Raw genomic sequence first — 56,154 nt, 5'->3', positions numbered from 1 at the left:
GCCGCTCCGGGTCGCCGCGCACCAGCCGAAAGCGTTCGTTGGTGTCCTGCCAGAAATGCTGGAACGCGGGTTCGAGATCTCCGTGCAGCACCACGGTGGCGTCCGGCCCGAAGTAGTCGAACACCGTGGCCGTCTCGTCGAAGAACAGCGGCAGGTAGTACTCGATGCCGGCAGTGGCCACGCCGTTGCCCATGTCCTTGTAGATGCGGCTCTTGGTCGGGTCGCCTTCGAGCAGTTCGCGCCAGCGGCTGCGAAAACGCGCGCGGGCATCGTCGTCCATCGGGAACTCGCGGCCCGGCAGCAGCCGCACCTCGGGCACGGGGTAGAGGCTGCGCTGCGTGTCGGGATCGAAGGTGCGGATGGAGTCGATCTCGTCGTCGAACAGGTCGACCCGGAACGGCACCAGCGAGCCCATGGGAAACAGGTCGATCAGGCCACCGCGCACCGCGTATTCGCCGGGGCTCACCACCTGCGTCACATGGCTGTAGCCGGCCAGCGTGAGCTGGGCCTTGAGCTTGGATTCCTGCAGCTTCTGCTTGGCCTTGAAGTGGAAGGTGTAGCCGGCCAGGAAGGCGGGCGGCGCCAGGCGGTAGAGCGCCGTGGTGGCAGGCACCAGCACCACGTCGGCCTCTTTCTGGCTGATGCGCCAGAGCGTGGCGAGCCGTTCGCTGATCAGGTCCTGGTGCGGCGAAAAGCTGTCGTAGGGCAGCGTCTCCCAGTCAGGAAACAGGGCGCAGCGCAGGTCGGGCGCGAAGAACGCCATCTCGTCGATCAGGCGCTGGGCGTCGTTGGCGTCCGCCGTGAACACCGCAGTGGCGCGGCCCGCGGCCTTTTCGCGCATGCCCAGTTGCGCCAGCAGGAGGGCGTCGGCCGACAAAGGAGGACGCGGCAGCGTGAATCGCTTGCCCGCCGTGAGGTGGGGGAGGTCCATGAACAGCTTACTGAAATGCACGACACCCCGCGCCGGACGGCGAGGGGTGTGAAGCGGTCGATTCTAGAATGGCGGCCCCTTGTTCGCTTGCCGGCCGCCGACCGGTGCCGGAGTCCATGTCCACCTCCCGATTTTTCGTCCTGATTCCATGCGCCGGCTCCGGCCATCGCGCGGGCGGCGCGCTGCCCAAGCAATACCAGCGGCTCGCGGGCGCGTCGATGGTGGCCCACACGGTGGGCGCCTTCCGCGCACTGGCCGGCCGCTTTGCCGGCCTGGCGGTGGTGGTGGCGCCCGACGACCGCGAGGTGCAGGCGGCATTGCCGCGCTTTCCGGCTGCGGGCGAATTCCTGTTGCAGGTGGGGGGCGCCACGCGTGCGGCCACGGTGCGCAATGGCCTGGCGGCGCTGCGGCAGAAGGGGGCCGGTGCGCACGACTGGGTGCTGGTGCACGACGCGGCCCGCTGCCTGGTCACCTCGAGCCAGGTCGAGGCGCTGATCGCCGCGTGCGAACACGACGCGGTCGGCGGCCTGCTGGCCCAGCGCCTGGCCGATACCCTCAAGGTGTCTTCGGCCGGCAGCCGTGTTTCGCAGACCCTGCCGCGCGCCGACAAGTGGCTGGCCCAGACCCCGCAGATGTTCCGCATCGGCATGCTGCTCGATGCGCTGGAGCGCACCGGCGACGCGGTGACGGACGAAGCCGGTGCCATCGAGGCCATCGGCCTTGCGCCGCTGCTGGTGCCGGGCAGCGCCCAGAATTTCAAGGTGACTTTTCCCGAAGACTTTGCGCTGGCCGAATTGGTGCTGCTCGGCCGCAAGAAAGCGATGCCATGACGGTTGCGTTCAACATCCGCGTGGGCGAAGGCTGGGACGTTCACCAGCTGGTGGCGGGCCGCAAGCTGGTGCTGGGCGGCGTCGAAGTGCCGCACACCACCGGCCTGCTGGGCCATTCGGATGCCGACGTGCTGCTGCATGCCATCACGGACGCCTTGCTGGGCGCCGCGGGGCTGGGCGACATCGGACGGCACTTTCCCGACACCGACGCGCAGTTTCGCGGAGCGGATTCGGCCGTGCTGCTGGCCGAAGCCGCACGCCGGGTGCGCGACGCCGGCTGGGAGATCGGCAACGTCGACAGCACGGTGATTGCGCAGGCGCCCAAGCTGGCGCCGCATATCCCGGCCATGTGCCAGCGCATCGCAAAGGCGCTGGGCCTCGTGCCCGGGCAGGTCAACGTGAAGGCCAAGACGGCCGAGAAGCTCGGCCCGGTGGGTGAGGGCCGCGCGATGGAAGCCCGCGCCGTGGTGCTGCTGCACCGCTGAATCAGGCGCGCCGGGCCGGGGCTTCCACGGGCTTGGGCTCGGGCATGGCGCGCGGCATGCGGATGTGCGCCGCTAGGCCGCGCCCGGGCGTGCTGGTGAGCGCAAAGGTGCCGCCCATGCGCTCGATGTTCTTTGCGACGATGGACAGGCCGAGGCCGGCGCCGGCGGCCGAGGTGCGTGCCACGTCGCCGCGGAAGAATGGCTTGGTCAGCTGCGAGAGCAGTGCGGGCTCGACGCCGGCGCCATGGTCGCGCACCTTGATCAGCACCGCGTCGTTGTTGGCCTGCGCCTGGATCACCACGTCGGCCACGCCGGTCGAAGGCGTCTTGCCATAGCGGCGCGCGTTCTCCACCAGGTTGGAGATCACGCGCGTCAGCTCGACCTCGTCCCCGAGCACGCGCAGGTCGGAGGGCACGTCGACGCGGATCTTCATTTCCTCGTAGTCCTGCACGGCGTAGGTGCAGGCATCGACCACGTCGCGCAGCAGCACGGGCTTGGGATCGACATGGTCGGGCCGCGCGTAGTCCAGGAACTTGTCGATGATCGCGTCGAGCTGGGCAATGTCGGCCGCCATGTGGTCGCGCGCGTCCTCGTCGGCCACGCTCATCTCCGTTTCCAGGCGCAGGCGCGCGAGCGGGGTGCGCAGGTCGTGCGAGATGCCGGCCAGCATGATGGCGCGGTCCTGCTCGATCTTGGCGAGCTGGTCCGCCATGCGGTTGAAGCCGATGTTGACCGCGCGGATCTCGTTGGTGCGCGCGCTCTCGTCGAGCCGGTGCGCCTCGTACTCGCCTTCGCGCACCTGCATGGTGGCGCGCGACAGCTGCTTGAGCGGCAGGTTGATGAGCCGGGTGATCAGCGCCGCGCCGGCCAGCGACAGGGCCATGGCGGTGCTGAGCCAGACCAGCCAGGTGCGGCCTCCCACGCGGCTGAAGCGGGTCGGGTCGAGCAGCAGCCAGTAGGCGTCGCTTTCGATTGTGAAGCCGATCCACAGGCCGGGCTCGTCGTTGACGCGGCTGGCCACCGTAGTGCCCTCGCCGAGCTGGTCGATCAGCTCCTCGGTCACGCGCTGGTCGAGCGCACCGCTGGTGTAGGGCTGGAAGCGGTCGTTGGGTTCGCGCGGGAGGATGCGAACGCCCTCCTGGTCGGCGAGCGTCTTGATCAGCGACACCCGGGTGATCGCATCCGAATACACCAGCGCCGCGCGCGTGAGGTTCACGAGCGAGGCGATCTGGTGCGCCGTCTGGATGGCGCGGGGCTCGTATTCGAGCGACCGGAAGGTTTGCAGCCAGGCGACGGTACAGCCGACCAGCAGCAGTGCGAGCAGGAAGAACGTGCGCCAGAAAAGGCTGAAGCCGAGCTTGAGGCCGGGTCGCCTGTCACGCTGGCCGGCGCCCTCCAGAGGGCTCGGCATCGTGACCTGGGCACCGTCCTCCTGGGCTGGGCTGGGTCTGGCTGGATTCAGGCCGATGGCCACCAGGCAATATCGTCAGGCCGTGCCGTCCGGCACGAAGACATAGCCGACGCCCCACACCGTCTGGATGTAGCGGGGCGCCGCGGCGTCGGCCTCGACCAGCTTGCGCAGGCGCGAGATCTGCACGTCCAGGCTGCGGTCGAAGGGTTCGAATTCGCGGCCTCGGGCCAACTGGGCCAGCTTCTCGCGCGAGAGCGGCTGGCGCGGATGGCGCACCAGCGCTTTCAACATCGCGAATTCGCCGGTGGTCAGCGAGAGTTCCTCGCCGTCCTTCTTGAGGGTGCGCGAACCCAGGTCGAAGGCGAAGGGACCGAAGGTGACGGTCTCGTTCTCGGTGGAAGGCGCGCCTGGCGCCTCCAGCGGCGGACGGCGGCGCAGCACCGCGTGCACGCGCGCCAGCAATTCGCGGGGGTTGAACGGCTTGCCCAGGTAATCGTCCGCGCCGACTTCCAGGCCCACGATGCGGTCCACGTCTTCGCCCTTGGCGGTGAGCATGATGATGGGCGTGCGGTCGTTGGCGGCGCGAAGGCGGCGGCAGACCGAGAGGCCGTCTTCGCCGGGCATCATCAGGTCGAGCACGATCAAATCGACCGTGTCGCGCAACAGGATGCGGTTGAGCGCCTTGCCGTCCTCGGCCACGATCACTTCGAAACCTTCCTGGGTCAGGTAGCGGCGAAGCAGGTCGCGGATTCGGGCGTCGTCGTCGACGATCACGATCTTGTCGGTGCGAGCGGGAACTTGAGTCATTTCTACAACGTTGAATTTGTAACAGCGCTGATTCTGAAGGCGTTAAGCCCTCGCTGAGCCTGTTTTACTTATGGTTTGACACTAAGTTACAAAACTTGCGGTCGCTAGCTGTCTGGTCATCCTGCGTAGGTCCTGCGGTGGCAAAGTCCACTTGTCTTATGACTTCCGCTCAATGAGAAACCTCTATTCCGCGTTGCCGATCCTCGTTGCTTGCAGTTGCGGCTCCCCGTGGGCCATGGCGGGAGATTTCCTCAAGGTCGGCGATGTGCGACGAAGCGAAGTGCGAGAAGCCGTGGCGGCCCACCGGGCCGCGAAGCGCGACGAGATCCGGCGGGAAGAGGCGGCGGCCGGCAGGCGCCTCACGGCCGCGGAACTGTTCGAGCTGCGCCAGCAGGTGCGCGGCCAGTGGGCACCGCCCGGCACGCCCCCCCGGGCAATGAATTCGGCAGAATCGCAGCCGGCCGAGCGCATCGCGCCGCCGCCGATGTCGGCAGCCCGCGCCTTGACCTTGCCACGCAGCCAGCGCCGCTGAAGCGGTGCGGCCAGCGTTCTTTCGATATCAGCTCCAGGGGGTAACTCGTCTTGAAGAAAATCAGTTGGATGGCGGCCTGTGCCGCGTTGGCCGCGGCAGCGGCGGCAGGCAATGCCACGGCCCAGAACATCGCGCCGCCGCAGAACGTGCTGCAGCTCACGGCCTCGGGCAGCGTGGAGGTGCAGCAGGACATGCTCAGCATGACGCTCACCACCACGCGCGACGCGACCGACGCCGCCACGGTCCAGTCGCAGCTCAAGGCCGCGGTCGACGCCGCGCTGGCCGAAGCCAGGAAGAACGCGCAACCCGGCCAGCTCGACGTGCAAACCGGCAACTTCAGCCTGTCTCCGCGCTATACCCGCGAGGGAAAGATCAACGGCTGGCAGGGCTCCGCCGAAGTGGTGCTCGAAGGCCGCGACTTCCCGCGCATCACGCAGACCGCCGGCCGCATCACCACGCTGAATGTCGGCAACGTGGGCTTTGCGCTCAGCCGTGAGCAGCGCGCGAAGAGCGAGACCGAGGCCCAGACGATCGCCATCGAGAACTTCAAGCAGAAGGCCACCACGCTGGCCAAGGGTTTCGGCTTCAGCGGCTACACGCTGCGCGAAGTCTCGGTGAACGCGAACGAAGGCGGGCCGATCCGGCCGCGCGCCATGGCGGCCCAGGCCAAGTCCTTTTCGGCCGATGCGCCGGTCCCGGTGGAAGCCGGCAAGACCAGCGTGGTCGTGAACGTGTCGGGGTCGGTGCAGCTCAAGTAGGGAGGCGGGCGCGCTGGCGCCGCGCCTTCTCGCGGCCGACCGGGCCTATTGCGCGGTCCAGCCGCCGTCCATCTGCCAGGCGACGCCGCGAACCTGGTCGGCAGCCGGCGAGCACAGGAACACCGCCAGGGCGCCGAGCTGCTCGACGGTCGTGAACTGCAGCGAAGGCTGCTTCTCTCCCAGCAAGTCGTTCTGCGCTTGGGTGGCCGAGATGCCGTCCCGGGCCGCGCGGTCGTCGATCTGCTTTTGCACCAGCGGGGTCAACACCCAGCCGGGGCAGATCGCATTGCTGGTGATGCCGGTCGTCGCGGTTTCGAGCGCCACGGACTTGGTGAAGCCCACGATGCCGTGCTTGGCCGCCACATAGGCGGACTTCTGCGCGGAAGCGACCAGGCCGTGCGCCGACGCCACGTTGACGATGCGCCCCCAGTTGGCTTCGCGCATGGCGGGAATGGCGAGCCGAGTCGTGTGGAACGCGCTCGAGAGATTGATGGCAATGATGGCGTCCCAACGCTCCGGCGGAAAGTCCTCGACCTTGGCGACGTGCTGGATGCCGGCGTTGTTGACGAGGATGTCGACGCGGCCGAACCGTGACGCGGCGAACTTCATCATGTCCTCGATCTGGTCGGGCTTGCTCATGTCGGCGCCGTGGTATTCGGCGCGCACGCCGAGCGCCTCGATGCGGGCCTTGGGCGCTTCGGCATCGCCGAAGCCGTTGAGCACGATGTGTGCGCCTTGCTGGGCAAGGGCTTCGGCAATGGCAAGGCCAATGCCGCTGGTGGACCCCGTGACAAGCGCGGTTTTGCCTTTGAGCATGAAGTTCAATCTCCGGATGAATTAGGATGCGACGAGACCATTATCCGCACCAGGACGACTTCGTTTTCATGACAGAACCGACGCTTCATTACGTGGCGTGCGACGACCCCCAGGGCGGTCATCGCATGGCCTATTGGCAATGGGGCGGCGCGCACAGTGCGCATGTGGTGGTGTGCGTGCACGGCCTCACCCGCCAGGGGCGCGACTTCGACGTGCTGGCCCAGGCCATCGTGGCACGCGCGGGCGGCAACGTACGCGTGGTCTGCCCCGATGCCGTGGGGCGCGGCCAGAGCGACTGGTTGCGCGATCCGGCGCTTTACCAGGTGCCGGTGTATGCGGGCGACATGGTGGCGCTCCTGGCGCAGCTGCACCGCGAACAGCCGATCGGCACGCTCGACTACCTGGGCACCAGCATGGGCGGACTCATCGGCCTGGTGCTGGCGGGCCACAAGCAGCTGCCGCTGCCCCGGCCGATACGCCGGTTCATCCTGAACGATGTCGGTCCGACAATCGAGGCCGCGGCCATCCAGCGCATCGCGGCCTACGTGGGGCAGGGCGGCCGCCATGCGACGGTGCAGGCGGCGGCGGACGCCATGTGGGCGATCTCGACCAGCTTCGGCCCCCATACGCCCGAGCAATGGCTTTCGCTGTCGCAGCACATGGTGGTGCCTGCGGCCGGGCGCAGCGCCGATGGTGCGCGCAAGGTCGAGGCCGAAGACGCCGGCACCGGCGAAGCCGGTCCCTTCCTGCTTCACTACGATCCGGCCATCGCTGTTGCATTGCGCGCCATCACGCCCGAGGCCGCGGCGCAGGGCGGCGCGGTGATGTGGAGCCTGTACGACGCCATCGAGGCGAATACCCTGGTGACACGCGGCGCCCAGTCGGATCTCCTGTCGCGCGAAACGGCGCTGGCCATGACGCAGCGCGTGCCTCGCGCGGTGCTGGCCGAGTTCGAAGGCGTGGGCCACGCGCCCACCTTCGTCGATCCCGCGCAGGTGTCCGCCGTCACATCCTTCCTGTTCGATTGAGGGCAGCGTGAAGCGCGATTCTTCGAGCCTTCAGACGGCACACAGTCCCGATTCGGCCGTGGCGGACTATCCGCTGTCCGCGGCCACGGCCGATCGCACCCCGGTGATGGAGAACATGCTCGCGCGTGCGCGCGCCTTTGCCGAGCCGCTGATCGTCGACGAAAAACTCGACACCGGCGAAAACACGCTGGCGCACGCCGATGCCGTGGCGGCCATCGTCGCCAAGATGGGCGGCTCCGAAGCCATGCAGGCGGCGAGCTACCTGGTCTATGCGTGCCAGCACCTGAACCGTCCGCAGGAAGTCATCGCCAAGGTGTTCGGCGACAACTTCGCGGCGCTGGCGGTGGAAACCACCAAGCTGGTCCGCGTGCAGGAACAGGCCCGCTCGGCCTCGCAGGGCCATCACCTGTCGGAGGGCGCGGGCGCGCAGACCGAGAACGTGCGCAAGATGCTGCTCGCGTTTTCGCGCGACCTGCGCGTGGTGATGCTGCGGCTTGCGTCGCGGCTGCAGACGCTGCGTCATGCCGCGGCCAGCAAGCAGCCGGCGCCCGAGAGCGTGGCGCGCGAGTCGCTGCAGGTGTTTGCACCGCTGGCCAACCGCCTGGGCATCTGGCAGGTGAAGTGGGAGATCGAGGATCTCTCCTTCCGCTTCCTCGAGCCCGAGACCTACAAGCTGATTGCGCGCCTGCTGGACGAAAAGCGGGTGGAGCGCGAAGGCCACGTCGAGCAGTTGCGCTCCCAGCTCGAAAGCGAACTGCAGGCCGAAGGCGTGCGCGCGACGGTGCAGGGGCGGCCGAAGAACATCTACAGCATCGTGAAGAAGATGCGCGGCAAGTCGCTCGACTTCGCGCAGGTGTTCGACATCCTCGCGCTGCGCGTGGTGGTGCCCGACGTGAAGGACTGCTACGCCGCGCTGGCCTGGGTGCATTCGCATTTCCTGCCGATCGACGAAGAGTTCGACGACTACATCGCGCGGCCCAAGCCGAACGGCTACCAGTCGCTGCATACCGTGGTGCGCGAGGTGGTCGACGGCAAGCCTGGCAAGCCGATCGAGATCCAGATCCGCACGGAAGAAATGCATGACCATGCCGAGCATGGCGTGGCCGCGCACTGGGCCTACAAGGAAGCGGGACACAAGGGCTATGCGGGCGTGTGGGCGAGCGGCGAGTACGACGCGAAGATCGCGGTGCTGCGGCAGCTCCTGGCGTGGGAGCGCGACCTGTCGGGCGGCTCGCAGGGGCAGGGGCTGTTCGACGACCGCATCTATGTGCTGACGCCAGACGCTGCCATCGTCGAACTGCCGCAGGGCGCGACGCCGGTGGACTTTGCCTATACCGTGCACACCACGCTCGGCCATCGCTGCCGCGGCGCGCGCGTCGACGGGGCCATGGTGCCGCTCAACACGCCGCTGTCGAACGGACAGACGGTGGAAATCATCGCGGCCAAGGAAGGCGGCCCGTCGCGCGACTGGCTCAATGCCGAGCTGGGCTACCTTGCGAGCCACCGCGCGCGCGCCAAGGTGCGCGCATGGTTCAACGCCCAGGTCACGCACGAGACCGTGGCGCGCGGACGCGAAGCGGTCGAAAAGCTGCTGCAGCGCGAAGGCAAGACATCCACGCGGCTCGAGGACCTGGCTTCGCAGCTGGGCTTCAAGTCGGCGGACCATCTGTTCGAAGTGGTCGGCAAGGACGAGTTCTCGCTGCGCAACATCGAGGTGCTGCTGCGCCCCGCCGGAGCCCGCACCGAACCCGGACGACGGCGTTCAGATCAAGAAGCCGCGCGCGAGCGAGAAGTCCGGCAAGGGCGGCGTGCTCGTGGTGGGCGTGTCTTCGTTGATGACGCAGCTCGCCAAATGCTGCAAGCCGGCGCCGCCGGATCCCATCAGCGGCTTCGTGACGCGCGGCCACGGCGTCAGCGTGCACCGCACCGATTGCAGCAACTTCCGCACGATGGCTGCGCGCGACGGCGAGCGCGTGATCGATGTCGAATGGGGCGTGGCCAGGAAGGGCGGCGAAGTGCCGGTCTATGCGGTCGACGTCGCCGTGGAGGCGGCGGACCGCCAGGGCCTCTTGCGCGACATCTCGGATGTGTTCGCACGCGAGAAGATGAACGTGATCGGCGTGCAGACCCAATCGGTCAAGGGCACGGCGTGGATGACTTTCACCGTGGAAATCACCGACGCGGCGCGCTTGACGCAGGTGCTCGGCATCGTGACGGCGGTGGCCGGCGTGCGATCTGCACGCCGTCGCTGAAAAAGCGTGTTTTCTCCTGCTACAATAGCTGCTTCTCGGACACATCCTTAGGCGCGTAGCTCAGCTGGTTAGAGCACCACCTTGACATGGTGGGGGTCGTTGGTTCGAGTCCAATCGCGCCTACCAATTTCTGTTCCAACATCCGGCCAACCACCGGGTCTGTTGAACAGAGCTTTCACCGGGTTCCCCGGTGTCTTCATCGTCCAGTCGGTAACCCAGTCAAAGACCATGGGCACGTTGTTGTGCTACCTTGGCCGGACTGCAAACCTTCTCCCAATTTCCTTGACAAGCGATCCGATGAATACGCGATCAACACTGGTTGATCGGGCTCATGCCGATAAGCGCCTGGCTGCATTGCTCAGGCAAGCCCCCATTGAATTTGCACGCGCGGTCTATGGCATCAACGACCACGCAAGCGGCCGCACCGACACCATGGCAGCGCGCGAGATTGCGCGGGCCCTGCAGCAGGGCATCTCCGTCACCCAGGAGCGTGCCGAGCAACGCTCCCGCGCATACCTGCCCACTGCCGGCCATGAACACTGCCCGCGTTGCTGGGTCGTCTATGGCCACAAGAGTGCCCTGCGTTTCAGGCTGGCCAGCCAAGAGCGTCCCGAAAGCGCGGCCTGCGCGGCATGCGGTGCCGAGTACGCGACCACGCTCGACTGAAGGACGCTGTATCCGCCGCCCGACGGTCAGGGTAAACCTTGTCGCGGTGCAGCAAAACCGCTACCTAGAATTGATCGGATGACATGGGCGTCCATGTAAAGGAGTCCGCAGTGCAGAGCAAGAAGTCCGGGGTCAAGCCGGTGCAACGTGTCATCAAGAAGTACCCCAACCGAAGGCTCTACGACACCGAGACATCCACGTACATCACCTTGACCGAGGTGAAGCAACTGGTGATCCAGAACGCCCAGTTCGTGGTGCGCGATGCCAAGACCGGCGACGACCTCACGCGGAGCATCCTGCTGCAGATCATCCTCGAAGAGGAAGCCGGTGGCGCCCCCATGTTCACCGAGCAGGTGCTGGCCAACATCATCCGTTTCTACGGACAGGCGATGCAGGGCTACATGGGCCCCTATCTCGAGAAGAACATCCAGGCCATGACCGAAGTGCAGGCCCAGCTCACCGACAAGGCCGAAGGCCTCACGCCCGAGATGTGGTCGCGCTTCATGACCTTGCAGTCGCCCGTGCTCCAGGGGCTGATGGGCAACTACGTCGAGCAGTCGAAGAACGCGTTCCTGCAGATGCAGGAACAGATGCAGAAGAACACCGAGCAGGTATTGGGCGCATTCGGCATCAAACGTCCCTGAAATCCCGGCGCCGTCCGATAGCTGGGACAATAGGGGCCTATGAGCGAAGTTGCCTCCCCTGAACGTACGGCCACGCCGGCTGCCCCCAAAGTCGGATTCGTGAGCTTGGGCTGCCCCAAGGCCCTGACCGATTCCGAACTGATCCTGACCCGCCTGAGCGCCGAGGGCTACCAGACGTCCAAGACCTTCGAAGGCGCCGACCTGGTGATCGTGAACACCTGCGGCTTCATCGACGATGCCGTGAAGGAGAGCCTCGACACGATCGGCGAGGCGCTGGCCGAGAACGGCCGTGTCATCGTCACAGGCTGCCTGGGCGCCAAGACCGGGAACCAGGGCGGCAACCTGGTGCGGCAGATGCACCCCAGCGTGCTGGCCGTGACCGGCCCGCATGCCACGCAGGAGGTGATGGACGCGGTCCACGCCAACCTTCCCAAGCCGCATGACCCATTCATCGACCTGGTGCCCAATACCTTCGGCATCGCGGGCCTCAAGCTCACGCCGCGCCACTACGCATACCTGAAGATCAGCGAAGGCTGCAATCACCGGTGCACCTTCTGCATCATTCCGTCCATGCGCGGCGACCTGGTGTCGCGGCCTGTCGGTGACGTGCTCGGCGAGGCCAAGGCCCTGTTCGAAGGGGGCGTGAAAGAACTGCTGGTGATCAGCCAGGACACCTCGGCCTACGGCGTCGACGTCAAGTACCGCACGGGGTTCTGGGATGGCAAGCCCGTCAAGACGCGCATGCTCGAACTGGTGCGCACGCTGGGCGAAATTGCCGAGCCCTATGGCGCCTGGGTTCGGCTGCACTACGTGTACCCGTACCCGAGCGTGGACGAAATCATTCCGCTCATGGCAAGTGGCCAGGTCCTGCCTTACCTCGACGTGCCGCTGCAACACAGCCACCCCGACGTGCTCAAGCGCATGAAGCGGCCAGCCAGCGGCGAGAAGAACCTCGAGCGCCTTGCACGCTGGCGCGAGGTCTGCCCGGAGCTTGTGATCCGCAGCACTTTCATCGCGGGCTTTCCTGGCGAAACCGAACAGGAGTTCGAGCATCTGCTCGACTTCATCCGCGAAGCCGAGATCGACCGCGCCGGATGCTTTGCCTACAGCCCCGTCGAAGGTGCCACGGCCAACGACATCCCCGGCATGCTGCCGCCGGCCGAGCGCGAAGCGCGCCGCGCGCGCTTCATGGAAGTGGCCGAGGCGGTGTCGATCGCCAAGCTGCGTCGGCGCATCGGCGCCACCATGCAGGTGCTCGTGGATTCGGCGCCCGGCATGGGCCGAAAAGGTGGGGTCGGGCGCACCTACGCCGATGCACCCGAGATCGACGGCACCGTGCGGCTGCTGCCGCCCGAGAAGATCAGCAAGACGCTCAAGGTCGGGGAATTCACCAAGGCGCGCGTCGTGGGCGCCGAGGGGCACGACCTCATTGCGCTGCCGATCTGATCTCGATTGTTGTCTCAGGCGGGCGCGCCAAGCGCCTCGCCAGGGCTGGACTCGTTCAGTCTTCCGAGCGGGAAACGACCAGAAGACTCATGAACAATGCGCCGAGGAACATGCCGACTAACAAGGTAAAAGCGGTGATCACGATGGTTTCCGTTGGGTTCGAAGGCGGTATTCTCAAATCAAACGTAACCTTTTGTACGGGGCGAAGTTACGTTTTGAATCGTATTAATCGAAAAGTGTGACTTTTGCCGCATTACGACCTACCAGCGCCTGCTGAACCAAGCCCACAAACCCGTGGCAAAGCCGATCCAGATGGCAACCACCACGATCGCGCCCACAGTGCTCCGGGGTTTGGCGCCTTGTTCTTTCATCCACTGGTCGGCTTGCAAGCGGCATTCTTCGAGCACGTTGGCCGGAATCAGCCGTATGTTCAGCCAGATGAGCGCAGGCAACAGCAAGGCATCGTCGAGATAGCCAAGCACGGGAATGAAGTCCGGAATCAGATCGATCGGGCTCAGCGCGTAGGCCACGACAAACGCTGCAAGTGCCTTGGCGAACCATGGCGTGCCCGGATGGCGGCAGGCGAACCACAGCGTGACGGCGTCGCGCTTGATTCGCGACGCCCATTGCCTGATGGTTTTGAAGATGGACATGAAAAACAGGAATCCAGTGCGCCGCGTCGAGTATGGCGCCCGGCAGCTACGGCAGCTACGGCAGTGAGGATTCCACCTGCGCCGGTGGCTGGAGCGGCATGCGAAATTCAGGAGTGCGCTGCGCTTGGATAGCCTCGCCGACATGGATGCCGCTCCTGGCGAGCGCGCATTGGGCGCGAAGCTCTCGCGATTGCTGCCTCAGCAGGGCCGCCTCGGATCGAAGCAATTGGCTCCGGCGGGCGGCTTCATTTCCCCGATCCTTGATCTCCGCGACCCTGTCAGGAAGATGTTCCATGCGCGGGATACGTCGGCAGGGGCCATTTGGATCATTTCGTGCGATCGACAGGCCGCGTCGGAGCAATCATTGAATCGTGCGTCAGAATGTCGAAAAGCCGCTTGCTTGCGAGCGGACCCTTGCACCACTTCATGAGTCGAAGGCCGTTCCACTTGCCCGAATCCGTGTTCCCGGCCATTGCCTCCAGAGATGCCTCGAAGAGTTTGCCAGCCATGGCCCCGGGGCTTCCTGCCTTGTCGGGCCGGCCGGTTGCCGCTTTACCAGCGCGGTTGTCCGAGGCCGCCCACGGCTTGCACGTGCCGGACAAGCGCACAATCGAACCCATGGAGTCGCTGCGGGTGTTGAGCGAATCGGCCACTTGCGGCGAAACGCTCGATGCCTGCATGGGAAACAGTCCCGTGCACATGTTCCCAGGGAAAAGAAAAAACCCCTGTAAATCGATGATTCACAGGGGTTTCAGCTTGGTAGGGGTGGTGCCCAGAAGAGGACTCGAACCTCCACGATGTTACTCGCTAGTACCTGAAACTAGTGCGTCTACCAATTCCGCCATCTGGGCCCACATAGCTGCCGAAGCAGTTATGTTTTGAATTTCAGGAAAGAGAGAATCATATCAAAAATAATGGCCACTCCAGCGGTCTGCTGGATGAATTTGAAGGAACCGTTCAAGGACATCGCGATGGCCACGGTTTCGTGCAGCGCGACGACGGTGAAGCCGACATCTATCTGCCCCCGAACGAGATGCGCGCGGTGCTGCACAAGGACCGCGTCAAGGCGCGCGTCGTGCGGCAAGACCGGCGCGGACGTCCCGAGGGACGGGTGGTCGAGATCGTCGAACGCCCCGAGCAGCCGATCATCGGCCGCCTGTTGCATGAAGGCGGCATCTGGCTTGTCGCGCCGGAGGACAAGCGCTACGGCCAGGACGTCCTGATCCCCAAGGGCGCAACGGGTCCCGCCAAGGTGGGACAGGTCGTGGTCGTGCAACTCACCGAACCGCCGGCCCTGTTCGGCCAACCCGTGGGCCGCGTGAAAGAGGTGCTTGGCGAGATCGACGATCCCGGCATGGAGATCGAGATCGCGGTGCGCAAGTACGGCGTGCCGCACGAGTTTTCCGCCGAGTGCCTGGCCGAAGCCAAGGCCCTGCCCGAGAAGGTCCGCCCGGCCGACAAGAAGGGTCGCATCGACCTGACCGACGTGCCTTTGGTCACCATCGACGGCGAGGACGCACGCGACTTCGACGACGCCGTTTACTGCGAACCCGCGAAGGTTGGCCGCGGCAAGGGCTGGCGCCTGCTGGTTGCCATTGCCGACGTCAGCGCCTATGTGCAGACCGGCTCGGCCATCGACATCGACGCCTACGACCGCGCGACCAGTGTCTACTTTCCGCGGCGCGTTATCCCGATGCTGCCCGAAAAGCTTTCGAACGGCTTGTGCTCGTTGAACCCCGAGGTCGAGCGGCTGTGCATGGTGTGCGACATGCTCGTGGCCGCCGACGGCGAGATCTACGCCTACCAGTTCTATCCGGCGGTGATGTTCAGCCACGCCCGCTTCACCTACACCGAAGTGGCGGCCATCCTGGGCAACACCCGCGGACCCGAGGCGGCCAAGCGCAAGGACCGCGTGAAGGACCTGCTGAACCTTGCCGATGTCTACAAGGCGTTGCTCAAGCAGCGCAGCAAGCGTGGCGCGGTCGACTTCGAAACCACCGAGACGCAGATCATCTGCGACGACGCGGGCCGCATCGAGAAGATCGTTCCGCGCACGCGCAACGAGGCGCACCGCCTGATCGAGGAAGCCATGCTCGCCGCCAACGTGTGCAGCGCCGACTTCATCGCCGAAGGCAAGCACCCGGGCCTGTTCCGCGTGCACGAAGGCCCCACGCCCGAGAAGAAGGAAATCCTGCGCGGCTACCTCAAGGCCATGGGCGTGGGACTGAGCATCACCGACGACCCGCGGCCCGGCGAGTTCCAGGCGATTGCGGAGGCCACCAAGGAGCGGCCCGACGCACAGCAGATCCACACCATGCTGCTGCGCTCGATGCAGCAGGCGATCTACACGCCCATCAACAGCGGCCACTTCGGCCTCGCGTACGAGGCCTATACCCATTTCACGAGCCCGATCCGGCGCTACCCGGACCTGCTGGTGCACCGCGTGATCAAGGCGATCCTCGGCAAGACGCGCTATCAGCTGCCGATGCTGCCGACGCCCGGCGAGGCGCATGCCAAGTTGGCCAAGCGGCTGGCCTCGCGCGTCAAGGCGCCGACCACCAAGCCCCAGAAGGCCACTGTCGCTCCCACCAAGGAAGTGCTGGCCTGGGAAGCCGCGGGCCTGCATTGCAGCGCCAACGAGCGGCGCGCCGACGAAGCCAGCCGCGACGTCGAGGCGTGGCTCAAGTGCAAGTACATGCGCGAGCATCTGGGCGAGGAGTACGGCGGGGTGGTCACTTCGGCCACCACCTTCGGCATCTTCGTCACGCTCGATGCGATGTATGTCGAAGGCCTGGTGCACATCACCGAACTCGGCGGCGAATACTTCAAGTTCGACGAAATGCGCCAGGAACTGCGCGGCGAGCGCACCGGCATCCGGTATGCCATCGGCACTCGCGTGCGGGTGCAGGTGAGCCGCGTCGACCTGGACGGCCGCAAGATCGATTTCCGCCTGGTGCGCGAAGGCGAGGAGCTCACGTCGCGTGCCATGAAGGACAAGGGCGTGGGCTCGGCCGGCGTGCCCGTCAAGGCTTCGGCCAAGCGCAGCTCGCGCCACAAGGCCGAGGCCGTGCCCGAGCCGCGCATCGAGCGTGGCGCCACTGCCGTCGCGGTGGGGCCGCAGTCGGCCATGCAGGCGTTCAAGTCGGCCGTGAAGAAGGCCGCCAACAAGATGAAGGGGCGCAAGCCGCGCCGCGCATGAGCGGCGCGCGCATGGCACCCGCACCGATCCCTACAGACACACCGAGAAGGAGACACCGAACATGAGCGTGGAAAACAACAAGGGCCGCATCGCGATCGTCACGGGCGCAGGCACGGGCATCGGACGCGCCGCGGCGCTGGCCTTGCTGGCCGACGGCTGGAGCGTGGCCTTGGCCGGGCGCCGGCTGGAGCCGCTGGAGCAGGTGGCGGAAGAGTCGGGCGCGGGGGCGCGAGCCTTCGCGGTGCCCACCGACGTGGCCAGTGCCGAATCGGTGCAGGCGCTGTTCGCCGCGGCGGTCGAACGCTTCGGCCGCGTCGACCTGCTGTTCAACAACGCCGGCGTGGGCAACCCGCCCGGGCCGTTCGAAGACTGGACGGCGGACCAATGGCGGGGCGTGGTCGACATCAACCTGACTGGCATGTTCTTCTGCATCCAGCAGGCGTTCCGCACGATGAAGGCGCAAACGCCGCGCGGCGGCCGCATCATCAACAACGGCTCCATCTCGGCCACGGCCCCGCGGCCGAACTCCGCCGCCTACACCGCGACCAAGCACGGCGTGGAGGGCCTGACCAAGACGGCGTCGCTCGACGGGCGCAAGTACGACATCGCAGTGGGCCAGATCGACGTGGGCAACGCCATGACCGAGCTGGCTGCGCGCATGGCCAAGGGCGTGCCGCAAGCCAATGGCGAACTCGCCATCGAGCCGCTGATGGACGTCAAGATCGTGGGGCAGTCGGTGCTCTACATGGCGAACCTGCCGCTGGAAGCCAACGTGCTGTTCCATACCGTGATGGCGACGAAGATGCCCTTCGTCGGGCGCGGCTAGAAAGTTGGGCTTCAGGGCGCCTGGCGCGCCAAGGCGCCCGCCGTCAACGGCGCCGCGTTGGCCGGCCATGTGTCGGCGAGGCGGCCATGGCGCCAGACGGCTTCGCACGCCGCTTCGAACGCGGGTTTTTGCATCGCCAACGCTGCGCCGATCATTCCGGCCAGCACGTCGCCGGTGCCCGCGGTTGCGAGCCTGGCGTTGCCGGACAGGTTGAGCACCGGCGGCGCGCCGCGGTCGTGTGCAATCACCGTTCCGGAGCCCTTGAGCACCGCGACCGCGCCGTAGCGGGCGGCCAGTTCGCGGGCTGCCGCGAGCCTGTTCGCCTGGATGTCCGCGACCGTGCAATTCAGGAGGCGCGCCGCTTCGAGCGGATGCGGCGTGATCACGGTCGGCTTTGCGCGCCGGGCGCGCGAAGCCAATTGCGCCTGTAGGCCGGTGTCGGCGGCGATTGCGTTCAGCGCGTCGGCATCGAGCACCAATGCAGCCGCTGTCGCCAGCACCCGCGGCAATGCTTCGCGCACTTCCGCGCCGCCGCCGCAGCCGCAGACCGCCGTCATGCCCGAGAGATCGAGCGCATCGGCGTGGCGCAGCATCAGTTCCGGTTGCGCGGGGTCCACCGCGGCGGCGCCCGGGTCCAGCAGCCCGACGAACACGCGTCCGGCGCCCGCATGCAGCGCGGCCGAGCCTGCCAGCAGCGCCGCGCCGGCCATGCCGGGCGCGCCGCCGATCACCGCGACGTCGCCATAGCTGCCCTTGTGCGATGCATGGCTGCGCGGGGTACTCGCGGCCGCGCCGAGCAGGCGTGCAACGGGCGGCTCGGCCGTGCCGCCGCAGCCCAGGTCGTCGAACCACACGGTGCCCGCGGCGTCGCGGCCGTGCGCGGTGAAGAGGCCCGGCTTCAGGGTCAGGAAGGTCACGCAAAAGCGGGCTGTGTCCGCATGGGCTCCGATGTCGCCCGACAGCACGCCGGTGTCCGCGTTCAGCCCGGACGGCACATCGACGCCGAGCACGGACTGGCCGCTCGCATCCATTGCGTGCAGCCATTCGGCCATGGCGCCCTCGGGCGGCCGCGTGGATCCGATGCCGAGCAGCGCATCGATGGCCAGCTGGTAGTCGGCAGGGGGATTGCCCGCAAAGATCACGCTGGCTTCGCGCGCGCGCTGCAGCGACGCCTTGGCATCGGGCGGCAGGCGATCTTCATCGCCCGCGAACGTGACGACCGGACGGAAGCCCCGGCGCTGCAACTGCGCCGCCGCCTCGAACCCGTCGCCGCCGTTGTTGCCCGGCCCGCAGGCGATCCAGACCGTGCGCGCGTGCGGCGCGATCGCCATCGCGAGCCGCGCCACGGCAAGCCCGGCGCGCTGCATCAGCGTGTGGGCGGGCAGGGCGGCGGCGGCCTGCTCGATGCGGCGCGTCGCTGCAATGTCGAACAGGTGGGCGACGGTGGCGGACGTGATGCGGTGCATCGAGGCATTTTGCCGCCCTATGATCGATGAATGAAGCTCAAGAGTCTTGGCTGGCTGCTGGTCCTGCTGCTTGCGTGGTTCGCTTTTTTCGTGCTGGCGACCGTGGCATGGATCGGCGGCATGGCGTGGTCCCTGGGCTTGCTGGGCGGGGTGTGGGGCGCCTTCCTGCTCGCCGAGGTCAGGCAGTGGGTGCCGTTGCGCGATGTGGCCTGGGTTGCGGGCATCGCCTACGGGGTCGGCGTGATCCGTTGGTTCGACCTGCCGGTCGAGGCGCTTTCCAGCGCACAGCGCTGGCTGATGATGGGCGCCGGCCTGCTGTGCCTCGTTTTCTTCGCGCTCGTCGCGCCCGCGCTGCTGGCGTGGATCGCGCAGATGCTCAGGCCGCCGCTGGCACCCGAACTCCCGGTCGAGGCGCCGCCCAGCGCCGAGATGCTTGGGCGGTGGGACCCTAGAGGCTGAGGCGCTCGACGCCCAACCCCTCGAGATCGACGCCCGGATCGCGCCCGCCGATCAGGTCGCCCAGCACCCGTGCGCTGCCGCACGACAGCGCCCAGCCGCTGGAGCCATGCCCGAGATTGAGCCACACGCCGGGGATGCCGCTCGCGCCCAGCACGGGTGGGCCGTCGGGGAGCATCGGCCGCGCGCCTTTCCATTGCTGCACGCCCGATTGCAGCGTTGCCGCGCCCGGGAACCAGTCGTGCAGCACCTTGTAGAGCGTCTGGATCGCGGCCGGATTCATCGTGTCGATCGACCCGCCGATTTCGGCGCTGCCGGCCACGCGCACGCGCTGGCCCAGCCGCGAGATCGCCACCTTGTAGCGTTCGTCCATCACGGCGCTGCGGGGCGCATTGAGCGATTCGCGGATCGGCGCGCTGACGGAATGGCCGTAGACCGGCGCGAGCGGAATCCGAAGGCCGAGCGGGCGCAGCACCTGGGCCGAGGCGAGCCCGGCGCACACCACCACCGCGTCGAAGCGCAAGGGCGGCGAGCCGCTTGCGAGCGCAATGGAGGTGGGCTGCGCACGGCTCAGCGGCGCGATGTCGCAATTGAAATGGAACTGGGCGCCGAGTGCCTCGCACTCCCACTTGAGCAATTGCGCGAACTGGCGGCAGTTGGCCACCTCGTCCTCGGGCAGGTGAATGGCGCCTGCGAGTGCCGTGTCGGCGTTGAGCGCGGGCTCGATGCGCCGTGCTTCGTCGGCGTCGACTTCCTTGAAGACGCTGCCGGCGGCGCGCAGCACCTCGAGCCCGGGCTGGACCAGCTTCTTCTCGCGCTTGGAGCGCAGCAGCACGAGGTAGCCGTCGCTGCGTTCATAGCTCAGTTCGCGGGCCTCGGTCACCTCGTGCAGCCGGGTGCGGCTGTAGAACGCCAGGCGCTGCATGCGGGCGCGGTTGGCGAGATAGGTCTCGAGCTTGCAGGCCTTCTGCCAGCGCGACATCCAGCCCAGGTCGCGTGTGTTCAGCGGCCAGCGCAGCTTGATGGCGCCGTGCGGGGACAGCAGCGAGCGCAGCACCTTGGCACGCATGCCGGGAGCCGCCCAAGGGGTCACATAACCCGGCGCGACCACGCCTGCGTTCGCAAAGCTGGCCTCCTCGGCCGCAGCGCCGCGGCGCTCGAACACGGAGACTTCATGGCCATCCGAAACCAGTTCCCAGGCGGTGGTGACGCCGATGATGCCGGCGCCCACGATCGCGATTTTCATTGAATTTTTTTGAGTAAGAAGAGATGGCTCGCGCCCCTCGATGGGCGGGGAGCTATTGTCTTCGCAGTGCGTGTTCCGCTTGCAGGGCAATGGCCAGAACGGCGTCGTCGTGCAAGGCTGCATGCCACAGCATCAGGCCGGCAGGCAGTTCGCCGGCGGCATGGCAGGGCAGGGAGATGGCGCAACCGTCGAGCATGTTGACGATCGAGGGATTGCGCAGCAGCAGGGCGTTGACCCGGAAGAACTCTTCGTCGCGCTCGGCACCCGGGGCCACGCTGGCGATGGGCGGCGCAGTGATCGGCACCGTGGGCGACAGGACGGCGTCGAAAGACGCCAGCGCCGCTTCGACGCTGGCAATCCATGCGTGGCGGGCATTCACGAGGTCGATGTATTCATGCGCCTTCATGCCGGCGCCCCGGACGATGCGCTGGGCCACGCGCGGATCGTATCCCGCGCCGCTGCGCTCCAGCAGCAGGCGGTGCCAGGCATAGGACTCGGCCGCCGAAAACCCGCCCGTGGCGTTGATGGCCTGCAACTGCGCCAGCTCGGGCAGCACGATTTCATCGACCTGGGCACCCGCGCTGCGCAGCGCCTGCAGCGCGTTCTCGAAGGCGCGCGCCACGCCGGGCTCGATGTCGTCGAAGAACACGTTCTTCACCACGGCGAGCCGGTAGGCCCCGAGGGAGGCGGCACCCGGAGTCACACGGCGTGCCGCAAGGATCTCGTGGGCGGTGATGGCGTCCCGGACCGAACGCGTCATGGCGCAGACCGTGTCGAGCGTGGTCGACAGCGGCAGCGCTCCCTCGGCCGGCACGAGGCGGGCGGTACTCTTGAACCCCACGATCCCGTTCAGCGCCGCCGGGATGCGGATCGAGCCGCCGGTGTCGGAGCCGAGCCCGATGAACGCGGCGCCGCTGGCCACCGAGATGGCGGCGCCGGACGACGAGCCTCCCGGTATGCGCGGCGTGGCGGCATCGCTCACGTTGGCTGGCGTGCCATGGTGCGGATTGACGCCCACGCCCGAGAACGCGAACTCCGTCATGTTGGTGCGGCCGGTCAGCACGCCGCCGGCTGCGCGCAGCCGCGCCACGGCAACGGCATCGGCCTTGGCGGCCGGCGCGTGCGAAAGCACCACGGAGCCGGCGGGGGTCGGCTGGCCCTGGATGTCGAACAGGTCCTTGGCGGTGAAGGCAAGTCCCGAGAGCCGGCTTTGCGGTGCGGCGCGGGCGACCTGCTGGCGGGCTTCGTCGAACAGCGTGCGGGTGAAAACGTGGCTGCAGGCCGGAGATTGGGCGATGCCGATGGCATGCTCCAATTCGGTGCGCGCATCGGTGCCACCTGCCAGCAGGTTCAGGCGGGTGGCGTGAAGGTCGTTCATGGGTGGTTTGCCTGGGCGCGAAGGCGCGGTTGCGGGGTGGGCAGGGTGAAGGACAGAGGAGGGCGTGCTATACTCTTTGGGTTTAGCTGACTCTCGCGGCGGCTCTCGCCGCACACCAGCCAGACACATCCGCAAACCGGCCCAATCAAGGTGTTGCCACTCCATTCGAAGGAGGTGCAAAACGGGCTGGATTTTAGACCCAACCTTTGGAGTAATTTTCAATGTCGACCACCATGCGCGAAATGCTGGAAGCCGGTGTCCACTTCGGCCACCAAACCCGCTTCTGGAACCCCAAGATGGCCCCGTTCATCTTCGGCCACCGCAACAAGATCCACATCATCAACCTGGAAAAGTCGCTCCCGATGTTCCAGGACGCGATGAAGTACGCCAAGCAGCTCACCGCGAACCGCGGCACCATCCTCATGGTCGGCACCAAGCGCCAGGCCCGTGAAATCGTGGCTGCCGAAGCCCGCCGCGCCGGCGTGCCTTTCGTCGACACCCGCTGGCTCGGCGGCATGCTGACCAACTTCAAGACGGTCAAGACCTCGATCAAGCGCCTGAAGGACATGAAGGCCCAGCAGGAAGCCGGCCTCGACAGTCTGAGCAAGAAAGAGCAACTCACCTTCTCGCGTGAAATCGAGAAGCTCGAGAAGGACATCGGCGGCATCCAGGACATGACCGCGCTGCCCGACGCCATCTTCGTGATCGACGTGGGCTTCCACAAGATCGCCGTGGCCGAAGCCAAGAAGCTCGGCATCCCGCTCATCGGCGTGGTGGACTCCAACCACTCGCCCGAAGGCATCGACTACGTCATTCCGGGCAACGACGACTCGTCGAAGGCCGTCACGCTGTATGCCCGCGGCATCGCCGACGCGATCATCGAAGGCCGCAACAACGCCGCCGGTGACGTGGTCAAGGCCGTCGCCGAAGGCAGCGGCGACGAATTCGTGGAAGTCGAAGAGGGCGCCTCGGCCTGATCGAGTGCTCTTACGCGCCTGAAGAAGGGGCTTGGTGCCCCTTTTTTTTAATCTGATTTTTTGGACACGGAGATAGAACAATGGCTGCAATCACCGCAAGCATGGTCGGCGAACTGCGCGCAAAGACCGACGCGCCGATGATGGAATGCAAGAAGGCCCTGACGGAGGCCGACGGCAACATGGAAAAGGCCGAAGAGCTGCTGCGCATCAAGCTCGGCAACAAGGCTGGCAAGGCATCGGGCCGCATCACCGCCGAAGGCGTGGTCACGGCATTTGTCGATGGCTCGGCCGGCGGCATGATCGAGATCAACTGCGAGACCGACTTCGTCACCAAGAACGACAGCTTCCTGGCCATGGCCAATGCTGCCGCGATGCTGGTCGCCAAGCACAACCCCGCGGACATCGCTGCGCTGGGCGCGCTGCCCTACGAGCAGGACGGTTTCGGCCCCACGCTCGAAGACGTGCGCAAGGGCCTGATCGGCAAGATCGGCGAGAACATGAGCTTCCGCCGCTTCAAGCACTTCGGCGGCAACGGCAAGCTGGCTTCGTACCTGCACGGCACGCGCATCGGCGTGATGGTCGAGTTCGAGGGCGACGACACGTCGGCCAAGGACGTCGCGATGCATGTCGCGGCCATGAAGCCGGTGGCCATTTCGGCAGCCGACGTGCCTGCCGACCTGATCGCCAAGGAGCGCGCAGTGGCGGCGGGCAAGGCCGAGGAAGACCGCAAGACGGCCGAGGCCGAAGGCAAGAAGCCACAGCCCGACGACATCGTTGCCAAGCGCATCGAAGGCGGCGTGCAGAAGTACCTCAAGGAAGTCTCGCTGCACAACCAGGTCTTCGTGAAGAGCGCCGACGGCAAGCAGACCGTCGAGCAGATGCTCAAGGCCGCCAACACCAGCATCAAGGGCTTCACCCTGTATGTGGTCGGCGAAGGCATCGAGAAGAAGGTCGACGACTTCGCTGCCGAAGTTGCTGCCCAGGTTGCTGCCGCCAAGGCCGCTGCGTAATACTGTTACGCCCCAAAGCGACGGCGCACCAGTGTGTGCCGCCGCTTTTTCACCGCCCCGTTCTACACTCGCCCCCGCCAACCCAAGTTAGGAAATTGCCCATGTCTGATCCCCGTCCAGCCCACAAGCGAATCTTGTTGAAGCTGTCGGGTGAGGCGCTGATGGGAGACGATGCCTTTGGTATTAATCGCGCCACCATCGTCCGGATGGTCGAAGAAGTGGCCGAGGTGGTGAACATGGGCGTCGAGGTTGCGGTCGTGATCGGCGGCGGCAACATCTTCCGCGGCGTCGCGGGAGGTTCGGTCGGCATGGACCGTGCCACGGCCGACTACATGGGCATGCTGGCCACCGTCATGAATTCGCTGGCCTTGGCCGACGCCATGAACAAGCAGGGGCTGGTGGCGCGCGTCATGTCAGCCATCGCCATCGAGCAGGTGGTCGAGCCCTACGTGCGTCCCAAGGCGCTGCAGTATCTCGAAGAGGGCAAGGTCGTGGTGTTTGCCGCAGGCACCGGCAATCCGTTCTTCACCACCGACACGGCGGCCGCGCTGCGCGGCGCCGAGATCGGTGCCGAACTGGTGCTCAAGGCCACCAAGGTGGACGGCGTCTATTCCGCCGATCCCAAGACCCACCCCGACGCCACGCGCTACTCGAGCCTTACTTTCGACGAGGCGATCGCGCAGAATCTCGGCATCATGGACGCCACGGCCTTCGCGCTGTGCCGCGACCAGAAGCTGCCGATCAAGGTGTTCTCGATCTTCAAGAACGGCGCGCTCAAGCGTGTCGTCATGGGCGAGGACGAAGGCACGCTGGTGCATGCCTGAGGAGTAAATTGAGATGACCACCCCCACCATTGCAGAAATTCGCAGCACGACCGATGCGAAGATGAACCAGTCGCTGGCTGCGTTCCAGAACAACCTCACCAAGATCCGTACCGGCCGCGCCAACTCCGCGCTGCTCGACTCGATCCACGTCGAGTACTACGGCTCGCAAGTCCCGCTGAGCCAGGTGGCCAACGTGTCGGTGCTCGACTCGCGCACGATCAGCGTCCAGCCCTGGGAAAAGGGCATGGGCGCCAAGATCGAGAAGGCCATCCGCGAAAGCGACCTGGGCCTGAACCCGGCCTCCATGGGCGACCTGATCCGCGTGCCGCTCCCCGCGATGAGCGAAGAGCGCCGCAAGGAAATGACCAAGCTGGTGCGCAACGAAGGCGAAACCGCCAAGATCGCCACGCGCAACCTGCGCCGCGACGCGAACGAAGCGGTCAAGAAGCTGGTCAAGGAAAAGCTCGCCTCCGAGGACGACCAGAAACGCGCCGAAGCCGAGATCCAGAAGGTCACCGACCGCCACATCGCGGAAATCGACCGGCTGGTCGCGGCCAAGGAAGCGGAGATCATGGCCGTTTGAGGCTGCGCATGGCTGCCTCCTTGCCGCAGGTCCCCCGCCACATTGCCATCGTCATGGATGGCAACGGACGCTGGGCGACGCGGCGCTTCCTGCCTCGCGTGGCAGGGCACAAGCAGGGTGTCGAGTCGCTGCGGCGCTGCGTCAAGGCCTGCGTCGACCGCGGCGTGGGCATTCTCACGGTGTTTGCGTTCTCGTCGGAGAACTGGAACCGCCCCGCCGAAGAAGTCTCCGGCCTGATGGAAATCATGGTCGGTGCGCTCGCGCGCGAAGTGCCGAGACTCAGCCGCGACGGCGTGCGGCTGCACTTCGTCGGCGAACGCGCCGGGCTCTCCAGGAAAATGGTGCAGGGCCTGGTCGATGCCGAGGAAGCCACGGCCGGCAACACCCAACTCATCCTCAACGTCTGCTTCAACTACGGCGGCCGGTGGGACATCGCACGCGCTGCCGCCAAACTGATGGAGCAGGGCGAGGCGCTCACCGAAGCCAATCTCGACCGCGCAATGGCCCTGGCGCACGTGCCCGACCCGGACCTGCTCATCCGTACCGGCGGCGAACAGCGGCTGTCGAATTTCCTGCTCTGGCAGAGCGCGTACGCCGAGCTGTTCTTCAGCGACAAACTCTGGCCCGAGTTCGACGAGGCCGAGCTGGACGCGGGAATTGCCGCGTTCCAGGCGCGAGAACGCCGGTTCGGCAAGACATCCGCGCAGGTCGCGGCCGGCACAGATTCCAATCCAGATCGCCAGATGGCCTGAGGGCCCCACGGCCCGACACCTCAGCCGCATGCTCAAACAACGCATCCTCACGGCCATCGTCCTGCTGGCGATCCTGCTGCCGGCGCTCTTCTACCCGTCCCACGTGCCCTTTGCCTGCGTCATGCTGGTGCTGATCGGCGCCGCGGCATGGGAGTGGGGCCGCCTGAACGGTTACGGCCAGCGGCTGTCGGTCTTCCTCGGCATCGAGACGGTCGTGCTGTGCGGGCTTTCGTGGTGGCTCGGCCTGCTCGCGCAGCCCTTGATGCCCATGTGGCTGCTCGCCAGCGCCGGTTGGGTGCTTGGCGGAGCGGCCTTGCTGCGCGTGGCGGTGCCGGGCTGGCCCCGCATTCCCCGCGGCCTGCGCCTGGTCGGCGGACTGCTCGCGCTGTGGGTGGCGTGGCTCGCGGCCGTGCAGGCGCGCATGGTCGGCATCAACTTCTTGCTCTCGATCTTCGTGCTGGTCTGGGTGGCCGACGTGTTCGCCTATTTTGCGGGCCGCGCTTTCGGGCTCAAGTTCACGCGCGGCAAGCTCGCGCCCACCATCAGTCCCGGCAAGAGCTGGGAAGGCGTGTGGGGCGGCATGGTCGGCGTGGTGGTGCTGGGCTTTGCCTGGGTCTGGGCCGACAAGGCCATGGGCGCAACGGTGGCGAGCCTCTACACCCGGCTGCATGAACGCGGCTGGTGGCTGCTGCTCCTGGGCGTGGTGTTCCTGGCTGCCATGAGCGTGGTCGGCGACCTGGTCGAATCGCTGATCAAGCGCAGTGCCGGCGCCAAGGACAGCAGCAGCCTGCTGCCCGGCCACGGCGGCGTGCTCGACCGCGTGGATGCCCTCTTGCCGGTGCTCCCCATTGCAATGATGCTGGCGTCCTTGTGAACACACCCAAACAACGCATCACGGTGCTGGGTTCGACCGGTTCGGTCGGAGTCAGCACGCTCGATGTCATCTCGCGGCACCCGGAGCGCTTCGAGGTCTTCGCGCTGTCCGCCGCCACCAAGGTCGATGAACTGCTGGCGCAGTGCGCGCGGTTCTTGCCCCGGTTCGCCGTGATGGCCAGTGCGCCGCACGCGGCGCTGCTGGCAGACAAGCTGAAGCAGAACAATCTACCGACCCAGGTCCTCGGTGGCGATGACGCCATTGAAAAGATAGCTTCCCATGAAGAAGTCGATGCGGTCATGGCCGCCATCGTGGGGGCTGCCGGCCTGGGCCCTTGTCTGGCTGCGGCCCGCGCCGGCAAGCGTCTGCTGCTGGCCAACAAGGAAGCGCTGGTGGTCGGCGGCGAACTGTTCATGCGCACCGTGCGCGAGGGCGGCGCCACGCTGCTGCCGATCGACAGCGAACACTCGGCCATCTTCCAGTCGCTGCCCGAGGATCCCTCGACCTGGGCGCGCCGCATCGACAAGATCATCCTGACCGCCTCGGGCGGCCCGTTCCGCACGCGCGCCCCTGGCAGCCTGGGTTCGGTCACGCCCGAGCAGGCCTGCGCCCACCCCAACTGGGTCATGGGCCGCAAGATCTCGGTCGATTCCGCCACCATGATGAACAAGGCGCTCGAGGTGATCGAGGCGCGGCATCTGTTCGGCGTCCTGCCCGAGCAGATCGAGGTCGTCATCCATCCCCAGAGCGTGGTGCATTCGATGGTGCAGTTCACCGATGCCTCCGTGATCGCGCAGCTCGGAACGCCCGACATGCGCGTGCCCATCGCCGTCGGCCTGGCCTGGCCCGAGCGCATCGAAAGCGGCGCCGGGCGCCTCGATTTCCGCCAGATGGCGGCGCTGAGCTTCGATGCCCCCGACGCGGCGCTGTTCCCGGGCCTCGGCCTGGCCTGGCATGCGCTGCGCGCGGCGCCCGGGACCACGGCGGTGCTCAATGCCGCCAATGAAGTCGCGGTCGAGGCCTTTCTCGACCGGCGCCTGCGCTTCGATCGCATTCACGCCGTCAACATGGAAACTTTGGAGGCGGTTACCCCCTCCAAGCCCGCATCGCTGGCCGACCTGCTGGCGCTCGACGCCAGTGCCCGGGCCGCAGCCAACGCCGCGGCCCTGCGCTTCGCGGCCTGACACCCCCTTCGACAGAGGATCCGGATGCTCACCGTCATCGCTTTCGTGGTTGCACTCGGCGTCCTCATTGCCGTGCACGAGTACGGCCACTACCGCGTCGCGGTGGCCTGCGGGGTCAAGGTCCTGCGGTTTTCGGTCGGCTTCGGCAAGACGCTGTACCGCTGGCAGCCCAAGCGCCAGCATCCGGGGCAGCAAACCGAGTTCGTCATCGGTGCGTTCCCGCTGGGTGGCTACGTCAAGATGCTCGACGAGCGCGAGGGACCGGTCGCGCCCGAAGAGCTGCACCGCGCCTTCAACCGGCAGCCGCTGCGATCGCGCGCCGCCATCGTTGCCGCCGGTCCCATCGCCAACCTGCTGCTTGCAGTGGTGCTCTATACGGCCGTCAACTGGATCGGCGTGGACGAGCCCGTGGCCAGGCTGGGCCGCCCGGTCGCGGCCTCCCTGGCCGAAGCCGCGGGCCTGCGCGGCGGCGAGCATGTCACGCGCGCCGGCTTCGAAGGCGACCTGGAGCCTGTGCAGTCGTTCGAGGACCTGCGCTGGCGCATGACGCGCGGTGCGCTGGACGCCCGGGACCTGACGCTCGAGATCGCGGGCGAGGGCGGCCAGCCGGCGCGGCAGGTCGTGCTGCCCCTGAGCCGCATCGCGGCCAAGGATGCCGACCCGCAGATGTTCCGCAAGATCGGCGTGATCGCGCCGCTGACCCAGCCCGAGATCGGCCAGGTGATGGCCGGCAGCGCCGCCGAGCGTGCGGGCCTTCGCAGCGGCGACCTGGTGCGCGCCGTCGGGAACACGGCCATCGTCGACGGCCAGCAGTTGCGCGAGGTGATCCGCACGTCCATCGATGGCGACCAGCCCCGCGCGCAGACCTGGCAGGTCCGGCGCGGCGGCCAGCCGGTCGCGCTCGAAGTCAAGCCTGAACTGCGCGAGGAGGCGGGCGTGAAGGTCGGCCGCATCGGTGCGTACGTCGGGGCGCCGCCCGAAATGGTCACGGTGCGGCAGGGCCCCGTCGACGGCGTGTGGCGCGGCATCGTGCGCACCTGGGAAGTCTCGGCCCTCACCGTCCGGATGATGGGAAAAATGGTGATCGGCGAGGCGTCGCTCAAGAATCTGAGCGGGCCGCTGACGATCGCCGACTATGCGGGCAAGTCCGCGAGCCTCGGCCTGACCCAGTACCTGGTATTTCTCGCGCTGATCAGCGTGAGCCTGGGCGTGTTGAATCTCATGCCGCTGCCGGTCCTCGATGGGGGGCACCTGATGTATTATCTTTGGGAGGGCCTGACCGGCAAGAGCGTCTCTGACGCCTGGATGGAACGGCTGCAGCGCGGCGGTGTCGCCTTGCTGCTGGTCATGATGTCGGTCGCACTTTTCAACGACGTCACGCGGCTCTTTGGTTAACTTTCTGCCGGCCCTTTCCGCGCCGGCCCAATTCACAGATGAACACAAACTTCAGTCGCTTTCGCCTGCGTAGCGTTGCCGCGGTAGTGGCCAGCGCGCTGGCGGCCACGGCAGCTTGGGCCGTCGAGCCTTTCACGGTGCGCGACATCCGCGTCGAGGGCTTGCAACGGGTCGAGCCCGGCACGATCTTCGCATCGCTGCCGCTGCGTGTCGGCGACACCTACAGCGACGAACGCGGTTCCGCCGCGATCCGCGCGCTGTTCGACCTGGGTTTGTTCAAGGACGTGCGCATCGACGTCAACGGCAACGTGCTGGTGGTGATCGTCGAAGAGCGGCCCACCATTGCCGACGTCGATTTCGTTGGCACCAAGGAATTCGAGAAGGCGGCGCTCCAGAAGGCGCTGCGCGAAGTGGGCCTGGCCGACGGCCGCCCCTACGACAAGGCACTGGCCGACCGCGCAGAGCAGGAGCTCAAGCGCCAGTACGTCAGCAAGAACCTCTACAACGCTCAAATCGTGACCACGGTCACGCCCATCGAGCGCAACCGCGTCAACCTCACGTTCACCGTGACCGAAGGCGACTCCGCGCGCATCCGCGAAGTGCATGTGGTCGGCAACAAGGCTTTCAGCGAATCCACCCTGCTGAGCCTGTTCGACCAGGACAGCGGCGGCTTCATGAGCTGGTACACCAAGTCCAACCAGTATTCGCGTTCCAAGCTCAACGCCGACCTGGAAACGCTGCGCTCGTACTACATCACGCGCGGCTACCTCGAGTTCCGCATCGATTCGACCCAGGTCGCCATCTCGCCGGACCGCCAGGACCTGTCGGTAACGGTCAACATCACCGAAGGCGAAAAGTTCGTGGTGGCCGGCGTCAAGCTCGACGGCAACTATCTCGGCCGCGACGAGGAGTTCAAGTCCCTCGTGAGCATCAAGCCCGGCGAACCGTACAACGGCGAGCAGGTCACCGAGACCACCAAGGCCTTCACCGATTATTTCGGCACCTTCGGCTACGCCTTCGCACGCGTGCAGGCGCGTCCCGAGATCGACCGCGTCAACAACCGCGTGACGCTGACGCTGCAGGCCGAGCCTTCGCGCCGCGTCTACGTGCGCCGCGTGGCCGTGGGCGGCAACGCCAAGACGCGCGACGAAGTGATCCGGCGCGAGTTCCGCCAGTTCGAGGCCTCGTGGTACGACGGCGACAAGATCAAGCTCTCGCGCGACCGCGTGGACCGCCTCGGCTTCTTCACCGAAGTGAACGTCGAGACGCAAGAAATTCCCGGCTCGCCCGACCAGGTCGACCTGGTCGTCAACGTGGCGGAAAAGCCCACCGGCAGCCTGCAGCTCGGCGCCGGTTATTCCAGCGCCGAAAAGGTGGCGGTGACCTTCGGCATCTCGCAAGAGAACGTCTTCGGTTCGGGCAACTTCCTCGGCGTGCAAGTCAACACCAGCAAGTACAACCGCACCCTGTCGGTGACCACCACGGATCCGTACTTCACGCAGGACGGCATCTCGCGCACGATCAGCGTCTATCACACCACCACCCGCCCGTATTCGTCCAACGTCGACGGCGACTACAAGCTGGTCAACCAGGGTGCCTCGATCCGCTTCGGCGTGCCGTTCAGCGAAGTCGACACTGTCTTCTTCGGTGCCGGCCTGGAGCGCTATGCGTTCGAGCCGAACACGTCGACCTCGTTCTCCGGGCTCTACACCCCGGCGTCGTACCTTCGCTACTTCCAGTGCTCCAAGGACGTGACCGGCCTGTTCGTGACCGAATGCGACCAGAAGAGCGTGTGGGGCGTGCCGCTGACCATCGGCTGGGGTCGCGACAGCCGCGACAGTGCGCTGGTTCCGACCACCGGCCGGCTGCAGCGCGCCAACCTCGAGTTGGGCGTCGGCGGCGACATGCAGTACATCAAGACGAACTACCAGTACCAGCAGTTCTTCGCGATCAACAAGCAGTACACCTTCGCAATCAATGCCGACGTCGGCTACGCCAAGCCGCTGGGCGGCAAGGTCTACCCGATCTTCAAGAACTTCTACGCTGGCGGCCTGGGTTCGATCCGCGGCTTCGAGCAGAACTCGCTGGGTCCGCGCGACGTGCCGCTGTTCGGCCAGACCGAAGGCGCCGCGCTGGGCGGCACCAAGAAGGCGGTCTTCAATGCCGAGCTGAGCACGCCGTTCCCCGGCGCCGGTAACGACCGCACCCTGCGCCTCTACGGCTTCTTCGACGTCGGCAACGTGTTCGGCTCGCGCGCCGAAGGCCTCTCCGACGAGCAGTACAAGGCCCAGAAGAAGTTGCGCGCCTCGGTCGGTGTCGGGGTCAGCTGGATCTCGCCGCTGGGTCCGCTGCGCCTTGCCTACGCCTTCCCCATCAAGTCCCAAAAGGAAGTGCTGGATCCGAACACGGGCTTCGTCGTGATCCCGAAGGATAGAATCCAGCGCTTGCAATTCCAGATTGGAACGTCTTTCTAAATGAAGCATTTGATCCGCGCCGCCGCTGGCGCGTTGTTGATTCCTGTTTTTGCACTGGCAGCCGCGCCTGCGGCCCAGGCGCAGGAAACCTTTCGCATCGGATTCGTGAATCCGGATCGCGTGCTGCGTGAAGCCCAGCCGGCCAAGGCCGCGCAAGCCAAGCTCGAGGCCGAGTTTCTCAAGCGCGAGAAAGACCTCACGACGCAGGGCGAATCGCTGAAGACGGCCTCCGAGCGCTTCGAGCGCGAAGCGCCCACCTTGTCCGAGAGCCAGCGCACGTCGCGCCAGCGCGCGCTGGTGGACCAGGACCGCGACTTCCAGCGCCGCCGCCGCGAGTTCCAGGAGGACCTCAATGCGCGCAAGAACGAAGAGCTCCAGCAGGTCTACGAACGGGCCAACCGCGTGGTGAAGCAGGTGGCCGAGGCTGAAAAGTACGACGCGATCCTGCAGGAAGCGATCTACATCAACCCGAAGCACGACATCACGGACAAGGTGATCAAGGCGCTCAACGCCTCGACCACTTCTTCCGCGCCAGCGGGCGGCAAGTAACGCCGCAAGAACGGCGTGTCACTGCAGCTCGGAGCCATTGTCAGCGCCCTGGGGGGCGAGCTCCACGGGGACGCGGGCCTGTCCATCGAGCGGCTTGCGCCGCTCCAGAATGCACAGCCCGATGCGCTCAGCTTCCTGAGCCATCCCAAATACCAGCAGGAACTCGCGGCCTCCAAGGCCGCCTGCGTGATCGTCTCGCCCGCCATGCGCGAGGCCGCGGCGGCACGGGGCGCCTACATCGTCGCGCCTGACCCGTATCTTTATTTCGCTCGCCTCACGCAGCTGTGGAAGTCCCACCATGCGCGTCCCGAGGCCGACCGCATCCATCCCTCGGCCGTGATCCATCCCGCAGCCCATGTCGACGCCACGGCGCGCATCGGCGCGCTGTGCGTGGTGGAGCGCGGCGCCCGCATCGGCGCGGGCACGGTGCTGAAGTCGCGCGTCACCGTGAGCGAAGACTGCATCGTCGGCGAGCGCTGCCTGCTGCACCCCGGCGTGGTGATCGGCGCCGACGGCTTCGGCCTGGCCCCGCACGAGGGCGCGTGGGTCAAGATCGAGCAACTGGGCGCGGTGCGCATCGGCAACGATGTCGAGATCGGCGCCAACACCTGCATCGACCGCGGTGCGCTCGACGACACGGTCATCGAAGACGGCGTGAAGCTCGACAACCTGATCCAGATCGGCCACAACGTGCGGGTCGGCAAGCACACGGCCATGGCCGGTTGCGTGGGCGTGGCGGGCAGCGCGACCATCGGCGCGCACTGCACCTTCGGCGGCGGCGCCATCGTGCTCGGACACCTCACGGTGGCCGACGGCGTTCATGTGTCCGCCGCGACGGTCGTCACGCGCTCGATCCACAAGGCCGGCCAGTACACCGGCATGTTCCCCATCGACGACAATGCGAGCTGGGAAAAAAATGCGGCAACGCTCAAGCAGTTGCACGGCCTGCGCGAACGACTCAAGGCGCTGGAGAAGGCCCCCCAGAAAAAGTGAAGACGATGCAGGAACAGAAAACCATGACGACGACGCTCGATATCCATCAAATCCTCAAGCTGCTGCCCCACCGCTACCCGTTCCTGCTGGTGGATCGCGTGCTGGACATGGAAAAGGGCAAGCGCATCACGGCGCTCAAGAACGTGACGATGAACGAGCCGTTCTTCAACGGCCACTTTCCCCACCGCCCGGTCATGCCGGGCGTGCTGATGCTCGAAGCGATGGCGCAGGCCGCGGCGCTGCTGTCGTTCCATTCGCTGGACATCGTGCCCGACGACAACACCGTGTACTACTTTGCGGCCATCGACGGCGCGCGCTTCAAGCGGCCCGTGGAGCCTGGCGACCAGCTCACGCTCGAAGTCGAGATCGAGCGCATGAAGGCAGGCATCTCGAAGTTCAAGGGCCGCGCCCGCGTGGGCAGCGAACTCGCCTGCGAGGCCACGCTGATGTGCGCCATGCGCCAGATCAACTGATCCTGCGGCGGTAACGGCAAGGCATGACGCAGGTTCATTCGACAGCAATCATCGATCCGAAGGCAGAACTGGACGCCTCGGCTTCGGTGGGCCCCTACACCATCGTCGGCCCGCATGTGCGGGTCGGTGCCGGCACGACCATCGGCGCGCACTGCGTGATCGAGGGACGCACCACCATCGGCCGCGACAACCGGATCTTCCAGTTCTCGTCGATCGGTGCCGTGCCGCAGGACAAGAAGTACGCCGGCGAGCCGACCGAGCTCGTGATCGGCGACCGCAACGTGATCCGCGAGTTCTGCACCTTCAACCTCGGCGTGCCGGGGGCGGGCGGCGTGACGCGCGTGGGCAACGACAACTGGATCATGGCGTACACGCACATCGCGCACGACTGCCGTGTCGACGACCACACCACGCTGGCCAACAACACCACGCTGGCAGGGCACGTGCACCTGGCCGACTGGGTCACGGTGGGCGGCCTGACCGGCATCCACCAGTTCGTGTCGGTCGGTGCCCACGCGATGGTCGGCTTTGCCAGTGCGGTGTCGCAGGACGTGCCGCCCTTCATGCTGGTCGACGGCAACCCGCTGGCGGTGCGCGGCTTCAACGTCGTGGGCCTGCGGCGGCGCGATTTCTCGGCGCAGCGGCTGGCTGCGGTGAAGCAGATGCACAAGCTGCTGTATCGCCAAGGCAAAACGCTCGAAGACGCGCGCGCAGGCATTGCCGCCCTGGCTGCCGAAATGCCCGAGGCGGCCGGCGACGTCGCCTTGATGGAATCCTTCCTCGCGAATTCCACGCGCGGCATCGCGCGTTGACGTGGCGGTGACGCAGACAGCCGAACAGCGGCGCTTCGCGCTGGTTGCGGGCGAAGCCTCCGGCGACCTGCTGGCAGGCTTGCTGCTCGACGGCCTGCAGGCGCGCTGGCCCTCTCTGCAGACCGTTGGCATCGGCGGGCCCCGCATGCTCGCGCACGGCCTGCAGAGCTGGTGGCCGCAAGAAAAACTGGCCGTGCGCGGCTACATCGAGGTGCTGCGCCACTATACCGAGATCGCCGGCATCCGCCGCCAGCTCAAGGCGCGGCTGTTGCGCGAATGGCCCGAACTCTTCATCGGCGTGGACGCGCCCGATTTCAACCTCGATCTCGAAGCCGGATTGCGCAGCCGCGGCATGAAGACGGTGCATTTCGTCTGTCCCTCGATCTGGGCCTGGCGCCCGGACCGCATCGAAAAGATCCGGGCCGCGGCCGACCACGTGCTGTGCATCTTCCCGTTCGAGCCCGCGCTGCTGGCCGAGCATGGCGTGCAGGGCAGCTATGTCGGCCATCCGGTGGCCAACGTGATTCCCATGACGCCCGACCGGACCGCTGCCCGCGCCGCCCTGGGCCTGGCACCGGATGCAGAGGTCGTCGCGCTGCTGCCGGGCAGCCGCCGGTCGGAAGTGCGCTACCTGGCCGCCCGGTTCTTTGCCGCCGCGGCGCAGATGCTGAAGGCGAGGCCCGCGCTGCGATTCGTCGCACCCATCCTGCCCGGGCTGCGCGTCGAGGTCGAGGCCCTGCTGCAGGCCAGCGGCATCGCGGGCCGCGTGACCTTGCTCCACGGCCAGTCGCACGCTGCGCTCGCCGCCTGCGACGTCACGCTGATCGCCAGCGGAACCGCCACGCTCGAGGCGGCGTTGTTCAAGCGCCCAATGGTCATTGCCTACAACATGAATTCGCTGTCGTGGCGCTTCATGCAGCGCAAGCAGCTCCAGCCCTGGGTCGGCTTGCCCAACATCCTCTCGCGCGAGTTCGTGGTGCCCGAGCTGTTGCAGGAGGCGGCGACACCCGAGGCGCTTGCCGCTGCCACGCTCGCCTGGCTCGATGCGCCCGAGAAGACGCAGGCGCTGCAACAAAAATTTTCAGAGCTGCACGTGCAACTGCAGCGCGATACGCCCACACTTTGCGCCGATGCGATCCAGAAAGTTCTTGAAGGCTGAGCAGGCTGCCCTCGTGTGGGACGCTCCGGGCCTCGTCGCGGGCGTGGACGAGGCGGGACGCGGTCCGCTGGCCGGGCCCGTGGTCGCGGCGGCCGTCATCCTGGACGACAAGCGCCCGATCCGGGGCCTCGCGGATTCCAAGACCCTCACGCCGCTGCAGCGTGAGCGCCTGAACGACCAGATCCTGGCCAAGGCCCTGTGCTGCTCGGTGGCGCAGGCCAGCGTGGAAGAAATCGACACCCACAACATCCTGCAGGCCACCATGCTGGCGATGCGCCGAGCGGTCGAGGGGCTGCGCCTGAAGCCCGCCAAGGTGCTGGTCGACGGCAACCGCCTGCCGACGCTCGACGTGCTGGCAGAAGCCATCGTCAAGGGGGATGCCCGCATCAAGGCGATCTCCGCCGCATCGATTCTTGCCAAGGTCCATCGCGACCGGTTGTGCGAGCAGCTGCACGTCGAGTTTCCGCTCTACGGCTTTGCCGGCCACAAGGGCTATGGCACGCCGGAGCACCTGGAGGCGCTGCTGCGCCACGGCGCTTGCGTTCATCACCGCAGGTCTTTCAGTCCCGTGGCGGCAGCGCTGGCGCGCACCCTCGGCCCCGCCGCCGTACCGGACGAAGCTGCACTGCAGATGCCCGGGCTCATCGCAACGGTCGAAACCGTGCACCTCGAGCTTCGGCCCGAGTCCTGAGCTGCGGCATGACCACTCCCGGCGGCGTGAGCCACATCAGCTCGCGCGACAACCCGCTGCTCAAGGACTTGCGCAAGCTGGCCCAGGAACCGGGGGCCTATCGCAAGCTCGGGCGCATCTGGCTCGAAGGCGACCATCTTTGCCGCGCGGCGCTGGCGCGGGGCGTGAAGCCGGCGATCGCCGTCTTCTCGGCGTCCTTTTGGCCGTCGGCCCCTGCGGAGTGGGCGAACAGTGCTACCAAAACCGTAGTGGTCGATGACGATCTCCTGCGCGCCACCAGCGGCCTGGAGTCGCCGGCGCCCCTGGGTTTCGTGCTCGATCTGCCGTCCCGGCCCGCGCTGTTGCCCGACGCGCCCAGCGTCGTGCTCGACCGCCTCCAGGACGCCGGCAATGCCGGCTCCATCCTGCGCAGCGCGGCGGCTTTCGGTTTCACGCAGGTGATCGCGCTCAAGGGCACGGCTGCATTGTGGGCGCCCAAGGTGCTGCGCGCCGGCATGGGCGCGCATTTCGGGCTCCACCTGATCGAAGGCGTCCAGGCCGATGCGCTCGACGGGCTGAGAGTGCCGCTGGTGGCCACCAGTTCGCACCGGGGCGAGTGGCTGCACCAGGCGCGCCTGCCCGAGCCTTGCGCGTGGCTGATGGGCCATGAAGGGCAGGGCGTCTCGCCGGAGCTCGAAGCCAGGGCGACGCATCACATCCGCATTGCGCAGCCGGGCGGCGAGGAGTCGCTGAACGTGGCGGCCGCCGCGGCCATCTGCCTGCACGCGAGCGGCGCAGCCCGGCTGGCGCAGGCCGTTTCCTGATTCGCCGATGCCATAAAGGCATGGAAGGCGTATGTTTTAGGGCGCCTCGGGGCGGGAGAGCGATGCCGCCGAGCTACAATCGGGGGCTTACTCGCAATAGCGTCGCCCGGCCGCCTTCAACGCCATCTTCCCCTTAAGCAGCAGTCCGCAGGCAACGCGCCTGGGGGCTCCGGGCGACCGTAACCATCCGGAGAACCCAGTGCTTTTGTCTCTCAAGGGAAGTTTCCCGCCCGCCATCCTGGCGCTCGCAGACGGCACGGTCTTTCAAGGCAATTCGATCGGAGCCGCCGGCTCCACGACCGGTGAAGTGGTGTTCAACACCTCGATGACCGGTTACCAGGAAATCCTCACCGACCCGAGTTATTGCCAGCAGATCGTGACCCTCACGTATCCGCACATCGGCAACTACGGCGTCAACGGGGAAGACATCGAAGCCGACAAGATCCATGCCGCCGGCCTGATCATCAAGGACCTGCCGCTCGTCGCGTCCAATTTCCGCAAGACGGCCACGCTGAGCGAATACCTCGTGGCCGGCAAGACGGTGGCCATCGCCAACATCGACACCCGCAAGCTGACCCGCCACCTGCGCACCCATGGCGCGCAGAACGGCTGCATCCTGGGCCTGGCCGCGGGCGAGGCGGTCACGCAGGCGCTGATCGACAAGGCCATTGCCGCCGCCAAGGCCGCGCCCAACATGGCCGGGCTCGACCTGGCCAAGGTGGTGTCGGTGAAGCAGACCTACGAGTGGACCGAAACCGAGTGGAAGCTCGTCAACTCGAACGGCAAGCCGGGCTACGGCGTGCAGATCACGCCCAGGTTCCACGTGGTGGCCTTCGACTACGGCGTCAAGAAGAACATCCTGCGCATGATCGCCCAGCGCGGCGCGCGCATCACCGTCGTGCCGGCGCAAACGCCCGCCGCCGACGTGCTCAAGCTCAAGCCCGACGGCATCTTCCTGGCCAACGGCCCGGGCGATCCGGAGCCGTGCGACTACGCCATCAACGCGGTCCGGGAACTCATCGAGACCGGCATTCCCACCTTCGGCATCTGCCTGGGCCACCAGATCATGGCGCTGGCCTCGGGCGCGAAGACCTTCAAGATGAAGTTCGGCCACCACGGTGCGAACCATCCGGTGAAAGACCTGGACAACGGCCGGGTGAGCATCACCAGCCAGAACCACGGCTTCGCGGTCGACGAGAAGTCGCTGCCGGCCAACCTGCGGGCGACCCACATCAGCCTGTTCGACAACACGCTGCAGGGCCTCGCGCGCACGGACAAGCCGGCCTTCTGCTTCCAGGGCCACCCGGAAGCCTCGCCCGGACCGCACGACATCGGCTACCTGTTCGACCGCTTCACTGCGCTCATGGAGCAGGCACGTGGCTGATGCACCCGCGGTGCTCGACGTCTCGGTGATCGCCGCCTTGCGCGATGCCGAGGGCAAGATCTATGTGCTGCGTGGCCTCAAGGTCATGCTGGCGCAGGACCTTGCCGCGCTCTATGGCGTCGAGACCCGGGTCCTGTTGCAGGCCATGCGCCGCAACCTCGATCGTTTTCCGGCGGATTTCGCCTTCACCCTGGCGAACCAGGACCTCGAGAATTTGAAATCACAGCTTGTGATCTCAAAACCCGAGAAGCCGGGTTCCGGCGGCGCGCGCTACCGCAGCGTGGCGTTCACCGAGCAGGGCGTGGCCATGTTGTCGAGCGTGCTGCGCAGCGAGCGCGCCGTGGCCGTCAACATCGAGATCATGCGCACCTTCGTCAAGCTGCGCAGCATGCTGTCGGAGCATGCCGATCTCAAGCGCAAGCTGAACGCGCTGGAACAGCGATACGACCAGAACTTTCGCGATGTATTCAACGCGATCCATCAACTGATGGATGAGCCGAAGCCGGGCGCCTACAGCGGCCGCGGCATCGGTTTCACCAAGGATAAATAAGATGCCCAAGCGCTCAGACCTCCAATCCATTCTCATCATCGGCGCCGGCCCGATCATCATCGGCCAGGCCTGCGAGTTCGACTACTCCGGCGTGCAGGCGTGCAAGGCATTGCGCGAGGAGGGCTACAAGGTCATCCTGATCAACAGCAATCCCGCGACGATCATGACCGACCCGGCCACGGCCGACGTGACCTACATCGAGCCGATCACCTGGCAGACGGTCGAGAAGATCATCGCCAAGGAACGCCCTGACGCCATCCTGCCTACCATGGGCGGGCAGACCGCGCTGAACTGCGCGCTCGACCTCTGGCGCAACGGCGTGCTCGACAAGTACACGGGCGCGGCCACCAACAAGCCGGTCGAGCTGATCGGCGCCACGCCCGAGGCCATCGACAAGGCCGAGGACCGCCTGAAGTTCAAGGACGCGATGACCAAGATCGGCCTGGGCTCGGCGCGCTCCGGCATCGCCCACTCGATGGACGAGGCCTGGGCCGTGCAGAAGTCGGTCGGCTTCCCCACCGTGATCCGCCCCAGCTTCACGCTTGGCGGCACCGGCGGCGGCATTGCCTACAACCCGGAAGAATTCGAGACCATCTGCAAGCGCGGCATCGAAGCCTCGCCCACCAACGAGCTCCTGATCGAGGAGTCGCTGCTCGGCTGGAAAGAGTACGAGATGGAAGTCGTGCGCGACAAGGCCGACAACTGCATCATCGTCTGCTCGATCGAAAACCTCGACCCCATGGGTGTGCACACCGGCGACTCGATCACCGTGGCACCCGCACAGACGCTCTCCGACAAGGAATACCAGATTCTCCGCAACGCCTCGCTGGCCGTGCTGCGCGAGATCGGCGTGGACACCGGCGGCTCGAACGTGCAGTTCTCCATCAACCCGAAGGACGGCCGCATGGTCGTCATCGAGATGAACCCGCGCGTCTCGCGTTCCTCGGCGCTGGCGTCCAAGGCCACGGGCTTCCCGATCGCCAAGGTCGCGGCCAAGCTGGCGGTGGGCTACACGCTCGACGAGCTGCGCAACGAGATCACCGGCGGCGCCACGCCGGCGTCGTTCGAGCCCTCGATCGACTACGTCGTCACCAAGATTCCGCGTTTCGCGTTCGAGAAATTCCCGCAGGCCGATTCGCGCCTCACCACGCAGATGAAGTCGGTGGGCGAGGTCATGGCCATGGGCCGCACCTTCCAGGAATCGTTCCAGAAGGCGCTGCGCGGCCTCGAAGTGGGTGTCGATGGCCTGAACGAAAAGACGCAGGACCGCGAAGTGCTCGAGAAGGAACTCGGCGAGCCCGGCCCCGAGCGCATCTGGTACGTGGGCGACGCCTTTGCCATGGGCCTGAGCGTCGACGAAGTGTTCGCGCTGACCAAGATCGATCCGTGGTTCCTGGTGCAGATCGAAGAGATCGTGAAGATCGAACTCGAGCTCGAAACCAAGTCGCTGGCCGACATCGACAAGGACACGCTGCTCGCGCTCAAGAAGAAGGGCTTCTCCGACCGGCGCCTGGCCAAGCAGCTCAAGACCACCGACACCGCCGTCCGCGAGAAGCGCCGCGCGCTGGGCGTGCGCCCGGTCTACAAGCGCGTGGACACCTGTGCGGCCGAGTTCGCGACCAACACGGCCTACATGTACTCGACCTACGAGGACGAGTGCGAAGCGAACCCGACCGACAAGAAGAAGATCATGGTGCTCGGCGGCGGTCCCAACCGCATCGGCCAGGGCATCGAGTTCGACTACTGCTGCGTGCATGCCGCACTCGCGATGCGCGAGGACGGCTACGAGACCATCATGGTCAACTGCAATCCCGAAACCGTGTCGACCGACTACGACACTTCTGACCGCCTGTACTTCGAGCCGCTCACGCTCGAAGACGTGCTCGAGATCGTCGACAAGGAAAAGCCGCTCGGCGTGATCGTGCAGTACGGCGGCCAGACGCCGCTCAAGCTCGCGCTCGACCTCGAGGCCAACGGCGTGCCGATCATCGGCACCTCGCCCGACATGATCGATGCCGCAGAAGACCGCGAGCGCTTCCAGAAGCTGCTGCATGAGCTCAAGCTGCTGCAGCCGCCGAACGCCACCGCGCGCACCGAACCCGAGGCGCTCGAGAAGGCCGCGGCATTGGGCTACCCGCTGGTGGTGCGCCCGAGCTACGTGCTCGGCGGCCGCGCGATGGAAATCGTGCACGAGCAGCGCGACCTCGAGCGCTACATGCGCGAAGCCGTCAAGGTCAGCAACGATTCCCCGGTGCTGCTCGACCGGTTCCTCAACGACGCCGTCGAATGCGACGTCGACTGCCTGCGCGATGCCGAAGGCCAGACGCTCATCGGCGGCGTGATGGAGCACATCGAGCAAGCCGGCGTGCACTCGGGCGACTCCGCCTGCTCGCTGCCGCCGTACAGCCTGAGCGCCGAGACGATTGCCGAGCTGAAGCGCCAGAGCGCCGCCATGGCTGCCGCGCTCAACGTGGTCGGCCTGATGAACGTGCAGTTCGCCATCCAGCAGAAGGACGGCAAGGACGTCATCTACGTGCTCGAAGTGAATCCGCGCGCATCGCGCACCGTGCCTTACGTGAGCAAGGCCACGGGCATCCAGCTCGCCAAGGTGGCGGCACGCTGCATGGCCGGCCAGTCGCTCAAGTCGCAGGGTGTGACGAAGGAAGTCACGCCGCCGTACTTCAGCGTGAAGGAAGCCGTGTTCCCGTTCGTCAAGTTCCCGGGCGTGGACACGATCCTCGGCCCCGAGATGAAGTCGACCGGCGAAGTCATGGGCGTGGGCAAGACCTTCGGCGAAGCCTTCGTGAAGTCGCAGCTCGGCGCCGGCACGCACCTGCCGAAGTCGGGCAAGGTCTTCATCTCGGTGAAGAACAACGACAAGGCGCGCGCGGTCGAAGTGGCGCGCGGCCTGGTCAAGCTGGGTTTCGAGATCATCGCCACCAAGGGCACAGCCGCGGCCATCGGCGCCGCAGGCATCGAATGCGCGACGGTCAACAAGGTGACCGAAGGCCGCCCGCACATCGTGGACATGATCAAGAACAACGAGATCGCGCTGGTCATCAACACGGTGGAAGAGCGCCGCAATGCGATCGCCGATTCGCGTCAGATCCGTACCTCGGCGTTGCTGGCCCGCGTGACCACGTTCACCACCATCTTCGGCGCCGAAGCGGCAGTCGAAGGCATGGGCTTCATGGACGAGCTCGGCGTGATCTCGGTGCAGGAGATGCACGCGCAACTGGCTGCCGCCTGAGCGCCATCATGGAAACCCAGCTGGTCGAACTGGACCTGGCCGACTGGAGCGCGGCCACGCCCAACGAGGCGTGGATCGCGGAACTGGAAGCAGGCAAGGTGCTGTACTTTCCGCGACTGGGCTTCGAACTGCTGGCCGACGAACGCCGCCTGCTCACGCCCAGCCTGCTGTCGCCCGACGTGCGCAACATCAGCCTCGATGCCAACGGCCACCTCAAGGGCGTGGCGGGCGATGAAGCGGTGCAGCGTGCGACGGCCGCCATGGTCGGGCGCTTTCGCGCGCAGGCGCAGCAACTCATCCATGGGCTGCTGCCGCACTACACAACGGCCTTGCGCCTCGCGCCGACCAGCTACCGGCCGGCGCAGGTCGAGACGCGCGTGCAGTCCTGGCGCGCCGACGACCGGAGGCTGCACGTCGATGCGTTTCCGTCGCGGCCCAACTACGGCGAGCGCATCCTGCGCGTGTTCACCAACGTGAATCCCGACGGCGCGCCGCGCGTGTGGCGCGTGGGCGAGCCCTTCGAAGACATCGCCCGGCGCTTCCTTCCGCGTGCCAAGCCCTATGTGCGCTGGCAGGCGAAGCTGCTGCGCGCGCTGCGCGTCACCAAATCGCTGCGCAGCGAATACGACCACCTGATGCTGCAGCTGCACGACGGCATGAAGTCGGACATGGCCTACCAGGAAAGCTCGCCGCAGGAAAAGGCCGAATTCCCGCCGGGCTCGGTGTGGGTGTGCTTTTCGGACCAGACCTCGCACGCCGTCATGGCGGGCCAGTACATGCTCGAGCAGACCCTTCATCTGCCCGCGGCGAAGCAATACAATCCCGATTCGAGCCCGCTCGCCATCCTGAGCCGGCTGACCGGACGCACCCTCGTCTGATCCTTTCCCTCATCGACCGCCGAACGGCAGCGTTCGGCGGTTTCGCTTTATGGAGAACCCAACATGGCCACCATCCCCATCACCAAGCGCGGTGCCGAGAAACTGCGCGCTGAATTGCACCAGCTCAAGACCGTCGATCGCCCCTGGGTCATCAATGCGATTTCCGAGGCCCGCGCGCAGGGCGACCTGAGCGAGAACGCCGAGTACGAGGTTGCGAAGGATCGCCAGGGTTTCATCGAAGGCCGCATCCAGGAAGTCGAAGGCAAGCTTTCGGCCGCGCAGATCATCGACCCTGCCGAGCTCGACGCCGGCGGCAAGGTGGTGTTCGGCTCCACGGTCGAACTCGAGGAAGAAGAAACCGGTGAAGCGGTCAAATACCAGATCGTGGGCGAAGACGAGGCCGACTTGAAGCTCGGCCTCATCAACATCTCCAGCCCGATCGCGCGTGCGCTCATCGGCAAGGAAGAGGGCGACGTGGCCGAAGTGCAGGCCCCGGGCGGCCTCAAGCGCTACGAGATCGTCGCGGTCCGCTACCTCTGACCCTGACCCGCCGCGCCACATGAAAGACCGTCTCGCGCTGCTGCTGGCCGCCTTCTGGTGGGGCAGCCTCACGACGATCGGCTTCCTCGTGGTGCCGATGCTGTTCGCGAAGCTCGGAAGCCCCGCGGTGGCGGGCAACTTTGCCGGCCAGCTGTTCGAGGCGCAGAGCTGGATCGCCATCGGCTGCGGCCTGCTGCTGCTGGTGCATTTCAGGACGAAGATGGACGAGCGCATCGACAGTGCCTCGATGGCCGCGATCTTCCTCATACTGGCTGCGTTGCTGCTGGCGCTGCTGCAGCAATATGCCGTGGCGCCCCGCATCCTGGCGCGCGACAACCTCAAGCTGTGGCACGCCGTGGGAAGCGGGATGTACCTGGTTCAGTGGCTCTGTGCCGGCGTGCTGCTGTGGCGCATGGGCGCTGCGTGCGCACCCTAGGCCGACTGAAGGCTGGCGGCTGGGCAAGCTGCCCACCCACCGCCTGCGTCCACCTCATTCCTTCCAGAACCTGGCAACCCAGCTCGCTGGCCTGATGAAGCGAAAGGTGCGGTTGCGCCGGCCCGCCAGCGCATCGGGCGGGTTGCATTCGCCATGGAACACCATGATGCGCGCGCCTTCGGGCACGAAGGGCTCTTCCCAGTAGTTGGTCGGCCACGTCGGAATGCCGTGGTACTTGAAGCTCGGGCACCAGGCGGCAGGCCAGTAGCCCAGCTTGCCCTGCTTGTGCATCATGGCGGACAGGTAGGTCTGCTCGTTGCGGTACTCGGCCTGGACCTTGTCCATGTTGTCGCGGAAATACGCCAGCACGTCGGCGTGGGCGCCCAGCTCGAAGCGGTACACCGATGAATTTCCGGTGATGCGGCCACGGCGCCAGGGGCGCGCGTAGTCGTGAATGATCAGGAACTCGCCGGGATGCTCGAAGAAGGCGTCGAGGCTGCCCACGATCACCACGTCCACGTCGAGGAACAGCGCGGTGCCGCGCAGGCCGTGCAGGTCTTTTTCGAAGGTGGTGAGTTTCTTCCAGGCGCCATCGCGCTGGCCGGGCGCCAGCTGCAGGTTGAGCGGCGGAATCGGCAGGCACGTCACCTCGGGGCGGATGCCGGTGCCATCGTCCGTCAGGCACACGAACTTGAAGTCGCCGCTGAGATTGCGGCGCACCATTGCATAGAGGCGGTTGACGTATTCGGGGCCGTACTTGGTGCCCCACTTCATGCAGAGAATGTGGCGCTGGGCGCCTTGCACTGGCGCCAAGTTCAGTCTGCCTGGTTGCGTTTCTTGGCCGAGAGCGGCCGCTTCGCCTTCGCGCGCTTGATGGTGCCGCCGGGGGTGAGGCGCTGGTTGCCGAGCACGCGCAGGGTCTTGATCTCGGGGCGCTGGCCGCCGCGCTTGCTGTACTTCAGCACCTTGATGTCGCGCGGTCCGGGCATGCGGTCTTCATCGACCACGCGCTCCTTCTCCGGCTTGGGGCGCCACAGCACCAGCAGCTTGCCGATGTGCTGGATGGGCGCGGCATCGAGTTCGTCGGCCAGTTCGCGAAGCATGGCGTCGCGAGCCAGGCGGTCGTCGGAAAAGACGCGAACCTTGATGAGGCCGTGGGCCTTGAGCGCTGCGTCGGCTTCTTTTTTAACGGCAGGGGTCAGCCCGTCTCCACCGACCATGACGATCGGATCCAGGTGGTGAGCTTCGGCGCGGTGCACCTTGCGCTCGGCAGGGGTAAGTTGAATGGCGGGCATCCCCGTATTATCGAGGGTAGAAAGCAACCTCTCGAACCGCCGGGCCGCTTCCAAGGCGAATACCGCAGTGCGAAGCACGAGAGGCTCCCCATGAGCACCAAGGCGAAAAGCAAAAAAGTCAACAAGGCGTGGCTGCACGACCACATCAACGATCCGTACGTCAAGCTGGCCACGCGGGAGGGGTACCGCGCACGCGCCGCCTACAAGCTCAAGGAAATCGACGAATCGCTCGGGCTGGTCAAGCCGGGCCAGTTGGTGGTCGACCTGGGTTCCACGCCGGGGGCCTGGAGCCAGTACCTGCGGCGGCGGATGTCGCCCGCCGGCGCCGCGGCCGGCGAGCTGAACGGCACCATCGTCGCGCTGGACATGCTGCCGATGGAGCCGATCGAGGGCGTGACGTTCCTGCAAGGCGATTTCCGCGAGGCGGCGCTCCTCGAGCAGGTGCTGGGCGTGCTGGCGGGTCGCAAGGCCGACCTGGTGGTCTCGGACATGGCACCCAACCTGTCGGGCATCCATTCGGCCGACGCCGCCCGGGTGGCGCACCTGATCGAGCTTGCCATCGACTTCTCTCAGCACCACCTGAAGCCTGAAGGGGCGCTGGTGGCCAAGCTTTTCCATGGCAGCGGCTATGACGAGCTGGTGAAGCTGTTCAAGGCCAATTTCCGGACCGTGAAGCCTTTCAAGCCAAAGGCTTCCCGGGACAAATCGTCCGAAACCTTTCTGGTCGGCATGGGTCTGAAAGCCCAGGAAACGCCTTGATACCTTGCTACCCGGGGCCCTGGCAGGGCGCCCGTATAGGTGCAGACCCTTGCAAGGCTATGGCTGCTTTAGGGAAATGCCCGCTTTTCGCAGCTTGAAAAGCCTAAAATGGAGCGCAATTGCGTATCCATAGCGCGTTCTTTCACAATCTTGTCACGCGCTTTCGACTGGAGCTTCGTTTGAACAATCAGTGGTTTTCCAAAGTAGCCGTATGGCTTGTCATCGCGATGGTGTTGTTCACTGTGTTCAAGCAGTTCGACACCCGCGGCGGTGTCGGGTCAGGAGCGGTGAGCTATTCGGAGTTCCTGGACCAGGTCCGAAACAATCAGATCAAGAGTGCCGTCATTCCTGAAGGCGCTGGCGGCGGCGAGATCGTGGCCGTCACCAACGACGACCGCAAGATCCGCACGACGGCCACGGTGCTCGACCGCGGGCTGGTCGGCGACCTGATCGACCACAACGTCAAGTTCGACGTCAAGCCGCGTGAAGAGGGCTCGCTCCTCATGACGCTGTTGGTGAGCTGGGGCCCGATGCTGCTCCTGATCGGCGTCTGGATCTACTTCATGCGCCAGATGCAGGGCGGCGGCAAAGGCGGGGCTTTCAGCTTCGGCAAGAGCAAGGCCCGCATGATGGACGAGAACAACAACACAGTCACTTTCGCCGACGTCGCAGGATGCGACGAGGCCAAGGAAGAAGTCCGTGAAGTGGTCGACTTCCTCAAGGACCCGCAGCGCTTCCAGAAGCTCGGCGGCCGCATTCCGCGCGGCCTGCTGCTGGTCGGCCCTCCGGGCACCGGCAAGACCTTGCTGGCCAAGTCGATCGCCGGTGAGGCCAAGGTTCCGTTCTTCTCGATCTCGGGTTCCGACTTCGTCGAAATGTTCGTCGGCGTGGGTGCGGCCCGTGTGCGCGACATGTTCGAGAACGCCAAGAAGAACGCTCCCTGCATCATCTTCATCGACGAAATCGACGCGGTAGGCCGCCAGCGCGGTGCCGGCCTGGGTGGCGGCAACGATGAGCGCGAACAGACCTTGAACCAGATGCTGGTCGAGATGGACGGTTTCGAGACCAACCTCGGCGTGATCGTGGTGGCCGCCACCAACCGCCCCGACATCCTGGACGCCGCCTTGCTGCGCCCCGGCCGTTTCGACCGCCAGGTGTATGTCACGCTGCCAGACATCCGCGGCCGCGAGCAGATCCTGGGCGTCCACATGCGCAAGGTGCCGCTGGGCCAGGACGTGAACCCGAGCGTCATCGCGCGCGGCACGCCCGGCATGTCCGGCGCCGACCTGGCCAATCTCTGCAACGAAGCCGCCCTGATGGCGGCACGCCGCAATGCGCGCGTCGTCGAGATGCAGGACTTCGAGAAGGCCAAGGACAAGATCTTCATGGGCCCCGAGCGCAAGAGCATGGTCATGCCCGAGGAAGAGCGCCGCAACACGGCCTACCACGAGTCCGGCCACGCCCTCATCGGCAAGCTGCTGCCCAAGTGCGACCCGGTCCACAAGGTCACGATCATTCCGCGTGGCCGCGCCCTGGGCGTGACCATGAGCCTGCCGGCGCAAGACCGCTACAGCTACGACCGCGAGTACATGCTGAACCAGATCAGCATGCTGTTCGGCGGCCGCATTGCCGAAGAAGTGTTCATGCACCAGATGACCACCGGCGCGAGCAACGACTTCGAGCGCGCGACCTCGATCGCCCGCGACATGGTCACGCGCTACGGCATGACCGATGCGCTGGGCCCGATGGTCTATGCCGAGAACGAGGGCGAAGTGTTCCTCGGCCGCTCGGTCACCAAGACCACGAACATGAGCGAGCAGACCATGGAAAAGGTCGACGCCGAAGTCCGCCGCATCATCGACGAGCAGTACGCCCTGGCGCGCCGCCTCATCGAGGAAAACAGCGACAAGATGCATGCCATGGCCAAGGCCCTGCTCGAGTGGGAAACCATCGACAGCGAACAGCTCGACGACATCATGGCCGGCCGCGCACCGCGCCCGCCCAAGGACTGGACGCCGCGCATCCCGCCGTCGGGCAGCGGCGGCAGCGGCGGTACGCCTGCCGTCAATCCGGATCCGGCACCGACTGCCGCCTGAAGTGCATCCGGCTTCACACACCAACGGGGCCTCGGGCCCCGTTTTCCATAGTGAAGGTGCCGCATGACGGCGGCGCTGGCGACCTGGCAGACCGCGCGCTTTGCCATCGATCTCGCGCAGCCGCGCGTGATGGGCATCGTCAATGTCACGCCCGACTCCTTCTCCGACGGCGGCGCGCATGCTTCCACGGAGGCCGCGCTTCGCCACTGCGAGCAATTGCTGAAGGAAGGCGCCGACATCCTCGACATCGGCGGTGAATCCACCCGCCCGGGCAGTCCGGCCGTGCCGCTCGATGCCGAGCTGGCGCGCGTGCTGCCGGTGGTCCGGGAAGCCGTCAGGCTCGACGTGCCGCTGTCCGTCGACACCTACAAGCCAGAGGTGATGCGTGCGGTGCTCGAACTCGGCGCCGACATCGTCAACGACGTCTGGGCGCTGCGCCAGCCAGGCGCCTGCGAAGCCGTGGCCGCGCATCCCGCGTGCGGCATCTGCCTGATGCACATGCATCGGGACCCGCAAACCATGCAGTCCGCGCCCATGCAGGGCGACGTGGTGCCCGAGGTGCTGTCGTTCTGGGTGCAGCAGTTGGCGCAATTGCGTGCGCTCGGCATCGATCCCTCGCGCATTGCGCTGGACCCGGGCATCGGCTTCGGCAAGACCGTGGCGCAGAATTTCGCCTTGCTGGCGCGACAGCGCGAATTGCTCGGCGCCGGCTTTCCGCTGCTGCTGGGATGGTCCCGCAAGTCTTCGATCGGTGCCGTGAGCGGCATCGAGAATGCCAGCGGACGCGTCGTGCCCAGCGTGGCGGCGGCGGTGCTCGCCGTGGAACGCGGCGCGGCCATCGTGCGGGTGCACGACGTGCGCGAGACCGTGTCCGCACTTGCGGTGTGGCGCGCCATGAAGGCCGAAGAGCCCCGTGGCGATTCGCACGCTTCACAAGATCGACAACAGCAACAGAATCCATGACCCGAAAATATTTTGGCACCGACGGCATCCGCGGCACGGTGGGGCAGTCGCCCATCACCCCCGACTTCGTGCTGCGCCTCGCGCATGCCGTGGGCCGCGTGCTCAAGAGGAGCGAGTCGCGCCCCACGGTGCTGATCGGCAAGGACACGCGCATCTCCGGCTACATGCTCGAAAGCGCGCTCGAATCGGGCTTCAATTCAGCGGGCGTCGACGTGGTGCTGCTGGGCCCGCTGCCGACCCCCGGCGTGGCGTACCTGACGCGCGCACAGCGTGCCAGCCTGGGCGTGGTGATCAGCGCCAGCCACAACGCCTACCCGGACAACGGCATCAAGTTCTTCAGCGCCCAGGGCACCAAGCTGGACGACGAGTGGGAGCTTGCGGTGGAGGCCGCGCTCGAGGAGGCTCCCGTGTGGGCGACCTCCGGCGAGCTCGGCAAGGCCCGCCGCCTGAACGACGCACCCGGCCGCTACATCGAGTTCTGCAAGAGCACCTTCGCCAACGACCTGACCCTTCGCGGCATGAAGCTGGTGATCGACGCGGCGCACGGCGCGGCCTACCAGGTGGCGCCGAACGTGTTCCACGAACTGGGCGCAGAGGTCACCAGCATCGGCTGCGCGCCCGACGGGCTGAACATCAACAAGGGCTTCGGCGCCACGCATCCCGCCGCGCTGGTCGCGGCCGTGACGGCGCAGAAGGCCGACTACGGCATCGCACTCGACGGCGACGCCGACCGCCTGCAGCTTGTCGACGCGAGCGGGCGTCTCTTCAATGGCGACGAATTGCTCTACCTCATCGTGGCCGAGCGCATCGCGCGCGGCGAAAAGCCGGTGGGCGTGGTCGGCACGCTGATGACCAACAAGGCCGTCGAAGTGGCCCTGCGCGGGCAGGGCATCGAGTTCGTGCGCGCCAAGGTCGGCGACCGCTACGTGCTCGAAGAACTCGACAAGCGCGGCTGGCTCCTGGGCGGCGAGGGCTCGGGCCATCTGCTGGTGCTCGATCGCCACACCACCGGCGACGGCATCGTGAGCGCGCTGCAGGTGCTCCAGGCCTGCGTTCGCAGCGGCAAGACCGTGGCGCAGCTGCTCGGCGGCCTGACGGTGTTTCCCCAGGTCCTGATCAATGTCCGGCTGACGCCGGGACAGGACTGGAAGAACAACGACGCGCTGGCCAGCGAGACGCAGCGCATCGAAGCCGAGCTCGGCGACAGCGGCCGCGTGCTGATCCGCGCGAGCGGCACCGAGCCATTGGTGCGCGTGATGGTCGAGGCACGCGACGCATCGCAGGCGGAGGCCGCAGCAAAGCGCCTCGCTGCAACCCTCGAGCCCGCGCGGTGACGCCGGCAATCGAAGTCGTGCTGGCGGACTACCGCAACGCCGTGCATGCGGCTGCGCTGGTGGATCTGCTCGACGCCTATGCGCGCGATCCCGCAGGCGGCGGAACACCCCTCGAAGCAAGCGTGCGCGCGGGGCTGCCCTCGGCGCTGGCCGCACGGCCGCAGGCCTTCAGCGTGCTCGCCTACGACGGTGCGCAGCCCGTCGGGCTGGTCAACTGCATCGAGGGCTTCTCGACCTTTGCGTGCCGGCCGCTGGTCAACGTGCACGACGTGATCGTGTTGCCCAGCCATCGCGGCCAGCGCGTGGTGCAGCGCATGTTCGCGCGCGTGGAGCAGGAGGCGAGGGCGCGGGGCGCCTGCAAGCTCACGCTCGAAGTGCTCTCGGGCAATGCGCCTGCGCTGCGCAGCTACGAGCGCGAAGGCTTCGCGGGCTATCAGCTCGACCCGGCGTTCGGGCACGCGGTTTTTCTGCAGAAGAAGCTCTGAAAAAGAAAAAGGGCCGGGGCGCTTTTGGCGCCGTCGGCCCTCACCCCAACCCTCTCCCGGAAGGAGAGGGGGCAAGGCAAATCAGAAGCGGGTGACCGGCGGCTCGGCGTCGGCCTTGGCTGGCGCGTACTTGCCCAGCTCCCACTTCGCGATCGCATTGCGGTGCACTTCGTCCGGTCCGTCGGCAAAGCGCAGCGTGCGCGCACCGGCGTAGGCGTAGGCCAGCGGAAAGTCGTCGCTCATGCCGCCGCCGCCATGCACCTGCATCGCCCAGTCGATCACCTGGCAGGCCATGCTTGGTGCCACCACCTTGATCATCGCGATCTCGTTCTTGGCGACCTTGTTGCCGGCCACGTCCATGAGCCATGCGGCCTTGAGCGTGAGCAGGCGCGCCATGTCGATCTTGCAGCGTGCCTCGGCGATGCGTTCCTGCGTCACCGTCTGCGAAGCCACCGTCTTGCCGAAGGCCACGCGCGAGGAGGCGCGCTTGCACATGAGTTCGAGCGCGCGCTCCGCCAGGCCGATGAGGCGCATGCAGTGGTGGATGCGTCCGGGGCCGAGGCGGCCTTGCGCGATCTCGAAGCCGCGGCCTTCGCCGAGCAGGATGTTGTCGACCGGCACGCGCACGTTCTCGAAGTACATCTCGACGTGGCCGTGCGGCGCGTCGTCGTAGCCCATGACGTTGAGCGGGCGCACGATGCGGATGCCCTTGGCGTCCGCTGGCACGATGACCATGCTCTGCTGCGAATGCCTCGGTGCGTCCGGATCGCTCTTGCCCATGGTGATGAACACGGCGCAGCGCGGATCGGCGGCACCCGAGATCCACCACTTGCGGCCGTTGATCACGTACTCGTCGCCCTGGCGTTCGATGCGGGTCGAGATGTTGGTGGCATCGCTCGATGCAACGTCGGGCTCGGTCATTGCAAAGGCCGAGCGGATCTGGCCCTCGAGCAGCGGCTTGAGCCAGCGTGCCTTGATGGCTTCCGAGCCGTAGCGGGCAATGGTCTCCATGTTGCCGGTGTCCGGCGCCGAGCAGTTGAAGGCTTCCGAGGCCCATGGCACCCGGCCCATGATCTCGGCCAGGGGCGCGTATTCCTGGTTGGTGAGGCCGGCGCCGTCATAGCCCGAGGCAGCCGCGCTGTCGACCGGCAGGAACAGGTTCCACAGGCCCTGGGCCTTGGCTTTTTCCTTGACCTTCTCGACCGTCTGGAGCGCGGTCCAGCGCTTGCCGGCGGCGGTGTTGGCGGCCAGTTCGGCCGAATACTCGGCTTCGGCCGGATAGATGTGCGCGTCCATGAAGGCGCTCACGCGCTTCTGGAGTTCCTTGGTTTTTGCCGAGTATTCGAAGTCCATCTGTTGTCTCCTGGTGGGGGTATGCGGCAGCTACGCCTTCTGGGCAAACTGCCAGGCCATTTCGGCCATCGGTCGCGCGCCGCGGGCGGACGCCACGGCTTGCTCGCTCGATGCGGTGCCGGCCTCGACCCGCTTGGCAATGCCTTGCAGGATCGCGGCCATGCGGAACAGGTTGTAGGCCTGGTAGAAATTCCAGTCGGGCGCCAGCGCCTCGGGCGTGCTGATGCGCGTGCGCTCGCAGTAGCGGCGGATGTATTCGCTCTCGGTGGGGATGCCCAGCGACGCGACATCCACGCCGCCGATGCCGCGGCCGGTGGTGGGCGGCATGTGCCAGGACATGCAGTGGTAACTGAAGTCCGCCAGCGGATGGCCCAGCGTGGAAAGCTCCCAGTCGAGCACCGCGATGATGCGCGGTTCGGTGGCGTGGAACATCACGTTGTCCAGGCGGTAGTCGCCATGGACGATGGAAACCTTGCTCTCGTCACGCGCGCTCGCCGGCATGTGGGCGGGGAGCCAGTCGATCAGTCGCTCCATGGCTTCGATCGGCTGCGACAGGTCGCCGGCGCCATCGGTCGAGGCCTTGTACTGCTTGCTCCAGCGGCCGATCTGGCGCTCGAAATAGTTGCCGGGCTTGCCGTAGTCCGCCAGGCCGCGCTCGGCGAACTTCACGGTGTGCAGCGCGGCGATGACGCGGTTCATCTCGTCGTAATAGGCCGCGCGTTCGGCATTGCCCATGCCGGGCAGCGATTGGTCCCAGAGCACGCGGCCCTGCATGAACTCCATGACGTAGAAGGCGCGGCCGATGACGGATTCGTCTTCGCACAGGCAGTGCATGCGCGGCACGGGCACGTCGGTGCCGGCAAGCCCGCTCATGACCTTGAACTCGCGTTCCACCGCATGGGCCGAAGGCAGCAGCTTGGCGACGGGTCCGGGCTTGGCGCGCATCACGTAGCTCTGCGTGGGCGTGAGGAGCTTGTAGGTCGGGTTGGACTGGCCGCCCTTGAACATCTCGACCGTCAGCGGGCCCTTGAAACCGTCGAGATTCTTCTCGAGCCACGCCGCGAGCACATCGACGTCGAAGGCGTGCTGCTGCGAAACGGCGCGGGTGCCGATGAAGTTGGAGAAGTCCTGGCTCATGTCAGATGTCCGCTTCGGAAACGCGCATCAATGCCACGCGGTCCAGCACCACGAGGCCGGCCGGCTCGATGCGGATGGTGCCCTCGCGTTCCATGGTCTTGAGTTCCTGGTTCACGCGCTGGCGCGATGCGCCGAGCAGCTGCGCAAGCTCTTCCTGCGCCAGCTGCAGCCCGATGCGCATCTGGCTGCCGTCTTCCAGGTTGGGCACGCCGTAGCTGCGCACCAGGTGAATGAGCTGCTTGGCAAGCCGTGCGCGCAAGGGCAGGGTGTTGAGGTCTTCCACCAGCCCGAAGAGGGTGCGGATGCGGCGCGCCTGCAGCCGCATCAGCGCCTCGTACAGCTCCACGTGCGTGGCCAGGATCTTCTGGAAATCGGCGCGCGCCACGCACAGGTTGGTGGTGTCCCCATGTGCATAGGCGTCGTGCGTGCGCCGGTCCCCGTCGAACATCGCCACGTCGCCGAACCAGATGCCCGGCTCCACGTAGGTCAGCGTCACCTGCTTGCCCGACACGGCCGTGGAGCTCACGCGCACCGCGCCCTTGGCGCAGGCAATCCAGTGGTCGGGTGGATCGCCGCGGGCGGCGATCAGGTCGCCGTCCTTGTAGCGTTTGACGAATGCGCATCGGAGAATGTCGTGCCGCAGCGAGGGAGATAAAGAAGAAAACCAGCGACCACTGTTGATCGCTTCACGTTCTTCGATGGTAAGAATGGGGTCGTCCATTGGTCTGTCCTGTCGGCGACTGAAAGGCTGGAGGGTGTCACGAGAGCGACCTGGGGCCGCTACTCGTACTGCGGAGGCTTCTTGTCGAGGAATGCCGCTATGCCGATGCCGGCATTCGGATGGTGGAGGTTGCGCACGAAGTGGTCGCGCTCCTGCGAGAGCTGCGACGCGAACGTGGTGCCGCGCGCCTCGCTCAGCAGCTCCTTGATGCTGGCCAGCGAGTTCGGTGCGCGTGCGTTGAGCCGGGTGGCCAATGCCAGCGCGCCGGCCAGTGCCTGGCCGTTTTCGCTCAGTTCGTTGACGAAACCGAGCGCATGCAGCCGCGGCGCGCCGATGCGCTCGCCGCACATCAGCCACTCGCTCGCCAACTGGCGTGGCAGTGCCTGGCCCAGGTGCCAACTCAGGCCGCCGTCGGGCGACAGCGCCACGTTGCTGTACGACGCCGCAAAGACCGCGTCGCGCGCCGCCACGACGAAATCGCAGGCCAGCGCGAGCGAGAAACCGGCGCCGGCCGCCGCGCCTTCCACCGCCGCGATGATCGGCTTGGGAAAGGCGCGGATGGAGTCGATCCAGTTGTGCAGGCCCTCGATGCTTTCGGCCTGCACCGAAGGGTCGCGCTGGCGGTTGTCGGAGAGCCGCTGCAGCGAGCCGCCGGCACAGAACCATGCGCCTTCGCCCACGATGACCACGCTGCGGATTTCATCGCTGCTCTCGGCGCCGTTGAGCGCCTCGATGCCCGCGGCGTAGATCTCGGGGCCCAGCGCATTGCGCTGGGTCGGGTTGGCAATGGTGAGCACCATGGTGCGTCCCTCGCTGGTGCTCTTCAGTTCGGCGGTCATCGCGGTGATGCTTTCCTTGGGGTTTGCTTATTCTTCTTCGTGCAGCAGGCTCAGGCCCAGCGCGCCGCGGCGGCGCAGCCACGGGCTCGGGCGATAGCGCGGATCGCCGTAGACGGTCTGCAGGTTGAACAGCACTTCGAGCATGTTGGTGGGGCCGTACAGGTTGCCCATGGCCAGCGGGCCGCGCGGGTAGCCGAGGCCCAGCTGGACCGCGGTCTCGAGATCGGCCGGCGAACAGACGCGCTGCTGGCACATGTCGGCCGCGATGTTCACGATGGTGCCGATCACGCGCTGCGTGACGAAGCCGCCGCTGTCGCGGATCACGCTCACGGCCTTGCCGTCGCGTGCAAAGAGCGCATGCGCCGCGTCGCGGATGTCGCGCCGCGTGGCCGGGTTGGTGGCGAGCACGCGGCGCCTGGTCGCGGCATCGTCGATCAGCATGTCGATGCCGACGGTGCGCGTGGCGTCCAGGCGCTCGACAGCAGCCACCGTGGTCACGTCGAAGCCCAGCGGTGCCACGAGGATGAGCGAAGTGGACGCCGCTGCGGCGCCGCTGTCGATCTGCGCGCCGAGCGCATTCACCAGCCGCAGCAGGTCGGCCCTGCGCGCGGCGCGTGGCGAGACCCAGACCGCCGGCAGCGCGGCCACGGCGGGCGGCGCGGCTTCGGGCACCTGCTGCATCACGCCATCGTGGTACTTGTAGAAGCCCTCGTTGGTCTTGCGCCCCAGAACGCCCGCCGCGAGGCGCTGG

General features: G+C 66.4%; 54 protein-coding genes, 2 tRNA genes and 1 pseudogene (2 of these 57 running past the window's edge). 40 read left to right on the top strand and 17 right to left on the bottom strand.

Features of this window, described 5'->3' with window-relative positions:
• Positions 1 to 931, bottom strand: partial view of a transcription-repair coupling factor gene (gene mfd / locus ABID97_RS17285; RefSeq protein WP_354399648.1) — the start only. 2,552 nt of this gene lie to the left of the window's left edge; only the first 931 of its 3,483 coding nucleotides appear in the window; it begins with the start codon at positions 929 to 931; its stop codon lies off the left edge, out of view.
• 116 nt (positions 932 to 1,047) lie between these two features.
• On the opposite strand from mfd, the gene ispD reads away from it, so the two are divergent.
• Both ispD and ispF read left to right on the top strand, forming a co-directional pair.
• Complete coding sequence (ispD, locus tag ABID97_RS17280; RefSeq protein WP_354399647.1) at positions 1,048 to 1,761, top strand: 2-C-methyl-D-erythritol 4-phosphate cytidylyltransferase; 714 nt, start codon at positions 1,048 to 1,050, stop codon at positions 1,759 to 1,761.
• Positions 1,758 to 2,246, top strand: coding sequence for a 2-C-methyl-D-erythritol 2,4-cyclodiphosphate synthase (gene ispF / locus ABID97_RS17275; protein ID WP_354399646.1), 489 nt, complete (start codon positions 1,758 to 1,760; stop codon positions 2,244 to 2,246). The genes ispD and ispF overlap by 4 nt, the downstream gene beginning before the upstream one ends.
• Position 2,247: 1 nt before the next feature.
• Here the strand turns inward: ispF and ABID97_RS17270 are convergent, their stop codons facing one another.
• Positions 2,248 to 3,657: a sensor histidine kinase family protein gene (locus ABID97_RS17270; protein WP_354399645.1), complete on the bottom strand. Its 1,410-nt coding sequence runs from the start codon at positions 3,655 to 3,657 to the stop codon at positions 2,248 to 2,250.
• 75 nt (positions 3,658 to 3,732) lie between these two features.
• Positions 3,733 to 4,464 carry an osmolarity response regulator transcription factor OmpR gene (gene ompR, locus ABID97_RS17265; protein ID WP_012747691.1) on the bottom strand — a complete coding sequence of 244 codons (732 nt, stop codon included), beginning with the start codon at positions 4,462 to 4,464 and terminating at the stop codon, positions 3,733 to 3,735.
• A 172-nt stretch (positions 4,465 to 4,636) separates the two neighbouring features.
• Between ompR and ABID97_RS17260 the strand changes: the two genes are divergently transcribed.
• Together ABID97_RS17260 and ABID97_RS17255 are read left to right on the top strand one after the other, a co-directional pair.
• Entirely contained in the window at positions 4,637 to 4,996 is a 360-nt protein-coding gene (locus tag ABID97_RS17260; protein WP_354399644.1) for a hypothetical protein, read from the top strand.
• Between the two features lie 50 nt (positions 4,997 to 5,046).
• Positions 5,047 to 5,754: an SIMPL domain-containing protein gene (locus ABID97_RS17255; protein ID WP_354399643.1), complete on the top strand. Its 708-nt coding sequence runs from the start codon at positions 5,047 to 5,049 to the stop codon at positions 5,752 to 5,754.
• A gap of 45 nt (positions 5,755 to 5,799) precedes the next feature.
• Here ABID97_RS17255 and ABID97_RS17250 read toward each other — a convergent pair whose 3' ends face one another.
• Entirely contained in the window at positions 5,800 to 6,570 is a 771-nt protein-coding gene (locus ABID97_RS17250) for a 3-hydroxybutyrate dehydrogenase (RefSeq protein ID WP_354399642.1), read from the bottom strand.
• 68 nt (positions 6,571 to 6,638) lie between these two features.
• Between ABID97_RS17250 and ABID97_RS17245 the strand changes: the two genes are divergently transcribed.
• From ABID97_RS17245 to rimO, 6 genes and pseudogenes are all read left to right on the top strand, one after another.
• Positions 6,639 to 7,598, top strand: a complete 960-nt coding sequence (locus tag ABID97_RS17245; protein ID WP_354399641.1) for an alpha/beta fold hydrolase — start codon at positions 6,639 to 6,641, stop codon at positions 7,596 to 7,598.
• Positions 7,599 to 7,704: 106 nt separating this feature from the next.
• Positions 7,705 to 9,850, top strand: a pseudogene (locus ABID97_RS17240) (RelA/SpoT family protein).
• A gap of 49 nt (positions 9,851 to 9,899) precedes the next feature.
• Positions 9,900 to 9,976: transfer RNA gene (locus ABID97_RS17235), tRNA-Val, on the top strand.
• Positions 9,977 to 10,132: 156 nt separating this feature from the next.
• Positions 10,133 to 10,516, top strand: a complete 384-nt coding sequence (locus tag ABID97_RS17230; RefSeq protein ID WP_354399640.1) for a hypothetical protein — start codon at positions 10,133 to 10,135, stop codon at positions 10,514 to 10,516.
• An 83-nt stretch (positions 10,517 to 10,599) separates the two neighbouring features.
• Complete coding sequence (gene phaR, locus ABID97_RS17225; protein ID WP_354399639.1) at positions 10,600 to 11,160, top strand: polyhydroxyalkanoate synthesis repressor PhaR; 561 nt, start codon at positions 10,600 to 10,602, stop codon at positions 11,158 to 11,160.
• Between the two features lie 39 nt (positions 11,161 to 11,199).
• Positions 11,200 to 12,606, top strand: a complete 1,407-nt coding sequence (gene rimO, locus ABID97_RS17220) for a 30S ribosomal protein S12 methylthiotransferase RimO (RefSeq protein WP_354399638.1) — start codon at positions 11,200 to 11,202, stop codon at positions 12,604 to 12,606.
• 260 nt (positions 12,607 to 12,866) lie between these two features.
• On the opposite strand, the gene ABID97_RS17215 is transcribed toward rimO, so the two are convergent.
• The 3 genes from ABID97_RS17215 to ABID97_RS17205 form a co-directional block, all read right to left on the bottom strand.
• Complete coding sequence (locus tag ABID97_RS17215) at positions 12,867 to 13,259, bottom strand: YkvA family protein (protein WP_354399637.1); 393 nt, start codon at positions 13,257 to 13,259, stop codon at positions 12,867 to 12,869.
• 326 nt (positions 13,260 to 13,585) lie between these two features.
• Positions 13,586 to 13,939: a hypothetical protein gene (locus tag ABID97_RS17210; protein WP_354399636.1), complete on the bottom strand. Its 354-nt coding sequence runs from the start codon at positions 13,937 to 13,939 to the stop codon at positions 13,586 to 13,588.
• Between the two features lie 86 nt (positions 13,940 to 14,025).
• Positions 14,026 to 14,110 (bottom strand) — tRNA-Leu (locus tag ABID97_RS17205).
• 80 nt (positions 14,111 to 14,190) lie between these two features.
• Between ABID97_RS17205 and rnr the strand changes: the two genes are divergently transcribed.
• Together rnr and ABID97_RS17195 are read left to right on the top strand one after the other, a co-directional pair.
• Positions 14,191 to 16,458, top strand: a complete 2,268-nt coding sequence (rnr, locus tag ABID97_RS17200; RefSeq protein ID WP_354401797.1) for a ribonuclease R — start codon at positions 14,191 to 14,193, stop codon at positions 16,456 to 16,458.
• Between the two features lie 61 nt (positions 16,459 to 16,519).
• Positions 16,520 to 17,284 carry an SDR family oxidoreductase gene (locus ABID97_RS17195; RefSeq protein ID WP_354399635.1) on the top strand — a complete coding sequence of 255 codons (765 nt, stop codon included), beginning with the start codon at positions 16,520 to 16,522 and terminating at the stop codon, positions 17,282 to 17,284.
• 11 nt (positions 17,285 to 17,295) lie between these two features.
• On the opposite strand, the gene ABID97_RS17190 is transcribed toward ABID97_RS17195, so the two are convergent.
• The gene (locus ABID97_RS17190; RefSeq protein ID WP_354399634.1) at positions 17,296 to 18,750 is read right to left on the bottom strand and encodes an NAD(P)H-hydrate dehydratase; all 1,455 of its coding nucleotides are present in this window, start codon (positions 18,748 to 18,750) and stop codon (positions 17,296 to 17,298) included.
• A gap of 30 nt (positions 18,751 to 18,780) precedes the next feature.
• Here ABID97_RS17190 and ABID97_RS17185 point away from each other — a divergent pair, with 30 nt between their 5' ends.
• Positions 18,781 to 19,209 carry a hypothetical protein gene (locus ABID97_RS17185; RefSeq protein ID WP_354399633.1) on the top strand — a complete coding sequence of 143 codons (429 nt, stop codon included), beginning with the start codon at positions 18,781 to 18,783 and terminating at the stop codon, positions 19,207 to 19,209.
• Here ABID97_RS17185 and ABID97_RS17180 read toward each other — a convergent pair.
• The gene (locus tag ABID97_RS17180) at positions 19,199 to 20,452 is read right to left on the bottom strand and encodes a D-amino acid dehydrogenase (RefSeq protein ID WP_354399632.1); all 1,254 of its coding nucleotides are present in this window, start codon (positions 20,450 to 20,452) and stop codon (positions 19,199 to 19,201) included. The genes ABID97_RS17185 and ABID97_RS17180 overlap by 11 nt on opposite strands.
• A 52-nt stretch (positions 20,453 to 20,504) precedes the next feature.
• Positions 20,505 to 21,830 (bottom strand): amidase, encoded by a 1,326-nt coding sequence (locus ABID97_RS17175; protein WP_354399631.1) that lies wholly within the window; start codon positions 21,828 to 21,830, stop codon positions 20,505 to 20,507.
• Positions 21,831 to 22,051: 221 nt separating this feature from the next.
• On the opposite strand from ABID97_RS17175, the gene rpsB reads away from it, so the two are divergent.
• From rpsB to ABID97_RS17065, 22 genes are all read left to right on the top strand, one after another.
• Positions 22,052 to 22,807: a 30S ribosomal protein S2 gene (gene rpsB, locus ABID97_RS17170; protein WP_354399630.1), complete on the top strand. Its 756-nt coding sequence runs from the start codon at positions 22,052 to 22,054 to the stop codon at positions 22,805 to 22,807.
• An 80-nt stretch (positions 22,808 to 22,887) separates the two neighbouring features.
• Positions 22,888 to 23,817 carry a translation elongation factor Ts gene (gene tsf, locus ABID97_RS17165; protein ID WP_354399629.1) on the top strand — a complete coding sequence of 310 codons (930 nt, stop codon included), beginning with the start codon at positions 22,888 to 22,890 and terminating at the stop codon, positions 23,815 to 23,817.
• Positions 23,818 to 23,918: 101 nt separating this feature from the next.
• Positions 23,919 to 24,641, top strand: a complete 723-nt coding sequence (pyrH, locus tag ABID97_RS17160; protein WP_018905021.1) for a UMP kinase — start codon at positions 23,919 to 23,921, stop codon at positions 24,639 to 24,641.
• A gap of 13 nt (positions 24,642 to 24,654) precedes the next feature.
• Positions 24,655 to 25,224, top strand: coding sequence for a ribosome recycling factor (frr, locus tag ABID97_RS17155; protein ID WP_354399628.1), 570 nt, complete (start codon positions 24,655 to 24,657; stop codon positions 25,222 to 25,224).
• Between the two features lie 8 nt (positions 25,225 to 25,232).
• Positions 25,233 to 25,976 carry a polyprenyl diphosphate synthase gene (uppS, locus tag ABID97_RS17150; protein WP_354399627.1) on the top strand — a complete coding sequence of 248 codons (744 nt, stop codon included), beginning with the start codon at positions 25,233 to 25,235 and terminating at the stop codon, positions 25,974 to 25,976.
• A gap of 28 nt (positions 25,977 to 26,004) precedes the next feature.
• Positions 26,005 to 26,850: a phosphatidate cytidylyltransferase gene (locus ABID97_RS17145; RefSeq protein WP_354399626.1), complete on the top strand. Its 846-nt coding sequence runs from the start codon at positions 26,005 to 26,007 to the stop codon at positions 26,848 to 26,850.
• On the top strand, positions 26,847 to 28,034 hold the full coding sequence (gene ispC / locus ABID97_RS17140; protein WP_354399625.1) for a 1-deoxy-D-xylulose-5-phosphate reductoisomerase: 1,188 nt from the start codon (positions 26,847 to 26,849) through the stop codon (positions 28,032 to 28,034). Before ABID97_RS17145 ends, ispC begins: the two co-directional genes overlap by 4 nt.
• Positions 28,035 to 28,058: 24 nt before the next feature.
• The gene (gene rseP, locus ABID97_RS17135) at positions 28,059 to 29,429 is read left to right on the top strand and encodes an RIP metalloprotease RseP (RefSeq protein ID WP_354399624.1); all 1,371 of its coding nucleotides are present in this window, start codon (positions 28,059 to 28,061) and stop codon (positions 29,427 to 29,429) included.
• A gap of 38 nt (positions 29,430 to 29,467) precedes the next feature.
• Positions 29,468 to 31,903 carry an outer membrane protein assembly factor BamA gene (gene bamA, locus ABID97_RS17130; RefSeq protein WP_354399623.1) on the top strand — a complete coding sequence of 812 codons (2,436 nt, stop codon included), beginning with the start codon at positions 29,468 to 29,470 and terminating at the stop codon, positions 31,901 to 31,903.
• Positions 31,904 to 32,452, top strand: a complete 549-nt coding sequence (locus tag ABID97_RS17125; RefSeq protein WP_354399622.1) for an OmpH/Skp family outer membrane protein — start codon at positions 31,904 to 31,906, stop codon at positions 32,450 to 32,452.
• Positions 32,453 to 32,467: 15 nt separating this feature from the next.
• Positions 32,468 to 33,445: a UDP-3-O-(3-hydroxymyristoyl)glucosamine N-acyltransferase gene (gene lpxD, locus ABID97_RS17120; RefSeq protein ID WP_354399621.1), complete on the top strand. Its 978-nt coding sequence runs from the start codon at positions 32,468 to 32,470 to the stop codon at positions 33,443 to 33,445.
• Positions 33,446 to 33,468: 23 nt separating this feature from the next.
• The gene (gene fabZ / locus ABID97_RS17115; RefSeq protein WP_307576989.1) at positions 33,469 to 33,918 is read left to right on the top strand and encodes a 3-hydroxyacyl-ACP dehydratase FabZ; all 450 of its coding nucleotides are present in this window, start codon (positions 33,469 to 33,471) and stop codon (positions 33,916 to 33,918) included.
• A gap of 23 nt (positions 33,919 to 33,941) precedes the next feature.
• A complete protein-coding gene (gene lpxA / locus ABID97_RS17110; RefSeq protein WP_354399620.1) occupies positions 33,942 to 34,730 on the top strand; it encodes an acyl-ACP--UDP-N-acetylglucosamine O-acyltransferase in 789 nt (262 codons plus the stop codon).
• Positions 34,731 to 34,737: 7 nt separating this feature from the next.
• On the top strand, positions 34,738 to 35,889 hold the full coding sequence (gene lpxB / locus ABID97_RS17105) for a lipid-A-disaccharide synthase (protein WP_354399619.1): 1,152 nt from the start codon (positions 34,738 to 34,740) through the stop codon (positions 35,887 to 35,889).
• On the top strand, positions 35,861 to 36,580 hold the full coding sequence (gene rnhB / locus ABID97_RS17100) for a ribonuclease HII (RefSeq protein WP_354399618.1): 720 nt from the start codon (positions 35,861 to 35,863) through the stop codon (positions 36,578 to 36,580). The genes lpxB and rnhB overlap by 29 nt, the downstream gene beginning before the upstream one ends.
• A gap of 8 nt (positions 36,581 to 36,588) precedes the next feature.
• The gene (locus tag ABID97_RS17095) at positions 36,589 to 37,383 is read left to right on the top strand and encodes a TrmH family RNA methyltransferase (protein WP_354399617.1); all 795 of its coding nucleotides are present in this window, start codon (positions 36,589 to 36,591) and stop codon (positions 37,381 to 37,383) included.
• Positions 37,384 to 37,582: 199 nt separating this feature from the next.
• Positions 37,583 to 38,767, top strand: a complete 1,185-nt coding sequence (carA, locus tag ABID97_RS17090) for a glutamine-hydrolyzing carbamoyl-phosphate synthase small subunit (protein WP_354399616.1) — start codon at positions 37,583 to 37,585, stop codon at positions 38,765 to 38,767.
• Between the two features lie 10 nt (positions 38,768 to 38,777).
• The gene (locus tag ABID97_RS17085; protein ID WP_354399615.1) at positions 38,778 to 39,317 is read left to right on the top strand and encodes an ORF6N domain-containing protein; all 540 of its coding nucleotides are present in this window, start codon (positions 38,778 to 38,780) and stop codon (positions 39,315 to 39,317) included.
• 1 nt (position 39,318) lies between these two features.
• Positions 39,319 to 42,567 carry a carbamoyl-phosphate synthase large subunit gene (carB, locus tag ABID97_RS17080; RefSeq protein WP_354399614.1) on the top strand — a complete coding sequence of 1,083 codons (3,249 nt, stop codon included), beginning with the start codon at positions 39,319 to 39,321 and terminating at the stop codon, positions 42,565 to 42,567.
• Positions 42,568 to 42,575: 8 nt separating this feature from the next.
• On the top strand, positions 42,576 to 43,445 hold the full coding sequence (gene kdoO, locus ABID97_RS17075; protein WP_354399613.1) for a Kdo hydroxylase KdoO: 870 nt from the start codon (positions 42,576 to 42,578) through the stop codon (positions 43,443 to 43,445).
• Between the two features lie 63 nt (positions 43,446 to 43,508).
• Positions 43,509 to 43,985, top strand: a complete 477-nt coding sequence (gene greA, locus ABID97_RS17070) for a transcription elongation factor GreA (protein ID WP_354399612.1) — start codon at positions 43,509 to 43,511, stop codon at positions 43,983 to 43,985.
• Positions 43,986 to 44,004: 19 nt separating this feature from the next.
• The gene (locus tag ABID97_RS17065; RefSeq protein WP_354399611.1) at positions 44,005 to 44,421 is read left to right on the top strand and encodes a DUF4149 domain-containing protein; all 417 of its coding nucleotides are present in this window, start codon (positions 44,005 to 44,007) and stop codon (positions 44,419 to 44,421) included.
• A 54-nt stretch (positions 44,422 to 44,475) separates the two neighbouring features.
• Here the strand turns inward: ABID97_RS17065 and ABID97_RS17060 are convergent, their stop codons facing one another.
• Both ABID97_RS17060 and ABID97_RS17055 read right to left on the bottom strand, forming a co-directional pair.
• Positions 44,476 to 45,234, bottom strand: coding sequence for a glycosyltransferase (locus ABID97_RS17060; protein ID WP_503012779.1), 759 nt, complete (start codon positions 45,232 to 45,234; stop codon positions 44,476 to 44,478).
• A gap of 2 nt (positions 45,235 to 45,236) precedes the next feature.
• The gene (locus ABID97_RS17055) at positions 45,237 to 45,716 is read right to left on the bottom strand and encodes a YhbY family RNA-binding protein (protein WP_021007511.1); all 480 of its coding nucleotides are present in this window, start codon (positions 45,714 to 45,716) and stop codon (positions 45,237 to 45,239) included.
• Positions 45,717 to 45,806: 90 nt separating this feature from the next.
• Here ABID97_RS17055 and ABID97_RS17050 point away from each other — a divergent pair, with 90 nt between their 5' ends.
• The 5 genes from ABID97_RS17050 (at position 45,807) to ABID97_RS17030 (ending at position 51,353) form a co-directional block, all read left to right on the top strand.
• Positions 45,807 to 46,475, top strand: coding sequence for an RlmE family RNA methyltransferase (locus tag ABID97_RS17050; protein ID WP_354399610.1), 669 nt, complete (start codon positions 45,807 to 45,809; stop codon positions 46,473 to 46,475).
• Positions 46,476 to 46,654: 179 nt separating this feature from the next.
• Positions 46,655 to 48,571: an ATP-dependent zinc metalloprotease FtsH gene (gene ftsH / locus ABID97_RS17045; RefSeq protein ID WP_354399609.1), complete on the top strand. Its 1,917-nt coding sequence runs from the start codon at positions 46,655 to 46,657 to the stop codon at positions 48,569 to 48,571.
• Positions 48,572 to 48,634: 63 nt separating this feature from the next.
• A complete protein-coding gene (gene folP / locus ABID97_RS17040) occupies positions 48,635 to 49,534 on the top strand; it encodes a dihydropteroate synthase (RefSeq protein ID WP_354399608.1) in 900 nt (299 codons plus the stop codon).
• The gene (gene glmM / locus ABID97_RS17035; protein WP_354399607.1) at positions 49,531 to 50,868 is read left to right on the top strand and encodes a phosphoglucosamine mutase; all 1,338 of its coding nucleotides are present in this window, start codon (positions 49,531 to 49,533) and stop codon (positions 50,866 to 50,868) included. The genes folP and glmM overlap by 4 nt, the downstream gene beginning before the upstream one ends.
• A complete protein-coding gene (locus ABID97_RS17030) occupies positions 50,865 to 51,353 on the top strand; it encodes a GNAT family N-acetyltransferase (protein ID WP_354399606.1) in 489 nt (162 codons plus the stop codon). Before glmM ends, ABID97_RS17030 begins: the two co-directional genes overlap by 4 nt.
• Before the next feature lie 81 nt (positions 51,354 to 51,434).
• Here ABID97_RS17030 and ABID97_RS17025 read toward each other — a convergent pair whose 3' ends face one another.
• The 5 genes in view from ABID97_RS17025 to ABID97_RS17005 are tightly spaced (at most 59 nt apart) and all read right to left on the bottom strand, a layout consistent with a single transcriptional unit that may run on beyond the window.
• Positions 51,435 to 52,706, bottom strand: a complete 1,272-nt coding sequence (locus tag ABID97_RS17025; protein WP_354399605.1) for an acyl-CoA dehydrogenase family protein — start codon at positions 52,704 to 52,706, stop codon at positions 51,435 to 51,437.
• A 30-nt stretch (positions 52,707 to 52,736) separates the two neighbouring features.
• The gene (locus tag ABID97_RS17020) at positions 52,737 to 53,843 is read right to left on the bottom strand and encodes a phosphotransferase (RefSeq protein WP_354399604.1); all 1,107 of its coding nucleotides are present in this window, start codon (positions 53,841 to 53,843) and stop codon (positions 52,737 to 52,739) included.
• A gap of 1 nt (position 53,844) precedes the next feature.
• Positions 53,845 to 54,564, bottom strand: coding sequence for a Crp/Fnr family transcriptional regulator (locus tag ABID97_RS17015; protein ID WP_055796788.1), 720 nt, complete (start codon positions 54,562 to 54,564; stop codon positions 53,845 to 53,847).
• A gap of 59 nt (positions 54,565 to 54,623) precedes the next feature.
• On the bottom strand, positions 54,624 to 55,403 hold the full coding sequence (locus ABID97_RS17010) for an oxepin-CoA hydrolase, alternative type (protein ID WP_354399603.1): 780 nt from the start codon (positions 55,401 to 55,403) through the stop codon (positions 54,624 to 54,626).
• Between the two features lie 27 nt (positions 55,404 to 55,430).
• Positions 55,431 to 56,154, bottom strand: the final stretch of a protein-coding gene (locus tag ABID97_RS17005) for a 3-hydroxyacyl-CoA dehydrogenase (protein ID WP_354399602.1). It continues 797 nt past the right edge of the window; only the last 724 of its 1,521 coding nucleotides appear in the window; its start codon lies off the right edge, out of view; its stop codon occupies positions 55,431 to 55,433.

The organism is Variovorax sp. OAS795, assembly GCF_040546685.1.
GTDB lineage: Bacteria > Pseudomonadota > Gammaproteobacteria > Burkholderiales > Burkholderiaceae_C > Variovorax.
This window is presented reverse-complemented; position numbering and strand designations above follow the sequence as displayed.

Bases quoted from the DNA above. Each gene is read 5' to 3' on its own strand.
- bamA (WP_354399623.1), top strand. From the start codon at position 29,468: ATGAACACAAACTTCAGTCGCTTTCGCCTGCGTAGCGTTGCCGCGGTA.
- glmM (WP_354399607.1), top strand. From the start codon at position 49,531: ATGACCCGAAAATATTTTGGCACCGACGGCATCCGCGGCACGGTGGGG.
- ABID97_RS17185 (WP_354399633.1), top strand. From the start codon at position 18,781: ATGAAGCTCAAGAGTCTTGGCTGGCTGCTGGTCCTGCTGCTTGCGTGG.
- ABID97_RS17270 (WP_354399645.1), bottom strand. From the start codon at position 3,657: ATGCCGAGCCCTCTGGAGGGCGCCGGCCAGCGTGACAGGCGACCCGGC.
- carB (WP_354399614.1), top strand. From the start codon at position 39,319: ATGCCCAAGCGCTCAGACCTCCAATCCATTCTCATCATCGGCGCCGGC.
- ABID97_RS17245 (WP_354399641.1), top strand. From the start codon at position 6,639: ATGACAGAACCGACGCTTCATTACGTGGCGTGCGACGACCCCCAGGGC.
- rnhB (WP_354399618.1), top strand. From the start codon at position 35,861: ATGCGATCCAGAAAGTTCTTGAAGGCTGAGCAGGCTGCCCTCGTGTGG.
- frr (WP_354399628.1), top strand. From the start codon at position 24,655: ATGACCACCCCCACCATTGCAGAAATTCGCAGCACGACCGATGCGAAG.
- uppS (WP_354399627.1), top strand. From the start codon at position 25,233: ATGGCTGCCTCCTTGCCGCAGGTCCCCCGCCACATTGCCATCGTCATG.
- greA (WP_354399612.1), top strand. From the start codon at position 43,509: ATGGCCACCATCCCCATCACCAAGCGCGGTGCCGAGAAACTGCGCGCT.
- ABID97_RS17050 (WP_354399610.1), top strand. From the start codon at position 45,807: ATGAGCACCAAGGCGAAAAGCAAAAAAGTCAACAAGGCGTGGCTGCAC.
- ispD (WP_354399647.1), top strand. From the start codon at position 1,048: ATGTCCACCTCCCGATTTTTCGTCCTGATTCCATGCGCCGGCTCCGGC.
- ispF (WP_354399646.1), top strand. From the start codon at position 1,758: ATGACGGTTGCGTTCAACATCCGCGTGGGCGAAGGCTGGGACGTTCAC.
- ABID97_RS17095 (WP_354399617.1), top strand. From the start codon at position 36,589: ATGACCACTCCCGGCGGCGTGAGCCACATCAGCTCGCGCGACAACCCG.
- ABID97_RS17215 (WP_354399637.1), bottom strand. From the start codon at position 13,259: ATGTCCATCTTCAAAACCATCAGGCAATGGGCGTCGCGAATCAAGCGC.
- ABID97_RS17210 (WP_354399636.1), bottom strand. From the start codon at position 13,939: ATGCAGGCATCGAGCGTTTCGCCGCAAGTGGCCGATTCGCTCAACACC.
- phaR (WP_354399639.1), top strand. From the start codon at position 10,600: ATGGGCGTCCATGTAAAGGAGTCCGCAGTGCAGAGCAAGAAGTCCGGG.
- fabZ (WP_307576989.1), top strand. From the start codon at position 33,469: ATGACGACGACGCTCGATATCCATCAAATCCTCAAGCTGCTGCCCCAC.
- ABID97_RS17125 (WP_354399622.1), top strand. From the start codon at position 31,904: ATGAAGCATTTGATCCGCGCCGCCGCTGGCGCGTTGTTGATTCCTGTT.
- ABID97_RS17055 (WP_021007511.1), bottom strand. From the start codon at position 45,716: ATGCCCGCCATTCAACTTACCCCTGCCGAGCGCAAGGTGCACCGCGCC.
- rpsB (WP_354399630.1), top strand. From the start codon at position 22,052: ATGTCGACCACCATGCGCGAAATGCTGGAAGCCGGTGTCCACTTCGGC.
- ABID97_RS17175 (WP_354399631.1), bottom strand. From the start codon at position 21,830: ATGAACGACCTTCACGCCACCCGCCTGAACCTGCTGGCAGGTGGCACC.
- ABID97_RS17250 (WP_354399642.1), bottom strand. From the start codon at position 6,570: ATGCTCAAAGGCAAAACCGCGCTTGTCACGGGGTCCACCAGCGGCATT.
- rseP (WP_354399624.1), top strand. From the start codon at position 28,059: ATGCTCACCGTCATCGCTTTCGTGGTTGCACTCGGCGTCCTCATTGCC.
- ABID97_RS17195 (WP_354399635.1), top strand. From the start codon at position 16,520: ATGAGCGTGGAAAACAACAAGGGCCGCATCGCGATCGTCACGGGCGCA.
- rimO (WP_354399638.1), top strand. From the start codon at position 11,200: ATGAGCGAAGTTGCCTCCCCTGAACGTACGGCCACGCCGGCTGCCCCC.
- lpxA (WP_354399620.1), top strand. From the start codon at position 33,942: ATGACGCAGGTTCATTCGACAGCAATCATCGATCCGAAGGCAGAACTG.
- ABID97_RS17180 (WP_354399632.1), bottom strand. From the start codon at position 20,452: ATGAAAATCGCGATCGTGGGCGCCGGCATCATCGGCGTCACCACCGCC.
- ABID97_RS17015 (WP_055796788.1), bottom strand. From the start codon at position 54,564: ATGGACGACCCCATTCTTACCATCGAAGAACGTGAAGCGATCAACAGT.
- folP (WP_354399608.1), top strand. From the start codon at position 48,635: ATGACGGCGGCGCTGGCGACCTGGCAGACCGCGCGCTTTGCCATCGAT.
- ABID97_RS17065 (WP_354399611.1), top strand. From the start codon at position 44,005: ATGAAAGACCGTCTCGCGCTGCTGCTGGCCGCCTTCTGGTGGGGCAGC.
- ABID97_RS17025 (WP_354399605.1), bottom strand. From the start codon at position 52,706: ATGGACTTCGAATACTCGGCAAAAACCAAGGAACTCCAGAAGCGCGTG.
- ompR (WP_012747691.1), bottom strand. From the start codon at position 4,464: ATGACTCAAGTTCCCGCTCGCACCGACAAGATCGTGATCGTCGACGAC.
- kdoO (WP_354399613.1), top strand. From the start codon at position 42,576: ATGGAAACCCAGCTGGTCGAACTGGACCTGGCCGACTGGAGCGCGGCC.
- ABID97_RS17020 (WP_354399604.1), bottom strand. From the start codon at position 53,843: ATGAGCCAGGACTTCTCCAACTTCATCGGCACCCGCGCCGTTTCGCAG.
- pyrH (WP_018905021.1), top strand. From the start codon at position 23,919: ATGTCTGATCCCCGTCCAGCCCACAAGCGAATCTTGTTGAAGCTGTCG.
- ABID97_RS17260 (WP_354399644.1), top strand. From the start codon at position 4,637: ATGAGAAACCTCTATTCCGCGTTGCCGATCCTCGTTGCTTGCAGTTGC.
- ABID97_RS17145 (WP_354399626.1), top strand. From the start codon at position 26,005: ATGCTCAAACAACGCATCCTCACGGCCATCGTCCTGCTGGCGATCCTG.
- ABID97_RS17010 (WP_354399603.1), bottom strand. From the start codon at position 55,403: ATGACCGCCGAACTGAAGAGCACCAGCGAGGGACGCACCATGGTGCTC.
- tsf (WP_354399629.1), top strand. From the start codon at position 22,888: ATGGCTGCAATCACCGCAAGCATGGTCGGCGAACTGCGCGCAAAGACC.
- ABID97_RS17190 (WP_354399634.1), bottom strand. From the start codon at position 18,750: ATGCACCGCATCACGTCCGCCACCGTCGCCCACCTGTTCGACATTGCA.